The 55,371-nt window shown below is 70.5% G+C and carries 55 protein-coding genes and 1 pseudogene; 19 read left to right on the top strand and 37 right to left on the bottom strand.

Annotated features, from left to right (window positions below; genetic code table 11):
- Nucleotides 1–319: 319 nt before the first annotated feature.
- Nucleotides 320–1,369, bottom strand: coding sequence for an NAD(P)/FAD-dependent oxidoreductase (locus tag K933_RS14155; protein WP_023395431.1), 1,050 nt, complete (start codon nucleotides 1,367–1,369; stop codon nucleotides 320–322).
- Nucleotides 1,370–1,502: 133 nt separating this feature from the next.
- Complete coding sequence (locus K933_RS14150; RefSeq protein WP_023395430.1) at nucleotides 1,503–2,669, bottom strand: pentapeptide repeat-containing protein; 1,167 nt, start codon at nucleotides 2,667–2,669, stop codon at nucleotides 1,503–1,505.
- 168 nt (nucleotides 2,670–2,837) lie between these two features.
- Here K933_RS14150 and msrB point away from each other — a divergent pair, with 168 nt between their 5' ends.
- Nucleotides 2,838–3,281: a peptide-methionine (R)-S-oxide reductase MsrB gene (gene msrB, locus K933_RS14145; protein WP_023395429.1), complete on the top strand. Its 444-nt coding sequence runs from the start codon at nucleotides 2,838–2,840 to the stop codon at nucleotides 3,279–3,281.
- 128 nt (nucleotides 3,282–3,409) lie between these two features.
- Nucleotides 3,410–3,604: a hypothetical protein gene (locus K933_RS14140; RefSeq protein ID WP_152529839.1), complete on the top strand. Its 195-nt coding sequence runs from the start codon at nucleotides 3,410–3,412 to the stop codon at nucleotides 3,602–3,604.
- Nucleotides 3,605–3,646: 42 nt separating this feature from the next.
- Here K933_RS14140 and K933_RS14135 read toward each other — a convergent pair whose 3' ends face one another.
- Nucleotides 3,647–3,910 carry a DUF7385 family protein gene (locus K933_RS14135; RefSeq protein WP_023395427.1) on the bottom strand — a complete coding sequence of 88 codons (264 nt, stop codon included), beginning with the start codon at nucleotides 3,908–3,910 and terminating at the stop codon, nucleotides 3,647–3,649.
- 104 nt (nucleotides 3,911–4,014) lie between these two features.
- On the bottom strand, nucleotides 4,015–4,629 hold the full coding sequence (locus K933_RS14130) for a translation initiation factor IF-2 subunit beta (RefSeq protein WP_023395426.1): 615 nt from the start codon (nucleotides 4,627–4,629) through the stop codon (nucleotides 4,015–4,017).
- Between the two features lie 175 nt (nucleotides 4,630–4,804).
- On the opposite strand from K933_RS14130, the gene K933_RS14125 reads away from it, so the two are divergent.
- From K933_RS14125 to K933_RS14110, 4 genes are all read left to right on the top strand, one after another.
- Complete coding sequence (locus tag K933_RS14125; RefSeq protein WP_023395425.1) at nucleotides 4,805–6,004, top strand: redox-regulated ATPase YchF; 1,200 nt, start codon at nucleotides 4,805–4,807, stop codon at nucleotides 6,002–6,004.
- A gap of 121 nt (nucleotides 6,005–6,125) precedes the next feature.
- Nucleotides 6,126–7,685, top strand: a complete 1,560-nt coding sequence (locus tag K933_RS14120; protein ID WP_023395424.1) for an ABC transporter substrate-binding protein — start codon at nucleotides 6,126–6,128, stop codon at nucleotides 7,683–7,685.
- On the top strand, nucleotides 7,682–9,178 hold the full coding sequence (locus K933_RS14115) for an APC family permease (protein ID WP_023395423.1): 1,497 nt from the start codon (nucleotides 7,682–7,684) through the stop codon (nucleotides 9,176–9,178). Before K933_RS14120 ends, K933_RS14115 begins: the two co-directional genes overlap by 4 nt.
- A 63-nt stretch (nucleotides 9,179–9,241) precedes the next feature.
- Nucleotides 9,242–9,652: a pyridoxamine 5'-phosphate oxidase family protein gene (locus K933_RS14110; protein ID WP_023395422.1), complete on the top strand. Its 411-nt coding sequence runs from the start codon at nucleotides 9,242–9,244 to the stop codon at nucleotides 9,650–9,652.
- A gap of 33 nt (nucleotides 9,653–9,685) precedes the next feature.
- Here K933_RS14110 and K933_RS14105 read toward each other — a convergent pair whose 3' ends face one another.
- Nucleotides 9,686–10,441, bottom strand: a complete 756-nt coding sequence (locus K933_RS14105; protein WP_023395421.1) for a YqcI/YcgG family protein — start codon at nucleotides 10,439–10,441, stop codon at nucleotides 9,686–9,688.
- A 190-nt stretch (nucleotides 10,442–10,631) separates the two neighbouring features.
- A complete protein-coding gene (locus K933_RS14100) occupies nucleotides 10,632–11,267 on the bottom strand; it encodes a DUF1989 domain-containing protein (protein ID WP_023395420.1) in 636 nt (211 codons plus the stop codon).
- A 150-nt stretch (nucleotides 11,268–11,417) separates the two neighbouring features.
- Here K933_RS14100 and K933_RS14095 point away from each other — a divergent pair, with 150 nt between their 5' ends.
- Entirely contained in the window at nucleotides 11,418–12,122 is a 705-nt protein-coding gene (locus tag K933_RS14095; protein WP_023395419.1) for a hypothetical protein, read from the top strand.
- Nucleotides 12,123–12,240: 118 nt separating this feature from the next.
- On the opposite strand, the gene K933_RS14090 is transcribed toward K933_RS14095, so the two are convergent.
- Together K933_RS14090 and K933_RS14085 are read right to left on the bottom strand one after the other, a co-directional pair.
- Nucleotides 12,241–12,792 carry a hypothetical protein gene (locus tag K933_RS14090; protein ID WP_023395418.1) on the bottom strand — a complete coding sequence of 184 codons (552 nt, stop codon included), beginning with the start codon at nucleotides 12,790–12,792 and terminating at the stop codon, nucleotides 12,241–12,243.
- 7 nt (nucleotides 12,793–12,799) lie between these two features.
- Nucleotides 12,800–13,321, bottom strand: a complete 522-nt coding sequence (locus tag K933_RS14085; protein WP_161631428.1) for a metal-dependent hydrolase — start codon at nucleotides 13,319–13,321, stop codon at nucleotides 12,800–12,802.
- 164 nt (nucleotides 13,322–13,485) lie between these two features.
- Here K933_RS14085 and K933_RS14080 point away from each other — a divergent pair, with 164 nt between their 5' ends.
- Nucleotides 13,486–15,006, top strand: a complete 1,521-nt coding sequence (locus tag K933_RS14080) for a lipase maturation factor family protein (RefSeq protein ID WP_023395416.1) — start codon at nucleotides 13,486–13,488, stop codon at nucleotides 15,004–15,006.
- Nucleotides 15,007–15,020: 14 nt separating this feature from the next.
- On the opposite strand, the gene K933_RS14075 is transcribed toward K933_RS14080, so the two are convergent.
- The 3 genes from K933_RS14075 to K933_RS14065 all read right to left on the bottom strand — a co-directional run bounded on the left by K933_RS14075 (nucleotide 15,021) and on the right by K933_RS14065 (nucleotide 18,663).
- A complete protein-coding gene (locus K933_RS14075; protein ID WP_023395415.1) occupies nucleotides 15,021–15,407 on the bottom strand; it encodes a DCC1-like thiol-disulfide oxidoreductase family protein in 387 nt (128 codons plus the stop codon).
- A 122-nt stretch (nucleotides 15,408–15,529) separates the two neighbouring features.
- Nucleotides 15,530–16,954 carry a WD40/YVTN/BNR-like repeat-containing protein gene (locus tag K933_RS14070; protein ID WP_023395413.1) on the bottom strand — a complete coding sequence of 475 codons (1,425 nt, stop codon included), beginning with the start codon at nucleotides 16,952–16,954 and terminating at the stop codon, nucleotides 15,530–15,532.
- 107 nt (nucleotides 16,955–17,061) lie between these two features.
- Entirely contained in the window at nucleotides 17,062–18,663 is a 1,602-nt protein-coding gene (locus K933_RS14065; RefSeq protein ID WP_049947889.1) for a receiver/sensor box histidine kinase, read from the bottom strand.
- A 369-nt stretch (nucleotides 18,664–19,032) separates the two neighbouring features.
- On the opposite strand from K933_RS14065, the gene K933_RS14060 reads away from it, so the two are divergent.
- Nucleotides 19,033–19,935, top strand: coding sequence for an FxLYD domain-containing protein (locus K933_RS14060; protein ID WP_023395411.1), 903 nt, complete (start codon nucleotides 19,033–19,035; stop codon nucleotides 19,933–19,935).
- A gap of 218 nt (nucleotides 19,936–20,153) precedes the next feature.
- Here the strand turns inward: K933_RS14060 and K933_RS14055 are convergent, their stop codons facing one another.
- A complete protein-coding gene (locus tag K933_RS14055) occupies nucleotides 20,154–20,645 on the bottom strand; it encodes a YciE/YciF ferroxidase family protein (RefSeq protein ID WP_023395410.1) in 492 nt (163 codons plus the stop codon).
- A 474-nt stretch (nucleotides 20,646–21,119) separates the two neighbouring features.
- Here K933_RS14055 and K933_RS14045 point away from each other — a divergent pair, with 474 nt between their 5' ends.
- Nucleotides 21,120–21,668 (top strand): pyridoxamine 5'-phosphate oxidase family protein, encoded by a 549-nt coding sequence (locus tag K933_RS14045; protein WP_023395408.1) that lies wholly within the window; start codon nucleotides 21,120–21,122, stop codon nucleotides 21,666–21,668.
- A gap of 182 nt (nucleotides 21,669–21,850) precedes the next feature.
- Nucleotides 21,851–23,434, top strand: a complete 1,584-nt coding sequence (locus K933_RS14040; protein ID WP_080509292.1) for a spermidine synthase — start codon at nucleotides 21,851–21,853, stop codon at nucleotides 23,432–23,434.
- 94 nt (nucleotides 23,435–23,528) lie between these two features.
- Here K933_RS14040 and K933_RS14035 read toward each other — a convergent pair whose 3' ends face one another.
- The 4 genes from K933_RS14035 to K933_RS14020 form a co-directional block, all read right to left on the bottom strand.
- Nucleotides 23,529–23,816, bottom strand: a complete 288-nt coding sequence (locus K933_RS14035) for a hypothetical protein (RefSeq protein ID WP_023395406.1) — start codon at nucleotides 23,814–23,816, stop codon at nucleotides 23,529–23,531.
- A 150-nt stretch (nucleotides 23,817–23,966) separates the two neighbouring features.
- Entirely contained in the window at nucleotides 23,967–24,161 is a 195-nt protein-coding gene (locus K933_RS14030; protein WP_023395405.1) for a cold-shock protein, read from the bottom strand.
- Nucleotides 24,162–24,342: 181 nt separating this feature from the next.
- Nucleotides 24,343–25,410, bottom strand: a complete 1,068-nt coding sequence (gene gfo6 / locus K933_RS14025; RefSeq protein ID WP_023395404.1) for a D-xylose 1-dehydrogenase Gfo6 — start codon at nucleotides 25,408–25,410, stop codon at nucleotides 24,343–24,345.
- 139 nt (nucleotides 25,411–25,549) lie between these two features.
- A complete protein-coding gene (locus K933_RS14020; protein WP_023395403.1) occupies nucleotides 25,550–27,025 on the bottom strand; it encodes a sulfatase in 1,476 nt (491 codons plus the stop codon).
- Between the two features lie 203 nt (nucleotides 27,026–27,228).
- On the opposite strand from K933_RS14020, the gene K933_RS14015 reads away from it, so the two are divergent.
- Complete coding sequence (locus tag K933_RS14015) at nucleotides 27,229–27,870, top strand: SDR family oxidoreductase (RefSeq protein ID WP_049947888.1); 642 nt, start codon at nucleotides 27,229–27,231, stop codon at nucleotides 27,868–27,870.
- A 213-nt stretch (nucleotides 27,871–28,083) separates the two neighbouring features.
- The gene (locus K933_RS14010; RefSeq protein WP_394295681.1) at nucleotides 28,084–28,908 is read left to right on the top strand and encodes an MBL fold metallo-hydrolase; all 825 of its coding nucleotides are present in this window, start codon (nucleotides 28,084–28,086) and stop codon (nucleotides 28,906–28,908) included.
- Nucleotides 28,909–28,962: 54 nt separating this feature from the next.
- Here K933_RS14010 and K933_RS14005 read toward each other — a convergent pair whose 3' ends face one another.
- Nucleotides 28,963–29,511: a hypothetical protein gene (locus K933_RS14005; protein WP_049947887.1), complete on the bottom strand. Its 549-nt coding sequence runs from the start codon at nucleotides 29,509–29,511 to the stop codon at nucleotides 28,963–28,965.
- A 135-nt stretch (nucleotides 29,512–29,646) separates the two neighbouring features.
- Here K933_RS14005 and galK point away from each other — a divergent pair, with 135 nt between their 5' ends.
- A complete protein-coding gene (gene galK / locus K933_RS14000) occupies nucleotides 29,647–30,816 on the top strand; it encodes a galactokinase (protein WP_023395399.1) in 1,170 nt (389 codons plus the stop codon).
- A gap of 57 nt (nucleotides 30,817–30,873) precedes the next feature.
- Here the strand turns inward: galK and K933_RS13995 are convergent, their stop codons facing one another.
- Entirely contained in the window at nucleotides 30,874–31,830 is a 957-nt protein-coding gene (locus K933_RS13995) for a nucleoside hydrolase (protein ID WP_023395398.1), read from the bottom strand.
- A gap of 173 nt (nucleotides 31,831–32,003) precedes the next feature.
- Nucleotides 32,004–33,206, bottom strand: a complete 1,203-nt coding sequence (locus K933_RS13990; RefSeq protein ID WP_023395397.1) for a glycosyltransferase — start codon at nucleotides 33,204–33,206, stop codon at nucleotides 32,004–32,006.
- A gap of 198 nt (nucleotides 33,207–33,404) precedes the next feature.
- Between K933_RS13990 and K933_RS13985 the strand changes: the two genes are divergently transcribed.
- Nucleotides 33,405–34,115: a hypothetical protein gene (locus K933_RS13985; protein ID WP_023395396.1), complete on the top strand. Its 711-nt coding sequence runs from the start codon at nucleotides 33,405–33,407 to the stop codon at nucleotides 34,113–34,115.
- Between the two features lie 315 nt (nucleotides 34,116–34,430).
- Here the strand turns inward: K933_RS13985 and K933_RS13980 are convergent, their stop codons facing one another.
- The 6 genes from K933_RS13980 to K933_RS13955 form a co-directional block, all read right to left on the bottom strand.
- A complete protein-coding gene (locus tag K933_RS13980) occupies nucleotides 34,431–35,999 on the bottom strand; it encodes a TrkH family potassium uptake protein (RefSeq protein ID WP_023395395.1) in 1,569 nt (522 codons plus the stop codon).
- Between the two features lie 73 nt (nucleotides 36,000–36,072).
- On the bottom strand, nucleotides 36,073–37,407 hold the full coding sequence (gene trkA, locus K933_RS13975; RefSeq protein WP_049947886.1) for a Trk system potassium transporter TrkA: 1,335 nt from the start codon (nucleotides 37,405–37,407) through the stop codon (nucleotides 36,073–36,075).
- A gap of 712 nt (nucleotides 37,408–38,119) precedes the next feature.
- Nucleotides 38,120–38,884, bottom strand: a complete 765-nt coding sequence (locus K933_RS13970) for a sugar phosphate isomerase/epimerase family protein (protein WP_023395393.1) — start codon at nucleotides 38,882–38,884, stop codon at nucleotides 38,120–38,122.
- Between the two features lie 553 nt (nucleotides 38,885–39,437).
- The gene (locus K933_RS13965) at nucleotides 39,438–40,211 is read right to left on the bottom strand and encodes a Nif3-like dinuclear metal center hexameric protein (RefSeq protein ID WP_049947890.1); all 774 of its coding nucleotides are present in this window, start codon (nucleotides 40,209–40,211) and stop codon (nucleotides 39,438–39,440) included.
- 106 nt (nucleotides 40,212–40,317) lie between these two features.
- Complete coding sequence (locus K933_RS13960; protein ID WP_023395391.1) at nucleotides 40,318–41,196, bottom strand: agmatinase family protein; 879 nt, start codon at nucleotides 41,194–41,196, stop codon at nucleotides 40,318–40,320.
- A 7-nt stretch (nucleotides 41,197–41,203) separates the two neighbouring features.
- Entirely contained in the window at nucleotides 41,204–41,578 is a 375-nt protein-coding gene (locus K933_RS13955) for a translation initiation factor IF-5A (RefSeq protein ID WP_023395390.1), read from the bottom strand.
- A 196-nt stretch (nucleotides 41,579–41,774) separates the two neighbouring features.
- Between K933_RS13955 and K933_RS13950 the strand changes: the two genes are divergently transcribed.
- Nucleotides 41,775–42,086, top strand: coding sequence for a hypothetical protein (locus K933_RS13950; protein WP_023395389.1), 312 nt, complete (start codon nucleotides 41,775–41,777; stop codon nucleotides 42,084–42,086).
- A 61-nt stretch (nucleotides 42,087–42,147) separates the two neighbouring features.
- Here the strand turns inward: K933_RS13950 and K933_RS13945 are convergent, their stop codons facing one another.
- The 4 genes from K933_RS13945 to K933_RS13930 form a co-directional block, all read right to left on the bottom strand.
- A complete protein-coding gene (locus tag K933_RS13945; RefSeq protein WP_023395388.1) occupies nucleotides 42,148–43,212 on the bottom strand; it encodes an aminotransferase class I/II-fold pyridoxal phosphate-dependent enzyme in 1,065 nt (354 codons plus the stop codon).
- A gap of 232 nt (nucleotides 43,213–43,444) precedes the next feature.
- On the bottom strand, nucleotides 43,445–44,173 hold the full coding sequence (locus tag K933_RS13940; protein WP_023395387.1) for an SDR family NAD(P)-dependent oxidoreductase: 729 nt from the start codon (nucleotides 44,171–44,173) through the stop codon (nucleotides 43,445–43,447).
- A gap of 68 nt (nucleotides 44,174–44,241) precedes the next feature.
- The gene (locus tag K933_RS13935; protein ID WP_023395386.1) at nucleotides 44,242–44,838 is read right to left on the bottom strand and encodes an NUDIX hydrolase; all 597 of its coding nucleotides are present in this window, start codon (nucleotides 44,836–44,838) and stop codon (nucleotides 44,242–44,244) included.
- Nucleotides 44,839–44,931: 93 nt separating this feature from the next.
- On the bottom strand, nucleotides 44,932–46,722 hold the full coding sequence (locus K933_RS13930; protein WP_023395385.1) for a Rieske (2Fe-2S) protein: 1,791 nt from the start codon (nucleotides 46,720–46,722) through the stop codon (nucleotides 44,932–44,934).
- A gap of 116 nt (nucleotides 46,723–46,838) precedes the next feature.
- Between K933_RS13930 and K933_RS13925 the strand changes: the two genes are divergently transcribed.
- Together K933_RS13925 and K933_RS13920 are read left to right on the top strand one after the other, a co-directional pair.
- Entirely contained in the window at nucleotides 46,839–47,063 is a 225-nt protein-coding gene (locus K933_RS13925; protein WP_023395384.1) for a hypothetical protein, read from the top strand.
- Between the two features lie 322 nt (nucleotides 47,064–47,385).
- Nucleotides 47,386–48,366, top strand: coding sequence for a hypothetical protein (locus K933_RS13920; protein ID WP_152529838.1), 981 nt, complete (start codon nucleotides 47,386–47,388; stop codon nucleotides 48,364–48,366).
- Nucleotides 48,367–48,387: 21 nt separating this feature from the next.
- Here the strand turns inward: K933_RS13920 and K933_RS17530 are convergent.
- Nucleotides 48,388–49,207 (bottom strand): annotated as a pseudogene (locus tag K933_RS17530) (IS5 family transposase).
- Nucleotides 49,208–49,351: 144 nt separating this feature from the next.
- A complete protein-coding gene (gene carA, locus K933_RS13910; protein ID WP_023395381.1) occupies nucleotides 49,352–50,416 on the bottom strand; it encodes a glutamine-hydrolyzing carbamoyl-phosphate synthase small subunit in 1,065 nt (354 codons plus the stop codon).
- Nucleotides 50,417–50,512: 96 nt separating this feature from the next.
- Here carA and K933_RS13905 point away from each other — a divergent pair, with 96 nt between their 5' ends.
- Nucleotides 50,513–50,926, top strand: coding sequence for an Lrp/AsnC family transcriptional regulator (locus K933_RS13905; protein ID WP_023395380.1), 414 nt, complete (start codon nucleotides 50,513–50,515; stop codon nucleotides 50,924–50,926).
- A 120-nt stretch (nucleotides 50,927–51,046) separates the two neighbouring features.
- Here the strand turns inward: K933_RS13905 and K933_RS13900 are convergent, their stop codons facing one another.
- The 6 genes from K933_RS13900 to K933_RS18450 all read right to left on the bottom strand — a co-directional run.
- Complete coding sequence (locus tag K933_RS13900) at nucleotides 51,047–51,775, bottom strand: HAD family hydrolase (protein WP_023395379.1); 729 nt, start codon at nucleotides 51,773–51,775, stop codon at nucleotides 51,047–51,049.
- Nucleotides 51,776–51,929: 154 nt separating this feature from the next.
- Nucleotides 51,930–52,301: an LWR-salt protein gene (gene lwrS / locus K933_RS13895; RefSeq protein ID WP_023395378.1), complete on the bottom strand. Its 372-nt coding sequence runs from the start codon at nucleotides 52,299–52,301 to the stop codon at nucleotides 51,930–51,932.
- Between the two features lie 4 nt (nucleotides 52,302–52,305).
- Entirely contained in the window at nucleotides 52,306–52,584 is a 279-nt protein-coding gene (locus K933_RS13890; RefSeq protein ID WP_023395377.1) for a 4a-hydroxytetrahydrobiopterin dehydratase, read from the bottom strand.
- Between the two features lie 91 nt (nucleotides 52,585–52,675).
- Nucleotides 52,676–53,587: a DUF7260 family protein gene (locus K933_RS18455; protein WP_161631427.1), complete on the bottom strand. Its 912-nt coding sequence runs from the start codon at nucleotides 53,585–53,587 to the stop codon at nucleotides 52,676–52,678.
- A 134-nt stretch (nucleotides 53,588–53,721) separates the two neighbouring features.
- The gene (hemA, locus tag K933_RS13880) at nucleotides 53,722–55,038 is read right to left on the bottom strand and encodes a glutamyl-tRNA reductase (RefSeq protein ID WP_023395375.1); all 1,317 of its coding nucleotides are present in this window, start codon (nucleotides 55,036–55,038) and stop codon (nucleotides 53,722–53,724) included.
- Nucleotides 55,035–55,371 (bottom strand): precorrin-2 dehydrogenase/sirohydrochlorin ferrochelatase family protein (locus K933_RS18450; protein ID WP_023395374.1); only part of this gene is annotated, 337 nt, incomplete at its 5' end. The genes hemA and K933_RS18450, both read right to left, overlap by 4 nt.

Genomic DNA, 55,371 nt, shown 5'->3' with positions numbered 1-55,371 from the left:
CTATCGCCGCGGTCGCGCCCGCGCTCGTCGCCGGCACGCCCCGCGGTCGCGCCGCTCGCCGTCTGTCCGTCGGGCCGGTCGAGCGGCGGGGCGGCGGGGTCCATCGCGTCCCCGGCGTTGGTCCCCCCGGAGTGAATCGGTTTCGACAGCGGCGGATTCGGACGCGGTCCGGCGGCCCGACCCGGCGTGGGACGCCCCGGCCCGACGGGTGGTCGTCCGACGGACCGCCGCCTCGGTTTCTCGATCTCTCGATCCCTCGATCCTCCGCTTCCTCGTTCCGGCCGCTCCGCGACTCTCGCCGTCTCGCGCCGACGACTCGCTACTCGACGCGGTCCGCCATCGCCTCGCCGACGCTCACGCCGTTCCACACCGCCTCGTGGACGCGCCCGTCGCCGGCGACCCAGTCGCCCGCGAGGAACAGGCCGGCTTCGCGTGCGCGCTCGATTGCCCGCTCGCTCGGGTCGGCCGCCTCGTCGGGGAGCGCGTAGCGCCACCCCTGGTCGTCGGCCCAGTCGTACTCGCGGAGGCGGTCGTCGCCCACCAGCGTCGCCACCCGCGCCGCGGCGGCGTCGGCGGCGTCCGCCAGGTCGTCGTCGTAGTGGTCGACCGACCAGTCGGGGCTCATCTGCGCGACGAGGAGCGTCTGCCCGTCGGGGACGTGCCCGGGCTTGCACTCCTCGCGCGAGAGCCAGCCGACGGGGTGGTCGTCGTCGGTGTTGACCGCGCCGTACCACGGCACGTCGAGTTCGAACCCGTAGTTCAACACGACCGTCCGGATGGTCCGATACGGGACCGCGTCGGCCGCCTCCCGCAGCGATTCGAGCGCCCCCTCCTCCCAGCCGCCGCGCCAGTCGGTCGACTCCAGCAGGTCGGCGGTCTGGGGCGCCGGCGGCGTGAGCAACACCGCGTCGAACGGGCCGTGTTCGTCGCCCGTCTCGTCGGTGGCGGTCCAGCCGTCGCCCCGCGCGAGCGACGCGACGCGGACCGACGTGCGCACCTCGGCGTCGGTGCGCGCGAGCAGGCGCTTGGCGAACTGCGTGATGCCCGCCTCCCAGGTGTACTTCGTCTCGGCGTCGCGCTCGCTCGCGGTTATCTCGCCGTCGCCGCCGAACGTCCAGACGGGGTCGGCGAGTTCGACCAGCCCCGCCTCGCCCAACTCGTGGACCAGGCCGCTCGTGCGGCCGTCGTCGTCGCCTTTCACGTAGTTGGCGCCGTGGTCGTACCGGCAGTTGTTCCGGCGGCGGGTCGCCGCCCGCCCGCCGACGCCGCGCGACTTCTCCAGGATCGTCACGTCGACGCCGGCCGCCGAGAGCGCGTCCGCGGCGCCGGCGCCCGCCATCCCCGCCCCGACGATACCGATGTGGCTCATCGACCGTTGTACGGCCGGCTCCCGGGTAGGAGTTGTGGGTCGACACGGCGCGTCGGGCACGCGGGTCGGCGGCATGGCCCCTCTCCCGGCGCGGCCCACCTTCCGGCGCGGCCCGCCCCCCGGCGCACTCCGACTACCAGGTGACGGTCCGCGAGAGGACGAACACCAACAGCGCGATGAGCACCGAGCCGAGGACCGCCTCGGTCGTCGCGAGAAAGCGCGCCCACGCCCCGACCGGCTTGATGTCGCCGAAGCCGAGCGTCGTGAACGTGACGACGCTGAAGTACAGCCCCTTGAGGAACGGGCCGGTGAAGTACCACACCGGCGCGTCCGCCGGCACGTCCGCCGAGAAGAACCCGATCGCCGACCGGTCGCTCATGGTGTCCTGGATCCCCCCGACGATGGGGTAGAGCGCCCCGAACACCGTGATCACGACCGCCGAGACGGCGACGACCCGCCAGGGGTTACTGCCGTACTCCATCACCCACCGCGACAGCTCCGACTTGACCGCGTGCCGGTAGTTGCCCGTCTCCCACGCCAGCTTGCGCCGCGCCTCCTTCTCGCGCACGTAGAACCACCGGTTCCGGGTGGGGAGCGCGTTCTCCTCGCACAACTGCTGGAGCGCGCGGTAGGTCCACGCCGCGGCCTCGTGGTGGCGGATGGTGCGCGTGTCGCGCTCGATACTCTTCTCCTCTCGCTCGTAGTGGCAGAGGTCCCCCAGCTTCGTGCTCTCGTTGATCCACGTGTCCGAGAACGCCATCTCGTACAGCGCCGCGTTCCGGATGTCGGCGTTCCGGAGGTTGGTCCGGGTCAGCTCGGAGTTCTCCAGGTTCGCGTCCTCGAACGTCGCCCCCCGGGCGTTGGCGTCGGTCAGGTCGGCGTTCCGGAGGTTCGCGCCCGAGAAGTCGGCGTTCCGGAGTTCGGCGTCCCGCAGGTTCGCGCCGCTGAGGTCCGCGCCCGAGAAGTCGCGACCCGTGAGGTCGGTACCCGAGAAGTCGCTCCGCGGGAAGCGCTTCTGGGCGAACGAGGTGTCGTCCGGCAGACTCGCGCCGCGAAAGACCGCGCCGTAGACGCCGCCCTCCACCTCCTCGAAGTGTTCCGGCCGGAACGTCGACTCGGCGGCGTCCTCGCCGTCGAGGTGCCACCGACACCGGTCCCCGTCGTCCGCGGTCTCGCGCCAGCAACACGCCTCGCTCCGCGTGGAGATCGACTCCCCTGTCTCGAACACGTACCCGCACCGGCCGTCGGGCGGTCCCTCGTCGTCCGCCCCGGCCGTCGGGTCCTCGGCGGCCTTCGACACACGCGGGCTCGGCGGGCGGGCGACATAGGGGTTCCGGCGTCAGGCGCAAGCCCGACGCGCGGGAGCACTGCCCCGGCACCGGGGAGCGTCACGGCCGACCCCGGTCGGCCGGCGGGGCGGGCGTCGCGCGGGCGTGGGGTTAACCGTCCGGAGCGCCCACGCGGAGGTGTGAGCGAGACCGACGAGACCCCGACCGACGAGCGCCGAAGCGACGAGTCGCTCCCCGAGACGGACGACGAGTGGCGCGAGCGTCTCTCCGACGAGGAGTACGAGATACTCCGCGAGCGCGGGACCGAAGCGCGCTTCTCCGGCGAGCACGTCGACCGCGACGACGACGGCGTCTACGAGTGCGCCGGCTGCGGGACCGTCATCTTCGACTCGGGCACCAAGTACGACTCGGGCTGCGGGTGGCCCAGCTTCTACGCCGCCGACGACTCGAAGGTGACCCTCCGCGACGACGACCGCCACGGGATGTCGCGGGTGGAGGTGCTGTGTGCGAACTGCGACGGCCACCTCGGACACGTGTTCCAGGACGGCCCGGAGCCGACTGGCGAGCGGTTCTGCATCAACTCCGTCGCGCTCGACTTCGAGTCGCGCGAGCGGGCGGACTGACGGGGACCCGGCGAGACACGGAGAGAGCCGGGGGACCCGGGAGGAGTCGGGGAGAGCCGGGACCGGGAGTCGGCGAGCGACGGGGCGCGTCCGGGACTCTTCGCCCCGCACCGCGAGGGACGGGAGTGGTGAGCGAGGGCGACCCGACGCTACTGGTGACCCACACGGTCGGCCCGGACCGCGGGCCGACGCCGCGCGACGCAGTTCGTCACCCCGCACACGGCGGGGTCGACCCCCGGACTGTCGAGCGGCTGGCGGTTATCGTCGCGGACGACTACGGGCGGTTCGCCGCCGACGAGGAGTTGCGGAATCGGGTGCCGTGAGCGGGCGAACGTAGACGCCCGCGAATCGTCGGTCGACGCGTCTCAGTGTGCGACCAGGAGCGTCCGGTCGTCGGTCCGGACGACACAGAGCCGGCCCGCGGGCGGGCTGTCGACCGTGAGCGACTCCCCCTCGCTCACGAGCAGTCGCTCGAACGGCCGGTCGCAGGCGGGACATCCCAACTCCGCGCGGTTCTCCAGCGTCATCGAGTCGCCGGTCTGCCGGAGGAGCTTCAGCTTCGAGCGGTAGTCGTGTACGTCGAACCCGTCGGAGACGTCGAGCCGATCCGTGGCGGTGTCCGTGCTCACACCCGCGGCTCGCGACGGGGGTACGAGTACGTGGCGGGCCGGCCATCACGCGTGAAAATCGGCTCGCGGTCGGCTGCGCTCGGTCGTCGGTCGGCGCCGTCGGCTTACGTCAGCCGCGCGAACGCGAGGTCGCCGCTGATGTTGTGGACGTACGCGTTCACCACGTCGCCCTCCTGGGCGCCGGAGACGAAGATGGTGTACTTGCCCTTCTCGGCGACGCCGTCGCCCTTCCGGCCGGTGCCGGTGATCTTCAGTTCGTACGTCTCGCCCTCCTCGACGTCGGGCCGCGACTGCTGCCGGGAGGCGGAGCCGGAGCGTTTCTCGACCGGGCGGAACGCACCACACGCCTGACACCGGAGCATGTCGATGCCGTTCTCGGTCTTGAGCACCGTGTCGGGCAGCCCGCACTCCGAGCAGGTGACGTACTCGGCGATGTACTCGTCGATGGCCTCGTCGAAGTCCGCGACCGAGAACGAACCGTTGTAGCGGGCGACGCCGTTCTCGAACTGGCCGTTCGTCCCGAGTTCGCGCTGGATCGAGCGGTGGACGTGCTCCGGTTCGCGGGAGAGGGCGTCCGCGATGGCGCCGAGGTTGGTCAGCCGGGTGAACGCGCCGTCGGTCTGACCCTCGGGGTCGGGGACCTGGAGTCGGTCGCCCGCCTCGGCGGGGCTGTCGGGGAGCGACTCGTAAGCACGGTCGAGCGCAGAATCGTAGTTCATACCCTTAATAAGGTGATCGCGGCCTAAAGGCGTTCCGAGAGACTGGTTGACGCACGTCGCGCGACCCGGTGTGACCCACGCGGTCCGGCGTGACCGACGCGACTCGGCGTGGGGGCGCGTGACACGCCGTCGTCGGGTAGAAACGCTTTCCCGCGCCAGCGGCCCAGCGGGGGTAATGAGCTACACCATCGGTCTCGTGGGCAAGCCCTCGGTGGGCAAGTCCACCTTCTTCAACGCCGCCACGATGAACGACGTGCCCGAGGGGGCGTACCCGTTCACGACCATCGACCCGAGCGTCGGCGAGGCGTACGTCGGCGTCGACTGCGCCGCCCCCGAGTTCGACGAGACCTGCGAGCCGAACCACGGCTTCTGCGAGCACGAGACGCGTTACGTCCCCGTCCGTCTCGTCGACGTCGCGGGGCTGATCCCCGGCGCCCACGAGGGGAAGGGGCTGGGCAACCAGTTCCTCACCGACCTCAACGAGGCGGACGTGTTGGTCCACGTCGTCGACTTCTCGGGGACCACCGACGCCGAGGGCGAACCCACCGAGGGTCACGACCCCCGCGAGGACATCGACTTCTTGGAAGAGGAACTCGACCGGTGGTACCTCTCGATCCTGGAGAAGGGCGTCGAGAAGTTCGAGTCCACCTACCAGGGACCGAACCCCGGCGACGCGGTGACGGTCGAGGAAGTGCTCGCCGAGCAGATGAGCGCGTTCCGCACGAACAAAGACGAGATCAAACGGGTGGTGCTCTCGCTGGGTCTCGAACTCGATCCGGGGACGTGGGACGACGACGACCGGTTCGAACTCGCCCGCGAGATACGGAAGCGCACGAAACCCATCGTGATCGCCGCCAACAAGATGGACACCGAGGCGGCCCGCGAGAACTACCGCGAGGTGACCGCCGACCCCGACTACGAGCACCTCACGGTCGTGCCCGCGAGCGCGCACGCCGAGAAGGCGCTCAAGAACGCCGCCGAGGGCGGCGCGGTGTCGTACGCGCCCGGCGCCGACGGGTTCGAGACCACGGGCGAGCTGTCCGAGAGTCAGCGCGAGGGGTTACAGCAGGTGCGGACGTTCATCGATGAGTTCGGCGGCACGGGCGTCCAGCGGACGCTCGAAACCGCGCTGTTCGACGAACTCGGGGCGAAGGCCGTCTTCCCCGGCAGCGCGAGCGGCCAGTGGAGCGGGGGACCGTTCCGCGACTGTTTCGTCCTGCCGGGCGACGCCACCGCCGAGGAGTTCGCCTACCACCTCCACTCCGACATCGGCGACGGCTTCCTCCACGCCATCGACTGCCGGAGCGGCCGGCAGGTCGCCGCCGACAGCCGGCTGGACCACCGCGACGTGGTCGAGATCGTCACCACGGGCTGAGCGGGCGTCCCGCCTCGCGACCGGGGCGTCGCTCGCGGACGCGGCGACGACCCCCGGCGAGCGACCGTCGGCGCCCCGGAGAGCCACAGTACCTAACCGTCGCTCCCGACGAGAGACGGTGATGTCCGAGCGTGACCCACACGTCAGGCGGCGGAGACTGCTCGGCGCGGCGGGGGTCGGCCTGGCCGGAACGGCCGGTCTCGCCGGCTACGCGCGGACCACGGGCGCGGCGGGGTCGGCGCGCGCCAGACTCGCGACGCTCGACCCGCCCGTGACGCTCGACCCGGTCGAGGCGGCGTCGGTCGGGTCCGAGCGCGCGGTCGAGAAACTGTTCGACGGCCTGTACGCGTACGACGACGGCCTCGGCGTCGTCCCGCGGATCGCGGACGGACCGCCCCGGCGACCCGACGCGACGACCGCGGAGGTGGACCTCCGCGCGGACGCGCGGTTCCAGAACGGCCGGGCGGTGACCCCGGAGGACGTCGCCTACTCGTTCGAGGCGCCGGTCGCGGAGGACGCGCCGACCAAGTGGCGCGTCGACCCGGTGGAGTCGGTCGAGACCGTCTCGGCGTCGACCGTCCGCGTCCACCTGAGCCACCCCTACCCGGCGCTCGACCACCTGCTGACCCACCCGGTCGTCCCGAAGGCCGAACGGGAGGCGAACCCCGAGCGGTTCGCGCGCGACCCCGTCGGCTCCGGCCCGTTCGCGGCCGCCTCGTTCACCCCCGAGAAGAAGACGGTGCTCGACCGCTGGGGGGAGTACTGGGGGGAGACGCCCCCGGTCGACCGACTCGTGTTCGCCGCCGTCGGGTCGCCCGTCACCCAGATGATGGGGCTGGCGACGAACCGCTCGGACGCGATCCAGCCCGTCTCGCCCCTGCTCGCCGGCCGGGTCGCGGACGTGACCGGCGCGTCCGTCCGCCGGCGTCCGGGGCTCCGGACGGTGTACTTCGGGTTCAACTGCAACGAGGGGCCGACCACCGACCCCGCGGTGCGGGAGGCGATACGCTACTGTATCGACGTCGACGAGGCGGTGGAGGAACTGGTCGAACCGCTGGGCCGCCGGGCGTACGGCCTCCTCCCCCCGCAGGTCGCCGAGGCGTGGGGGATGCCGACCGAGGAGTGGCGCGAGACGGCGGTGGGGCAAAACGCCGAGCGGGCGCGGCGGCTGTTCCGCGAGGCCGACGCGACGAGCGGGCAGTTGAAGATCCTGACCCCGCCCAACCCCAAGCTGAAGGAACTCGGCGAGACGCTCGCGCGCGGCCTGCGCGACGCCGGCCGCGGGGCGCTGGTGACCGAAACCGGGTGGGAGCGCTACCTCGACCGGTACGTCAGCGGGGCCGAGCGGGACTACTCGGTGTTCGTCGGGTCGGTCGCCGGCACCGCCGACCCCGACTCGTACCTCTACCCGGCCGTCCACGAGAACGTCGAGGGGCTGACCAACGGGCTGTTCTACCGCGACGAGGGCGTGATGGAGGCTATCGCCGCCGCGCGCGCGACGACCGACCGAGCCGAACGGCGGCGCCTGTACGAGTCCGCGCTGTCGACGCTGGCGGACGAACACGTCTACCTCCCGGTCTGTACGTTCGCGAACAGCCTCGCGGTCGACCCGGACGCGTCCGCGCTCCGCCTCCACCCGCTCGCGGGACGCACGCCGCGGCTCGTGGGGGGTGAGCCGTGAGCGAGACCGGCGCGGGCCGCGCGAACGACCCGAACGCCTCGGACGGCGCGGACGGCGCGAACGGGGCGGACGAGGCGGACGGCGCCGACGACGGGGGCGGGTTCGGCGTCGCCACGGCGGTGGCGCTCGGCGTCGGCGGCATCGTCGGCGGCGGCATCTACGCCGCCATCGGCATCGTCGTGATGGCGTCGGGGCTGCTGACGTGGTTCTCGTACGCGCTGGCGACGCTGGTGGTGTTCTGTTGCGCCTACTCGTACGTCCAGATGAACGCCATCACGGACTCGCAGGGCGGGTCGGTCGCGTTCATCGAGGAGGTGACCGGCCGGACCACCGTCGCGGCGGTCATCGGGTGGACGCTCGCGGTGGGGTACGTCGGGACGATGGCGATGTACGCCTACGCGTTCGGCGCGTACGGGCAGATGCTCGTCGGCGTCGAGTACGTCTGGGGGCTGCCGTTCCGGCCGTTCCTCTCGGTCGGCATCGTCGCGGTGTTCGTCGCGCTCAATATCGCGGGCGCGGGTGCGTCGGGCGCGGCCGAACGCTATCTGGTGTTCGTCCAGGCGGGCATCATCGCGGCGTTCGGCGTGGTCGGCCTCTGGTTCGGGCTCCGGACGGGCCAACTCCAGTCCGGCCTCTCCGAGTTCGGGATCAGCCCGGTCGTCGGCGCGTCGGTCGGGTTCGTCTCCTTCGAGGGGTGGCAGCTCCTCTTTTACGACCAGGGGCAGTTCGCCGACCCCCAGGAGACGCTCGAGAGGGGCGTGTTCGTCTCGATACCGGTCGCCGCCGCCATCTACGTCCTCGTCGGGTTCGTGGTCACCAGCCTGCTCCCGGTGGCGGTGGTCACCGCCCAACCCGAGGCCGCGCTGCTGTACGGCTCGCTCGAGATAAGCGCGTGGCTCGCGCTCGCGGTCGGCGTCTCGGGGCTCGTCGCCACCGCGAGCGCCATCAACTCGACGCTGCTCTCGGAGGCGATGTTCGCCAAGCGACTCGTCTCCGAGGGCATCCTCCCCGAGCGGATGGCCGCGGACGTGGACGCCGACCCCGGCGGGGCCGGCGACGACGGCGCGAACGGGGCGGAGTCGGACGACGCGGGGGACGACGGAGACGAGGGGGACTCCGCCGACGCGGGCGAGGAGACGCCGACGCGCGCGATACTCGTCATCGGCGGGTTGACGGCCGCGTTCGCCGTCCTGGGGAGCCTGGAGGCGGTGGTCGAGTTCGCGTCGCTCGCCTTCATCGCGGTGTTCGGCACGGTCAGCGGGCTGGCGGTCCTCGAACGCTCGGAGGGCGACTACTCGGTCGTCCCGCCGCTCGTGGGCGTGGTGGGGTCGGCGGCGTTCTTCGTGATGCTACTGTGGTTCCTCTACAGCCGCCTGCCCCACGTGTTCTACCTCGTGTTCGCCATCGCCGCCGTGGTGTTCGCCGTCGAGGGCCTCTACTTCGAGCGCGAGTCGATCGCGGAGGGGATCCAACGGGTCGAGCGGAACGCCTGACCGCCTGCGAGCGGTCGGCGGCCCGTCCCACACGACTTAGGCGGCGTCGGCCGAGGGGGGCGTATGGACCACCGAGACGACGGGGCCGCCGTCCCCGCCGAGGCCGAACGCCTGCTCACGGACGAACCGCTGCTCGCACACCTCGCGACGTGCGCCGACGGCCGGCCCCACGTCGCGCCGCTGTGGTACCGCTACGAGCCCGAGGGGGAGACGGTCGAACTCGTGACCTCCGGGCGGAAACTGGCGAACATCCGCGAGAACCCCCGGGTGTCGCTGTCGGTGACGAAGAGCGACGGCGGCGACCCCGCGTGGTCGGTCACGCTGCTGGGGACGGCCACGGTGGTCGACGACGAGGCGGCGTTCGAGGCGGCGAACCGCCGGATCAACCGGAAGTACGGCGCCGACGACGACGCGTGGGCGGAGAACACGCTGGTCCGCATCGACGTCGGGTCGGCGAGTTACACGACGTACTGAGCCGACGGCGGGCGGCGGCTCCCGCCGGCCACCTCACACCGTCCAGTCGTCGGGTGCGACCGGGAACTCGTCGATACGGTCGTCGTTGGTGTCGGGGAGCACGTACTGCTCCCACTCGTGGACGCCCGACGCGCCGTAGTCGCCGATGTCGGGGTGGGGCGGTATCTCGTCGTAGTCGGCGAGTCTATCGCGGATCCGGTCGCGCGCCTCCTCGCCCGCCTTCGTGTCGGGGGAGAGACCGTCGAACACCCACCGGGGCTGGATCGTGAGTTCGAGTCCGTGCGGGGTGTACCGACTGCGCCGGCGTTCGTAACACGGCGCGCGCGCCACGACGAACATCGGCTCGCCCGCGAAGCAGAACTCCCACTCGGGGTCGGCGGGGTCGGACGGCACGTCGTCGGGCCACGGCTCGGGGTCGCGCTCGCGGAGACCCGCGAGCAGGTCCCAGAACCGGTCGCGGTACGCCGCCGCCGACAGCTCCCGGTCGGGCGGTTCGAAGAACACCACGAGCGACGTGATGGACGCGATGTCGGGCGCCTCCTCGAGGTAGGCCGCGAGCCCCTCGGCGACCGTCCGCTCGCCCGCGTCGGTCGTGGGGTCGGGGGCGAACAGGTAGCGGAGGTCGCCCGTCTCGTGGGCGTCGACCGCGAAGAAGCAGGGGAACGGCGGCGCCTCGTCGGTCATCGTCTCGTCGAACGCGCGGTACCGGCGCGCCTCCCAGCCGTCGAGCCGGCCCGCCTCGACGGCGGACTCGATCGCCTCTCGCGTCCGGGGGTGACTCACGCTCACTACCGGTCCGAGGGGCCTGAGCCGGATAAATCGGGTGCCTGCCTCCGTCACGACGCGGCGGGTGCGCCCCCGCTCGTCCGCTCGCGTCCGGCGAAGCGCCGTCGAGGGTACGCGAGCGGGCGGGCCGCCGCGGCCGCGGGAGCCGCGACGCTGCGAGCGGGAGGGCCGCCGCACCCGTGTGGCCGCGACGCTACGGCCGGTCGTCGTGAACCGACGCGAGGTGGACCGCGGTGCCGTCGGGGACGTGGAGGTCGATGGGCGTGAGCGTCGTGCCGCTGGCGACCCCCTCCGCCGAACACGCCGACACCGCGACGGTCGCCGGGCGTTCGGCGCGGAACTCGACCGTGTCACCCGCCGCCGCGGGGCTCTCCCGGACGTCGAAGTACGTCTGGTCGGTCACGGTCGACTCCTGAAACAGGTTCAGCGTGTCGGGGACGCGAACGTCGAGTCCGGCCGCCGACAGCGCCAGCGAGAGGTTCTCCCGACAGCCCCCGGGTTCGTTCTGAACGCCGTCGCCGGTCGGCCGGTCGGTCAGCATCCACTCGGTACACGGCCCGAACATCACGTCGTGGACGCCGCAGTCGTCGCGGACGATGCTGAGCAGTTCCTCGCCCGCGGTGGTGTACAGCGCGTCGCCCGTCGAGAGCCGCAGTGTCCCGTTGAGGTCGCGGGTGTACGACTGGGCGAACGCCTCGTCGGGGTCGTCGCGGACGAACGCGACCAGGTCGGCGACCTGTCTCGGCTCCGGCGTCTCCACCGCGAACGTCTCGCCCGCGTCGACGCCGAACGCCCCGCCGCTCTTGGCCGGGATGCGCGTCGTCTCCATGGCTCGTCGGACGGCCCGCGGGCCGATAAACGGCGAGGCCGGCGCGGCGGACCGCGGACGACTCGCGGACCGCCCCGGGTCGCCGCCGGAGCCCGTGCCCCGCCGACCCGCCAGTATGGCTTTGCGTCTGGCGAGAGAACCGGGTAACGCATGAGCGAAGAGACCGGCACCGGAGGAGGATCGGTTGCGAAAGAGACAGTCAAGCGCGGTGCCAAGTCGGGCGCGTTCGCCGCCGCGAGCGGCGGCATCACGCTGGTGCGGGCGATGAACGCGCTCCGGAAGCGACAGTGGAAACGGGCGGGGGTTCGCCTGCTCGCGGCCGGCTTCTGGTTCGGCGTCGCGGCGGTCCAGCGCCGGATGAGTTCCGGGGGGTCGGACGACCTCGGCCCGAGCGCCGACGTCGACCAGCGGGAGGTGGTCGACACCTCGCCCGACCTCGGCGACGTGGCGACCGACGCCGACGAGGGCACCGGCACCGAGAGTCACGGCGACCCTTCGGACGTCGTCGACCCGATGTCGACCGACATCGACGAGTCGGACACCGCGACCGAACTCGACAGCGACGTCGACCCCAGCGACGTCGAGGAGCGCGACGTGGCGTCGACGGGCGTCGACGCCGAGGACGCCGCCGAGGCGACGGACGACGAGGCGGACGACGAACGGGAAGAGCCGGCACACACCGCTAACGCGCACGTGGTCGGCGAGGAGGACGGCACCGAGGCGGACGCCGACGACGAACACGCCGACGACGAACACGACGGAGCCGCCGGCCCCCGCGAACTCGACGACGACGCCGAACCCGCCATCAGCGAGTCCGCGGCGGACGACGAAGGCGAGGAACAGGCCGCCGAGTAACGGGACGTCCCGACCGCCGGTACCGCAGCCGCGGACCGACGCGCCGCGCGTCGGCCCGTCCGAACTGGCCTGAATCGACCATCGAAGCGCGCGGGTCGTGCGAGGCGTGGCTACCGAGTCACGGCTCCCACCAGACGGCGTGTTTGCCGTCGGTGCGGCGCTCCTCGTAGAGGACGCGGAACTGGTCGACGGAGGCGCTCTCGGGCACGAGAAACCCCATGTCGCCCTCGCTGACCACGCCGGGGTCCGCCTTGCCGCCGATGTACTTCGCGGTGGGGCTCTTGTTCCGTCCGGGGTGGAACACCCGCTCGCCGACGACCCCCTTGAAGTCGAGCGTGAGCGGGAGGCGCGCCTCCCGGTCGGCGATGTTCTCCGCGCGGACGTGCGCCATCGCCCACTGGTTGCCCTCGCCCGCGTCGGCGGTCTTGGCCTCGCCGTTCTCGCTCCACTCGTACGTCTTCATCATGCGCGGGTCCGACACCGTCAGCGACACCCGGGGGAACTCCACCGTCTCGCCGAACGAGCGGTGTTGCGGCTCGACCCCCTGGGGGGAGGAGACGGTCTTGGTCGGCTGACCGAGGAGTTTGTTGTCGCCCGAGTCGCCCGAACAGCCCGCCAGCCCCGCGGCCGCGAGCGTACCGGTCGTCGAGAGGAAGGTGCGTCGGTTCATAGCAGTATCAGATGTCACCGTAGTAGCTTCTGACGACGAGCGCCGCCTGGACGGTGATGCCGACCGCGAGCGTCCCGAGGTTCCAGAGGTTCGACTTGACGAACGCCACGTCGAGCAGCATCGGGGTCCGCAACAGCGGGTACATCGGCTCCAGCGGCGGGGCGATGTCCGGCGTCGTGAGCAGGTCGGCGAACACGTGCGCCAACATGCCCGTGAACAGTCCGAGCGCGACGAACCCGTACACCTGCCGGCCGGACGCCTGGTAGGCGTGGTCGTCGCGGACCGCGAGGTAGATTCCGGCGACTATCGCGCCCAACACGAGCGCCGTGGGAACGATGAACACGAGGCTGTGGGTCAGCCCGTGGTGTTCGATGAAGAAGTACCGCATCAGAACGATGTCGCCGTCCGGGAGCATCCCGGTCGACGCCGCGAGCGCCGTGAACGCCAGGTTCGCCTTGAGGTCGTCGAGGGCGAACCAGACGGGCGCTGCGAACAGCAGCGCCATTCCGATGTGTCCTGGTGACTGCACACCGGGACAACGCCGAGACGACATTAGTATCTTGTAGCCGAACAACGCACTGGTAACGTACCCGAATCTAATCGGGGTCACCATCCCGAATCGGACCGGGGTCGACCCCGCCCGAACCCGCGCCGGCCGGTACGCATTTGCGCGTCCGTCGACTCCGCCCGGGCGTGGACCTCGCCGGCGAGGGCTACTGGCTCGTCCGCCTGCTGTTCCAGCGGGGGTTGGCGGTCGTCTACCTCGCCGCGTTCGTGGTCGCGGCGCGGCAGTTCCGCCCGCTCGCGGGCGAAAACGGCCTGCTCCCCCTCGGCGAGTTCGCCGAGCGTGCGGCGTTCGGCGAGCGGCCCAGCCTGTTTCACCTCGTCCCCTCCGACCGCGCGGTGGGCGCGGCGGCGTGGACGGGCGTCGCCCTCTCGGTCGCCGCGGTGGTCGGCGTCCCCTACTGGCTCCCCGAGGCGTACGCCACGCCCGCGTCGATGCTGCTGTGGCTCGCGCTGTGGGGGCTGTACCTCTCGTTCGTCAACGCCGGACGGGTGTTCTACGGCTACGGCTGGGAGTCGATGCTCCTGGAGACGGGGTTCCTCGCGGTGTTCCTCGGCGCGGGCGCGTCGTCCCCGCCCGTGGTGGTAGTCTGGCTGGTCAAGTGGGTGCTGTTCCGCAACATGTTCGGCGCGGGACTGATCAAGGTCCGCGGCGACGACTGCTGGCGGAACCTGACGTGTATGGACTACCACTACGAGACCCAGCCGATGCCCAACCCGGGGAGCTGGTACGCCCACCACCTCCCCGACCGGTTCCACCGGGTCGAGGTGCTCGGCAACCACGTCGTCGAACTCGCGGTGCCGTTCCTCTACTTCGCCCCCCAGCCGTACGCCGCGGTCGGCGGCGCGGCCACGGTCCTGTTTCAGGGTTGGCTGATGCTGACGGGCAACTTCGCGTGGCTCAACGCGCTGACGGTCGTCCAGGCGGTGGCGACGTTCTCCGACGGCGTGCTCGCGCGGCTGGCCGAACTCGCCGGACTCGCCGGTCCCGCCCCCGCCGCCCTGCCCGTTTCGACACCCGCCACCGTACCGACCGCGACGCCGGTGTACCTCCAGTGGCTCTCGGTGTTGCTCGCGGCGGTCGTGCTCGCGTTGAGCGTCGGCCCCGTGAGGAACGTGCTCTCGGAGGCGCAGGCGATGAACGCGTCGTACGACCCGTTGAGCCTCGTCAACGCCTACGGCGCGTTCGGGTCGGTGACGCGCGACCGCTACCAGCTCGTGATCGAGGGGTCGCGCGCCGACGACCCCGCGGCGGACGACTGGACGGCGTACGGGTTCGCGGGCCAGCCCGTCCGAACGGACGAACGGCCGCCCCAGTGGACGCCGTACCACCTCCGGCTCGACTGGCAGCTGTGGTTCGCCGCGATGCGCCCCCGGCCGGGTTCCCGCCAGCGCTGGCTCGTGACCCTCCTCGAACGCCTGCTGGAGGGCGACGAGGCGACCCGCTCGCTGCTCGGCGACGACCCGTTCGGCGACGACCCCCCCGAGCGGGTCCGGGTGACGCGCTACCGCTACCGGTTCACGACGCCCGCCGAGCGGCGCGAGACGGGCGACTGGTGGGTCCGCGAGCGCGTCGGGACGTACGTCGCGCCCGCGTCGCTCGCCGACCTCCGGTCGCGCCGCCGGGGTCGGCGGGCGGCCGCGTTCTGACCTGCGGGTCGGCGCTACCGCCGCGCGGGCGGCGTCTGCGAGAGCAGTTCCCCCCACAGCGACCGCCGGTCGGCGACCCACCGGTACCCCCGCTCGCGGGCGGTCCGATAGGCGCCGAGACGGTCCAGTCGGTCCGCGACCGGGCGGGCGTGCGACCCCGCCTCGGTCCGCAGTAGCGCCCGCTCGACCGACGCGCCACAGGAGTACACCGCGTCGTCGGTCACGAGGTGTGAACAGTCCCGGTAGTCGTCGGGGAGGCGGGCGCGGAGCGCCGGCCCGAGATCGGTGTACCCCACGACCCGGAGGTCGGTCCGGCGGTCGAACGTCTCGGCCCACCACGTACAGAAGCCGCAGTCGTCGTCGTAGACGAACGTCGGCGGGGAGCGGGTGGCGTCGGACACGCGCGACCGTACGGGCGCGAGCCACTAACTTCTCCGGGGCGCGCCCCCACCGACGAGCGTGGAACGGTTCGTCGCGCTCGTCGTCGCCGGGGGAGTCGCACTGGTCGCGGGACTGTGGCTCGTCAGCCTGCTCGCCGCGGGGTCGCCCGCGTGGCTACTCGGCGTCGGCCTCGCGCTCGTCGGCGTCGCCGCGCTCGCGGCGGGTATCCGCCGGGAGCTCGCGTACTGAACGTCGCGTTACCGCTCGGCGCCGACGGGTCCACGCTCGACGACGGTGCCGTCGTCGCCGACGGCGACGGCGCGGGAGGCGCCGAGCGCCGCCCCGCGGAGCGTGACCGTCGCGAGCGCGTCCGCCCGCTCCCAGTCGGCGGCGCCGGCCGGGCGTTCGTACACCGCGCCGCCGTCGCCGGCCGCCAGCCCCCGGCCGCCAGCCCCCGGCCGCCGCTGGCCGCGACAGCCCACAGCGCGCCGTCGGCGACGCCGACGGGCGTCCAGTTCGACCCGTCGTACCGGTGGACGGTACCGTCGTCGGCGGCGACGAGACAGCCGTCGGCGGTGGCGGCCACGTCGGCGAGCGTGCCGTCGGCCGAGTCGACGCCGACCCGGTCGAACGACGCGCCGCCGTCGTCGGTGGCGAAGACGCCGTCGTTCGAGTCGCAGACGTACCCCGTCGACGCGTCCCGCAGCGTCGCGCCGGTCACGCTCGACCCGCTCCCCGGCGTCACGGGGTCGCCCCACGTCACGCCGCCGTCGCGGAACCGACCGCGGCGGATGCGGCCGGAGCCGTCGACGACGAGGACGAGTTCGCCGCCCCCGTCGTCGGCCGCGGCGACGCCCGCGAGGTTGGTCGTGTCGCCGTCGGGCGCGGAGTGGTCGGCGTGTCGCCCCGTCTTGGGGTCGACGCGGCCGACCGCGCCGCTCTCGCCCGCGACCCAGACCGCGCCGCCGGTCGCGGCGACGCCCGTCAGCGTCGTCCCGGCCGCTCCCGGCCCGTCCGAGAGCAGGGTCTCCCAGCCGTCGCGGGCGGCCGCGAGCAGCGTCCCGCCGCCGCCGACGGCGTACGCGCCCGCGTCGGTCACGGCGGCGTCGAACAGGGGGTCGTCGGTCGGTGCGTCCGCGGCGGTCCACTCCGGACTCGGTTCCGTCTCGCCGCTCCCGCCGGCCCCGTTCGCCCCCGTCGAACCGGTCGTCCCCGCGGACGCGGCGGGGTCCGCGGAGCTGGTCGACCCGGGGTCGTCCGTCCGCTCGGACCGCTCCACCGGCCGGCCGCCGTCGACGCCCGACCGGTGTCGGCCGGTATCGGCGTCGTCCGCGGCGCTCGTGGCCGTGCCGGCGCTCGACCCGTCGGCCGCCGGGAGCGAGTCGGTCAGGTAGAGGACGACCGGCGGGAGGAGGTACGCCGCGACGGCGACGACGGCGAACAGCCGGTCGACGAACGTCAGCGTCCCGAACAGCGTGAGCGCGGCGGTCGCGACGGTGTGGTACCACGTCTTCGCGTACCGCCGGAAGAACGCGACGAACCCGCCGTCGCCGTGCGCCTCTGTCATCACCGGCGGGTAGACACTTCGGACGGGCATACGTTTCGGCGGGCGCGCGACCGGCGGGCACCGCGATGTACGCGCCGCGGGACCGACGCCGGACGCCGAGCGACGGGTCAGGCGACCGCCGGCTGCGCGTCGAGTCGCTCGACGCCCGAGAACTCGAACCGGGCGCCGCCCGTCCGACTCTCGGCGAGCGAGATGGACCAGCCGTGCGCCTCGGCGACGCTCCTGACGATGTCGAGCCCGAACCCCGTGCCGGCGTCGTTCGTCGAGTAGCCCGTCTCGAACACCGTCTCGCGCTCCGCCTCGGGGACGCCGGGACCGTCGTCGGTGACGGCGAACCCCGTGTCCGTCCCCGTCACCGAGACGGTGACCCCCGCGCCGCCGTGTTCGACGCTGTTCCGAAAGAGGTTCTCCAGCAACTGTCGCACCCGGCTCGGGTCGCCCGAGACCGCCCCGAGGTCGTCGCCGAGGCGGAGCGTCGCCGACGGCCCCCCGGCGGTCGACCACGCCTCCTCGGCGACGGAGTCGAGCGGGACGCGCCGGAACTGGTCGACCGCCTCCCCCTCGCGTGCGAGCGTCAGCAGGTCGTCGACGAGTTCCTCCATGCGCGAGAGCGCCTTTCCGACCCGGTCGAGGTACCCCTCGGGGTCGCCGCCGTCCGCCTCGCGCGCGAGTTCGAGGTAGCCGTCGGCGACGTTCAGCGGGTTGCGCAGGTCGTGGCTGACGACGCCCACGAACTGGTCGAGCCGCTGGTTCTGCCGCTCCAGTTCCCGCTCGCGTTCGGCCAGCCGAGCGGTCGTCTCGAGCGACGCGACGGCGTGACCGATCGTCTCGCCGAGTTCGGCGAGCACCTCCCGCTCGCGGGCGTCGAACACGTTCTGTCGGTCGGCGTAGACGCTGAAGAACCCGTACACCGTGTCGTCGTGATAGATCGGAACGACCGACAGCGCCTCCACGCCGCGGCTCTCGAGGAGGTGTCGCCACGGCGCCATCGACGGGTCCTCCTCGGGGTTCAACACGCACTGTAGCTCGCGGGTCTCGATCGCTCGCCCCCCGGCACCGTTGCCGGTCGGCGTGTCGTCGACGGTGACGACCAGCGAGTCGACGTAGTCGTCGTCGAACCCCGCCCACGCCGTCGGGCGGACCTGGTCGGCCTGCTCGTCGTACCGGCCGATCCACACCGCCTCGTACGAGTCGGACGCGACCAGCCGGTCGCAGACCGCGCGTTCGAGTTCGTCCCGCTCGGTCCGGTTGACGAGTTCCTGGGTGGCGATACGGAGCGTGTCGTTGACCCGGTTCACGCGCTCGATCGACCGCTTCTGTTCGGCGTTCTGCACGTCGTAGACGCCGACGAGCACCCCCACGAGCGCGCCGAACGTCGCGACGTGGACGAGCGGCGTGGCCCGCTGTAACACCGGGAACCCCATCGACGAGAGCGTCGCGAACATCCACCAGCCGAACACCGACAGCGCGACGGTCCCGGCCGCCGTCCACCCCAGCAGCCGCCAGCCCGACCGGCTCTCGACCAGCCGGCCGTACGCGAGCGCGACCCCCACCCCGGTCATCACGACGGAGAGGAAACTGGGGACGGGTTCGAGAAACGAGACGGCGGCGGCGGGGATACGGAGGAAGCCGTACACGTGGTACGCCGTCAAGAGCGCGCCGACGCCGGCGATCACCGCTCCGCTCGTGCGGGTCGTTCCCCCCCTCATCTCGTCGGACTACCCCGTCGCACCTCATGTAGTTTCCGCTCGGGGTATCACGAGAGAAAACCAGCTCGCCGCCCGGGGACGGCTCCCGTTCGCCCCAACGGACGGGCAGTTCGCAAGCGACCGGACTGCCGGGGGTTTCGACTCGCAGTCGGCGTCCGCCCGTCCCGGCGGGTTCGAGCGGACCCGACGCGTCGTCTCGGGCGCGATCGCCGACCGTTCGTGTCGTTCTCTCGGTTAGAGGCCGAAGACCGGTCGGTTCCTCGTTCCGACGGCTGGTCGGGCGAGTTTTCGGCGTCGGCGTCCCGCGTCAGATCGACCGGCGAGTACAGGCCCGGAGGTTAATCGCGTGACGCCAGTAGCGTGGGTGCTATGTTCCGACGAAAGTTTCTCAAAGCCGCGAGCGGTCCGGCCGTCGTCGGCCTGACCGCCGGCTGCATGGGCGGCGAAGAGAGCCAAGCGACCGAGCAGGCGACGCCGGACGAAACCGACGCGGCCGGTGGCGACACCGCCACCGCCGAAGACACCGCCACCGACACCGAGGCGACGGAGACCACCTCGGAGGGCGACGAGGAGACAACCACGAGCGAGGGTGACGTCCCCGACATCGAGGGGCAGGTCGCCGAGGACTCCCCGGAGAACCTCGAAGTCAGCAACCGCGAACTCTACCGGACCGACGGCGGGGCGGTCGGTCTCCGCGGCACCGTCGAGAACACCGGCGAGGAGACGTACCGCTACGTCGAAGCCGAGGTGACCCTCCAGGACGACGAGGGCGACGCCCTCTACGAGTTCATCGACGAACAGGAGGAGGAGTCGACGGTCACGCTCGACGCCGGCAGCAGCTGGCAGTTCGACGTCGTCTTCGAGGAGGCGGACGACATGAGCGCCGTCACGGCCTACACCGTCGCGCTCGAGGGAGTGCTCGCCAGCGAGCTCACCCCCGGCGAGGTGGACGGCATCTACGGCGACGCCGACGAGGTCGACCCCAACCTCGAGATCACGAGCCACGAGCTCACGCGCGAGGAGTCGACCACCTACGTCACCGCGACCGTCGAGAACGCCGGCGGGGAGAACATCCAGTCGGTCGAGGTGACCGTCACGCTGTACGACGCCGACGACGGCGAACTCGACGTGTTCGACAACACCGTCGAGGAGTCGGAGGACGTCGAAGCGCTCGCCCCCGGCGAGTCGTGGGACGTCCAGGTCGAGTTCGAGGACATCGACATGCGGGAGATCGCACGCTACGTCGTCCGCGCCGACAGCACGCTCGTCTGAGGCCGACGCCACCGAGTTCCCTCTTCGCGGTTCTTTCGACGCGCTACCGACCCCCGAGCGCCAGCCGCAGCGCCCGCCGAGAGCGCGGGCCGAACGGACCGCCGGCGGGACCGACGCACGTGTCGCCGTCGGCTGGGGGTTCGACGCCGGCGGCTGACGGGTCCGTGCAAAAAACGGCGAGAACTCGGAGACCATCGGACGGGCCGCGCCCGGACGACTTACTCGGCGGCGACCTGCTGCTGGTCGAACTGCTCGGACAGCTCCGTGACCTCTTCGAGCGCCGCCTCCTCCTCGCGGAGGTTCTCCTCAAGCAGGTCGGCCGCCTCCCCGTAGCCGAGTTCGTCGGCCAGCGAGGTGACGTTGCCGTAGGCGGCGATCTCGTAGTGTTCGGTCTTCTGCCCGACGGACATGTTGTACCGGTCGAGGATCTCGCCGTCGTTCTCGCCGGCGAACTGCTCGTGTTCGTCGATCAGCTCGCCGACCACCCGGTCCTCCTTCGCTTCGGGCTCCTCGCCGATAGCCTCGAACACCCGTTCGAGCCGGTCGACGTGCCCCTGCGTCTCCTCGCGGTGCTCGGAGAACGCCCGACTGGCCTCCTCGTCTTCGGTGCCCTCGGCGAGCGTCTCCAGCGCGTCGACGAGCTGCTGTTCGGTGTCGTAGAGCTCCTGGACGCCCTGCACGAAGTACTCCTCCATGGATTCGGTCGTCATAACTGTGTTCCTCCACCTCCGGGTTGGGCGGTGAACCCCATGAGCGGCGAGGCTGAGTGTGCAGGCACTCGTCGTCGGGCCGACGCGCGGGCCCCCGGTCGGGACGCCGCGGAGCCGGCGGTTCCGGCGTCGGCTCCCGTCGGCGCGGGCGGGACCGCCGGGAGCGTGCCGGGCGGACCGAATCTCCCGCGGGGCGGCGCCGTCGTTCCGCGCGGCTCGCAAGGGCGGCCCGGGGTCGAACGGGCCGGCCCCGCGGGAGCGGTCGGGCGGCCCTCCGCTCGCGCCCGGCGCGGTCCGTACGGCCGGCGCGTGGATCGTCGGGAAGGCGGGCGAACTCGCCACGACCGAGACCGGAACCGGCGTGCTCGCGACGGACGTGATCGGGCGGATCCCCGGGGCGGTCCGGGAACGTCGGTCGGAGCCACTCGCGGGCGCGGGGCGCACACTTTTCGTCCGGCCGCCCGAATCGGACGCGTGAGCACGACCGCGTTCCGCGGGGCGTGGACCGAAGCCGAGGTCGACGCCTTCCTCCGCGAGGTGACGATCCCGGTGCGGCTCGCGACCCGCCGACCCGACGGGTCGCCGTGGCTGGTCACGCTGTGGTACCGCTACCGCGACGGCGCGTTCGAGTGCGCCACCGGGGCGAACGCCGACGTGGTGCGCTTCCTCCGGGGCGACCCGGAGGTGGCGTTCGACGTCTCGACCAACCGCCCGCCCTACCGGGGAGTGAGGGGGAACGGCACCGCGTCGCTGTCGCCCGACCGGGGGAAGGCGACGCTGCGGGACCTGATAGAGCGCTACCTCGACGGCACCGACTCCCCGCTCGCCGAGCGGTTGCTCGACGACGACCGCGAGGAGGTCCGCATCCGGGTCGAACCCGCGGTGATTCACAGCTGGGACTACACCGAGCGGATGAGCGCTCCGCGGAGCGACGAACGCGGCGACGGCGAGGGAGGAAGCGGCGCGGGCGACGACGGGAGCGGCCCGGGCGACGGGGGCGACGCGAACGACGAAGCCGGGTGAGCCCGGGAGGGTGCGGACGGCGCGAGCGACGACGAGTCGCGGCCGGGAGCGGGGCGACCGGCGGCCGCAGATCAGTTTAGTACGCGGCACCCGTCGGGGGCGTCGTGAGCACGGCCCCCTGGCGCGAGTGGCGTCGCCCGACGAAACCCGAGGCCGCGGTGTTCGTCTCCGGCGTGGTCAGCATGGGGCTGGAGATCCTCGCCGGCCGGATGATCGCCCCGCAGTTCGGCAGCAGCATCTACACGTGGGGGAGCATCATCGGCGTGTTCCTCGCGGCGCTCAGCTACGGCTACCACCGCGGCGGTAAGCAGGCGGCCGCGCGGGCGACGAACGAGCGGATGGCGCGTGCGTTCCTGTTGACCGCGGCGTACGTCGCGGGGTTGGTGGTGGCGGGCGACCTCCTGCTCCGGTCGACCGCGGGGTTCCCGCTGCCCAGCCGGTTCGCGTCGCTGCCCGCGGTCGCGCTGCTGTTCGGCCCGCCGACGTACCTCCTCGGGTTCGTCAGCCCGTACGCCGCGGAACTCTCGACCAAGCGGGACCTCGGCGAGGCGTCGGGGCACGTCTACGCGCTCGGCACCGTCGGCAGCATCGTCGGCGCGTTCGCGACGACGTACGCGCTCATCCCGGCGTTCGGCATCGACCAGATCGCGTTCGTCTTCGGCGCGCTGTCGGTCGCGACGGCGGTCGGTCTCTACCTCCCCGACGTGGGCCGCGACCGGGCGGCGGCGAGCGGCGCCGTCGCGGCGGTGCTGGTCGTCGCACTCGCGGGCGGCGCGGCCGGCATCACCGTCGAGGGGCGCGTCGTCCACGAGAGCCAGACCCCCTACCAGGAGCTCCGGGTGGTCGATTCGGTCGACACGCGGACGCTCTACCTCGACGGCCAGCGCCACAGCGCGATGGACCTCGAAGAGCCGTACCGCCACGTGTTCGACTACACCCGCTACTTCCACCTCCCGCTGTTGATGACCGGCGACGTGGACCGGGTCCTGTTCGTCGGCGGCGGCGGGTTCACCGGTCCCAAGCGGTTCGTCCGCGACTACCCGAACGTCACCGTCGACGTCGCCGAGATAGACCCCGAGGTCGTCTCGACGGCGAAGGAGTACTTCTCGCTCGAGGAGTCCGACCGGCTGAACGTCTACACCGAGGGCGGCCGGCAGTTCCTCCGGGAGACGAACCGCACGTACGACCTGGTCGTCCTCGACGCCTACCGGAAGGACAAGGTGCCGTTCCAGCTCACCACCGTGGAGTTCATGCGGCTCGCGAGCGACCGCCTCGACGACGACGGCGTGCTGTTCGCCAACCTGATCTCCGCGCCCACCGGTCCGGCCTCGGAGTTCTACCGCGCGGAGTACAGGACGATGAGGCGGGTGTTCCCGCAGGTGTACGGCTTCCCGACGGCCGGCGGCGGGATCGTCCAGAACGTCGAGGTGGTCGCGACGAAGAACGCGACGCGACTCACCGAGGCGGAGCTACTCGCGCGGAACGACCGACGCGACGTCGGCGTAAACCTGAGTCGGGAGATACGGAGCTACCGGTCGCCGCCGCCGACCGACGGCGTGCCGGTGTTGCGCGACGACCACGCGCCGGTCGACAGCCTGCTCGACCCGATGGTCGGCCAGCGGTACGTGATCCAGGAGACCGAACCGAACGCGACGGCCGACGCGACGACGCCCGCGTCGGTCGCGGCCACAGGCCCGCCGACACAGGTGGCCCGCGAGTCCGACGGCTCCGCCCCGCCGTCTGCGCGGGCGGTCCGGTCGGGGTGAGCGCCGGGCGCCCGCCCTCCTTGTCGCGCCCACGCACCCGTTCGCGCTCTCGCTTCCGTCCGCTCCGGCGGGGGTCGCCGTTCGCGCCCCCGGTTCACTCCGAGCGGAGGTCCATCCGCTCGGCCGTCTCGACGGCGTGGTCGGCGACCTGTTCGACCGTCGCGTCCGACTGTTCGGCGATCACCCGAGTCAACATGCCGAGCTGTTCGGCGGCCGCCTCCCGGAGTTCGGCGTCGTCGACGTCGTTCGCGAAGAAGTACTCGTTCCCCCCGGCGCCGCCGACGAGGCCGACGTACACCGACGTGGCGTCGCCGTCTTCGACCGCCTCGGCCGCGCGGGACCGCACGCGCTCGAACTCGTCCGCGTCGTCGCTGTCGCTCACGCCCGGGGGTACGACCGGCGCGGGGAAAAACCTCCCCGCCTCGTCGCTTCGTCGTTCGTCGCCCGGCGCGGGACGGCGCGACCGCTCGGGGGCGTAGCGTCGAAAGAAACCGGCAGTCGTGCGCCGCCGGAGCGGCGCGGAGTGCCGTAATTAAACGCGCGTGACGTTCGTCGCGCGGGGACCCTTGGGGGCCTGTTCGATGTCGAATTCGAGCTCCGTCCCTTCCGTGAGGTCCTCGCCGCCGACGTCTTCCATGTGGAAGAACACGTCGTCGTCCGAATCCTCGGTGGAGATGAAACCGTAACCGCCAGTGTCGTTGAAGAAGTCGACCGTACCGGTTGCCATTGCACCCGAACGGACGCCGCTCGTCAGCATAAGCCTTTCGTATCCCTCCAGTGACCCGTCCGGTCGCGCGACGACCGCCGACCGAAGCTCCCGCGAGCGTTCGGCCGTCCGTTCCGTCGGCTCCGCGCCGCGAGCGACCGTTCGGGAACCCCGACGTGGGGAGCCCCGTCGAACCCGCCAGCTACAGTTCGACCCGCTCGCCGGACTCGGCGGACTCGTAGAGCGCCTCGACGACCCGCATGTCGGTCACGCCCATCGCGCCGTCGGGCTCGACCGCCGCGCCACGCTGGAGGTGGTTGGCGAAGTAGTCGAACTCCTCGCGCATCTGGTCGGGGCTGGGCGGGCGGAACTCCGACTCGGTCCCGCCGCGGGACAGCCGGAGCACCTTCTGGGTGCCCGGGAAGAATATCCCCTCGACCGTGAGTTCGCCCTCGGTGCCGACGAACCGGAGGCTCGACCTCACGTCCGCCGAGTGGCTCACCGTGTACGACCCCAGAAGCGACTCGGAGAACTCCAGGGTGAACGCGCCGTGTTCGTCGACGCCGTCGAACGCCTCGTGGGCGCTGGTCGTGGTCGCGTGGACCGCCCGGGGGTCCTCGCCGAGGACGAACCGGGTGGCGTTGAGCGGGTAGATGCCGATGTCGTTGAGCGTCGTCCCGCCCGACAGCTCGGGGTCGAGCCGCCAGGAGTCGGGACCGACCGAGTCGAGCACCGTGTCCGACATGTGCCCGACGACGCTCACCACGTCGCCGATGGCGCCGCCGTCGATCAGGTCGCGCGCGCGTCGGGCCGCCGGCCCGGTGGTGACGCGGTAGGCGACCATCAGCGGTACGTCCGCCGTCTCGCAGGTGTCGACGAGCGCCTCCGCCTCCTCGACGCTGGCTTCGAGCGGCTTCTCACACAGCACCGCCTTCCCCAGGTCGGCGGCGGCCCGGACGTGGTCGTGGTGGAGCGCGTTGGGCGTACAGACGTACACCGCGTCGTACTCGTCGACGGCGTCGCCGTCGGCGTACTCCTCGTACGTGAGCGTCGCCGTCACCGACGCCACGTCGGCGGCGACGTCGTCGGCCTTCTCGGGCGACCCCGTGACCAGCACCGTCGTCTCGGCGTAGTCGGACGCCTCGACCGCCGGGATGGCCTGTTCGCGCGTCCACCAGCCGAGTCCCACCATGGCGAACCTGACCGGGTCGGCGTCGGTCTCCTCCTCCCAGTCGCGTTCGACGAGTCCGTCGAGATCGATCTCGTTCACGCTCCGATCCCCGTCGCGCGCGTCGAAAGTATTTACTCTAAAAGCGGTATTGACCAGAATCGCCCCGAGGGCGGGCGTTCGTGGTTCTTCGGCGACAGTTCGCCGGCGGAAGTCGGGCTCCCGGTACGCGCCCGCGGGGTCAGATGTACCCGAGCGCGTCGAGTCGGCGCTCGGTCCCCGCCGGCGGTTCGTGGCGGTCCGTCCCGTCGTCGGCCGGTTCGGCCGGTCGGTCGAACCGCCCGCGTTCGGCCCGGAGCGTCCGCCGGAGTCGGTCGCGGACCCGCGGGCGGTCGTCGGCCAGGTTCGCGGTCTCGTCGGGGTCGGCCGCGACGTCGTACAGTTGCTCGCGGCCGTCGGTCGCCTGGACGTACTTCCACCGGGGCGTCCGGATACACCGGAGCGACCGGTCGTACCGGTCGACGTCGACGTCGGAGTCGGGGAACCGCTCGCGGAGCGTCTCGGGCGACGGCCGGGGGTGGAGGTACTCCGAGACGGCGTGTTCGCGGTGGGCGTCGGCGCGGCCGCACACCGACTCGAGGAGGCTCCGGTCGGACACCGTCGGATGGGTCGGCGCGTCCGCGCCCGCGAGTTCGAGCAGCGTCGGGAACACGTCGCGGGTCTCGACGGGCGCCGACACCGACCCGACCGTCGGTCCCGTCCCCGCGGGCGGCTTGACCACCAGCGGCACGCGCAACAGCGTGTCGTGCAGCGAGAACTGGTGGTCCATCAGGCCGTGGTCGCCGACGTTCTCGCCGTGGTCGCCGACGACGACTATCGCCGTCTCGTCGAACGTCCCGTCGGCGCGCAGGCGGTCGAACAGGTCGCCCAGCCGGGCGTCGAGGTAGCGGAGTTCCGCCTCGTAGAGCGCTTCGAGCGTCTCGAACCCTCGCTCTCCGATATCGGTCTCGCCCATCAGGAACGCCCAGGGGTCCTGTGCGACTCGCTCCGCGACCCCGGAGTCGAACCCCGGCGGGAGGAACTCCGCGGGCGGCGTGTACGGCAGGTGGGGTTCGATGTAGTTGGCGAACAGGAAGAACGGCTCGTCGCCGTCGTGGGCGTCGAGCCACCGGCCGATCCGCCAGTTGGAGAGGCGCGCGCCGTCGTCGCCCCGGTCGCGGAGGAACCGGTCGTACAGCAGGTTGCCCGCCGTCGACGCGGCGGTGCCGTCGGCCACCGCGTCGCGGAGGGCGCCGAGCGGGTCCGTCCGGACCGCCTCGCGGGCGGCCGCGGGGTCGTCGCCCGACGGGAACGGCTCGCTCCGGGTGTAGAAGTCGTCGAACCCGTCGGCGAAGCCGAACTCGGGGGTCACCCACGTGTTGTTCGACACCGCGGCGGTCCGGTAGCCCGCGTCGCGCACCCGCCGCGCGAGGGGTGCGCGGTCCGGGTCGAAGTACTGGGTCCCGCCGTGGGTGCCGTGGTCGGTGGTGTACTGGCCGCTGAACATCGCGGCGTGGGCGGGGAGCGTCCACGGCGCCGTCGTGACCGCACCGTCGAACACGGTTCCTTCGGACGCGAGTCGGGCGAGCGCGGGGAGCGACTCGAACGTGCCGTCCGCGAGCGTGTTGGCGTGTCGAGTCGTGTCCATGACGACGAGCAGGACGTTCGGGCGGGACACACCGTCCCTTCGGCGGTGGCCGGTATGGCGTCGGTGCTTGCGAGCACGTGGTCGGTATATTATGTGGCATCCGGTCGGTAAACTACACGTCACGTCGGCGACGCGGCACGGACGGCACGGGGGGTCGCCGTGGGACGCGTCGGCGACCGCGGCCGACCGTCCGCGGGCGTCACGCTCTTCGGCGTCACGCCCGTAGCCCGGCCGTGCATGTACTCCTAGCGGGCGCTCACGGACAGGTCGGACAGCACGCCGCGCGACTGCTCGGCGAGAGCGACCACGACGCGCGGGGGATGGTCCGCGACGAGGGGCAGGCGTCCGAGGTGGAGGCGCTCGGGATCGACCCGGTCGTCGCGGACCTGACCCGCGAAGACGAGGTGCGGGAGGCGGTCGAGGGGTGTGACGCCGCGGTGTTCGCCGCGGGGTCGGGCGGCGACGACGTGTGGGGCGTCGACCGCGACGGGGCCGTGAACCTGGTCGACGCCTGCGAGGACGCGGGCGCCGACCGGTTCGTCATGCTGAGCGCAATCGGCGCGGACACCCCCGAAGCGGGACCCGACGCGCTCGAGGAGTACCTGGAGGCCAAATCGGAGGCCGACGACTACCTCCGGGAGAGCGACCTCACGTACACGGTCGTCCGCCCCGGGGAGTTGACGAACGAACCGGGCACCGGCCGGGTCCGGACCGGCGCTGACCTCGACGCGACGAGCGGCGACATCCCGCGTCCGGACGTGGCGGCGGTGCTCGTGGAGACGCTCGGCGCCGAGGCGACCCACGGGGAGACGTTCGAACTCCTCTCGGGCGAGGTGCCGATAGCCGAGGCGGTTGCCGACCCGTTCGGGGAGTAGGCGGCCGGGGTCAGTCGCCGCCCGGAGAGCGCAGGGAGGGGACTTTGGGGCGTTCGGTGCGCGTGCGGTACCGTGTTCGATTTCCTGACGGGCGGCGGCGACACGGACGCCGGGACCGACGCGAGCGTCGACGCGGAGACCGAAACCGACCCCGACGCCGGAACGGAACCCGAAACGGGAACCGACGGGGACGCGACCCCCGAGCGCGGGTCGGTGTTCTTCGTCGGGACCGCCACCGTGGTCGTCCGGTACGCGGGCTTTACGATCCTGACCGACCCCAACTTCCTCCACGCGGGCGACCACGCCCACCTCGGCTACGGGCTGAGCGCCGAGCGACGGACCGACCCGGCGCTCGACCTCGACGAACTGCCCGACGTGGACTTCGTCCTGCTGTCGCACTACCACGGCGACCACTTCGACCACCGCGTACAGGAGGAACTCGACGACGACCTCCCCATCGTGACCACCCACCACGCCGCCGAGGAACTCGACGCGAAGGGGTTCACCGAGACGTACCCGCTCGACACGTGGGAGACGTTCACCGTCCGGAAGGGCGACGCCACCCTCGACGTGACCGCGACGCCGGGCAGACACGGCCCGCCCGTGGTCGCGGAGGCGCTCCCGGAGGTGATGGGGAGCGTCCTGGAGTTCTACCCCGACGGCGACGGCGGCCGCGCGGTCGGCGGCGGCGGCCGCGAGGCGAGCCTCCGGATCTACGTCTCGGGCGACACCCTGCTGTACGACGAGGTGGAGGAGGTGCCCGAGCGCTACCCCGACATCGACCTCGCGCTCCTCCACCTCGGCGGGACCGAAGTCGTGGGCGTCCTCCTGACGATGGACGCCGACCAGGGGGTCGACGCGGTCCGCCTGTTCGACGCCGACGTCTCGATCCCGATCCACTACGACGACTACGACGTGTTCCGGTCGCCGCTCTCGGCGTTCCGAGACGCCGTCTCGGCGGCGGGGCTCGACGACCGCGTCGCGTACCTCGACCGCGGCGAGGCGTACGCGCTCGGTTCGCCCGCCGAGCGGCGGTAGGCCGCCGTACGGGACGACCCCGGCGGCGCGACCCGCCGTCTCGTCGGGACGGCGCTACTCGGTTGACTCCCTGCGTTCGCCGACCCGGTCGCCGACGCGGGCGCGAACCCGTTCGATCGCGTGTTTGAGTCGGCGGCGCGCTCGCGAGTCGCGCTCGTACTCGATACCGCGCGCGTCGAGCCAGCGTCGCGCCTCCGCGCTCCCCTGCTCTCGCCGGATATCCTCCTCTCGGGCGTGCTCGACCGGGTGGCGGAGCCAGTTGAACTCGTCGTGGGCGTACACGTCGGTGCGGTCGGCGTCGGGCGCGAACAGGACGACGTGGAGCTGTCGGTCGCCGAACGGGCCGGACCGGTACACCCAACTCCCGTCGGCGCTGCTCCCCGCAGGCGTGTAGTGGTACGCACTCACCGGGTCCCACGCGAACCCCCCTTTCGAGAGGGCGGCTTCGAGCTCCGCGATCGGTCGACCGACGGTTCCGACGTACTCGGACGGGTACACCTGCGTAGTCGGGTTGCCGACGGTCTTCGCGAGTCGGTCGAGCCGGGGACCGAGCCGCTGACGGAGCCGCCGGAGCACGGTAGAACGGACGGACGCCGCTGTCATCGGCGGGTACGAGCGGATCGAGCGACAATAACGTTGTGGTGCCTCCGCGGCCGACGGCGCCGGGGAGCCCGAGCGACCCTGCGTCCCCCGGGGAGGGATTCAAGGGGCTCGTCGGCGAACGCTCCGAGAGTCACGATGACGACACACGACGACGGTCGGGCCGTCGCGGAGACGTTCGAGGCGCGCTACGGGGCGGAGCCGGCCGTCCGGTCGCGCGCGCCGGGGCGGGTGAACCTCGTCGGCGGGCACGTCGACTACAGCGGCGGGGTGGTGCTGCCGGTCGCCATCGACCGCACGACGGTGGTCGCCGCCCGGCCGCGCGACGACGGCGTCGTCCGCGCCTACTCGGCGCGGATGGACGAGAGCGTCGAGGCGTCGGTCGGCGACGCGGTCGACGGCTGGGCCGCCTACGTGGTCGGGACGGCGACCACCCTCTCCGACGAGGTGGACCGACCCGTCGGGGCGGACCTCGCCGTCGGCGGCGACATGATCCTCGGCGCGGGCGTCTCCTCGTCGGCGGCGCTCGAAGTCGCCGTCGCGGGCGCGCTCGACTCCGTCCACGAGTTGGGGCTGAGCCGCGAGACGCTCGCGGACGTCTGTTGGCGCGCGGAGAACCAGGAGGTGGGGATGTCCTGTGGGATCATGGACCAGTTCGCCAGCGCGCTGGGCCGCGCGGGTCACGCGCTCCGGATCGACTGTCGGTCGCGCGACGTCGAGACCATCCCGTTCGATACCGGGACGGCCAGCCTGCTGTTGGTCGACACGAACGTCAAACACGAGCTGATCGACTCGGGGTACAACGAGCGGGTCCGCGAGTGTCACGAGGCGACCGCGATCCTCGACGCGGAGACGGGCAAGCGGGTGCGCTCGCTCCGCGACGTGACCCCCGAGGACGTGGAGGCGAACCGCGAACACCTCGACCCGCCGCTCGACCGCCGGGCGAGACACGTCACAACGGAGATCCGACGGGTGAAGGAGGCCGCGGAGGCGCTCGCGGCCGACGACGTCGAGCGGGTCGGCGCGCTGGTCCGCGAGTCCCACCGCAGCCTCACGGACGACTACGAGGTGAGCTGTGCGGAACTCGACACGGTCGTCGACATCCTCGACGACTGCGAGGGGGTGTACGGCGCCCGGATGGTCGGCGGCGGCTGGGGCGGGAGCGTGGTGGCGTTGGTCGCGCCGGGCACCGCGACGCGGGTGGGCGAACGCGTCGCCGACGAGTACCGCGCGGCGACCGACATCGACCCCGGCGTGTACGCGTTCGACATCGGCGACGGCCTCACCGTCGAGACGCTGTCGGGCTGACGGCCGCTCGCGGCCGCGGCGGCGTCGGCCCCCGATCTCCGGCAGATCTCGCCCGCCTCACACCGACCGCTCGGGGTCGGCGTGGACCAGCATGTCGCCGACCATCCGCTCGAACGCCGCCTCGTCGACCGACTCGACCACCCGGGTCCGGGGCTCGCCGTCCGTGATCCCGAGTTCGTCTATCAGGCTGTAGCCGCGGGTCATCCCCTCGCGCTCGTCGACGTCGACGAAGTACGTCTCCGCCTCCTCCACCAGGTCCGGGTTGACGAGACACGCGAGCGTGAGCGTGTCCGGGAACGTGGCGGCGTCGGTGCCGAACCGCTCCTCGGAGAACGCGCGGGCGTGGCTCGTTATCTCGGCGCAGAAGTCGGCGTAGGGCGTGTCGGCCTCGGTGAACTCGTCGAGTCGGGCGCCGCCGATCGTCCCCTGGCGGAGCGTCAGCCCCCAGTCGACGAGGGTCACGTCGAGTTCGTTCAGCACCACCTTCGCGGCGTCGGGGTCGACCCAGAAGTTGAACTCCGCGGCGGGGGTGTCGTTGCCGAGCGTCGCGAGCGCGCCGCCCATCACCCACACCTCGTCGAGTAAGTCGTTCAGGTCGGGCTCCCGGCGGAGCGCGAGCGCGACGTTCGTCAGCGGGCCGATACACGCGAGCGTCACCTCGCCCGGCGACTCGCGGGCGGCGGCGACGATGGCGTCGACGGCGTGGCCGTCGGCGGAGTCGATACCCGTCTCGGGGAAGAGTTCGCCCCCGAGGCCGCCCTCGCCGTGGACGTGGTCGACGTGGTCGAACTCCTTGACCAGCGGACTGCGCGACCCCTCGTAGACGGGCACCTCGTCGGCGACGCCCGCCATGTCGAGGGTGTACTTCGCGTTCTCCACCTCGTAGTCGAACTCGACGTTGCCCGCGACGACGGTCAGCGCCTCCAGGTCGACAGAGTCCGCGAGCGCGGCCATCAGGAGGGCCTGCGTGTCGTCGCCCGCGGTGTCCGTGTCGATGACGAGCTTTCGTGTCACGACGGGGGGTGTGGCTACTGGGATTTAACTTCCACCGCTCGCCCGAGCATCGTTCGGACGAGTGACGGGACCCGCCTCCGACGGCGCGGGGTCCGCGTGACCGCGTGAGGGCCGGGCGACCGCGCGCCGGTTCCCCGCCCGGGCGCCGACAGCGGACACCGCCGGCCGCCGGCCTACTCGGCGCCGGGTCGTTCGGACCGCTCGGGACCGGCCGTGTGGACCACCTTCTCGGTGACGTCGAACCCCGTCGCGGGGTCGACGAACCCGTACAGCGCGCCCACCGAGTGGACGATGACGACCAGCGGCGTGAGCGCGACGAGCAGGCACGCGGCGCCGACGCCCACCGACTCCCGGTATGCGTAGAGACCGACGAGCGACCAGAGGTAGACGAACCCGAGGAGGACGAACGACAGCGGGATGTACACCTCGGGGAGGAGCACCTGCCGGACGCCGACGGGGAGCACGCCGAGCAGCGAGAGCGTCGACAGCGCCCACAGGGCGGGTGCGAACACCGACACCACCCAGCCCACGTCGCGGACGGTGTACAGCAGTTGGTAGTCGAACGGGAGCAGGTCGGCGCTCATCCGCGTCCCGGTCAGCCACCGGCGGCGCTGCCCGACCATCGCGCGCACCGACGGCGGGGCCTGGTTCTCGAAGGCCGTATCGGAGAGACAGTAGGTCGCGCCGTGGTTCAACAGCGCGCGCCAGACGAACACGGAGTCCTCGACGACGGTGTGGACGTCCCACCCGACCCGGTCTTCGACCGAGGTGCGGACCGCGACGCCGCCGCCCCACGCGTACAGCGGCACGCGGAGGAACGGGAACGCGGACTGCTCGACGCCGAAGCCGATCCGGTGGACCTCCGCGAGAAACGGCAGGAGTCCGCCGGTCCGGGTGGGTCGCTCGCGGAACTGGACCACGTCCGCGTCGGGGATGCCGTCGAGTTCGCCCACGACCGAGTCCTCGTCGAGGTAGAGGACGTACTCGCAGTCGGTCGGGTGGGCCCGCCGTGCCCACTCGATGGCGCGGCCCTTCGCCCGCGCCTCGCACTCGAACTCCTCGGGCACCACCAGCACCTCGCAGTCGCCCGCTATCTCGGTCGGCGACTCGGCTATCACGAGGACGCTGTCGAACCCCTCGGGGAGCGCGTCGACGGTCCGCTGGACCACGTCCGCGGCGTCGACCGTGAGGATCCGGACCTGTACGTCCTCCAACCCCCACGCGACCGGCGGCGACGGCGTCGTCGGCCGCTTGACGAGCGTGAGCGCCACCTCGTACAGCCAGTAGCCCACCGGGAGCGTGTACACCACCACCAACTGCCAGAGAACGAGCGAGACGAACACCGCCACGTCGAACTGAAAGCCAAATAGATTCATTTCATTACTAGATAGATGCGTCGAGAGCAGATAAACACACGGCGCCGGTCGGGGGCGGTCCGCCGGTACGCCGACCCTGCGGTCGGTCCGTCGGTCCGGACGGCACTCCCGCGCGGGGGCGACCGGACCGACTATCCGTCCCGATAGCCGGGGGTGAACGGTTTTTGCGTGCGCGGGGAGTAGCGCCGGGAGTACGAGATGGGACGCCGCGACGACGTCGACCGGCTGTACGACCTGGTCGCCGACCTGACAGGGCGGGTGGGGGGAACCCGGACGCTCGACGACTGCACCGGCTACATGGACTGGCCCGACCGCGGGGTCTACTTCTTCTTCGCGCCCGACGAGCGCCGCGAGGCGGGCGACCACCCCCGGCTCACCCGCGTCGGCACGCACGCCGTCTCGGCGGGCAGCGGCACCGCGCTGTGGGACCGGCTCCGTACCCACCGGGGGGCGACCCGCGGGAGCTACGAGGGCGGCGGCAACCACCGGGGGTCGGTGTTCAGGAGGCGCGTCGGCGAGGCGCTGATCGAACGCGAGGGGTTGGGCGAGGCGTACCCCCACTGGGGCGAGGGGTCGACCGCCGGACGCGAGCGCCGGCTGGACGAACTCCCGTTGGAGCGGCGAGTGAGCGACTATCTTCGGGACCTACCGTTCCTCTGGCTGAACGTCGACGACGAACCCGGACCCGAAAGCGACCGGGCGTACCTCGAACGGAACGCCATCGCGCTCGTCAGCAACTACCGGCGGGACGCGGTCGACCCCCGGCCGGGCGGCTGGCTCGGCCGGAACAGTCGGAGCCGGAAGATCCGCGAGTCGGGGCTGTGGAACGTGAACCACGCCGACGAGGCGTACGACCCCGCGTTCCTCGACCTGTTGGGGGAGCGGATCGAGGAGACGGACCCGGTCTGAGTCGTCGGTTCAAAGAGGGAGCGGCCTCGGCACTCACGACTCACTATCTATCCATAGTGGGTGGATTTAGCTGCCCTATAGACGGCTCTCAATCCGTAATCCGTTCACTCTCTCGTGCTACTATCCTCGCACGTGCTCTAAATTTCGAGTCAAAGGCGTCGCTGTCTCTTACCGAAGATAACGAGGCGGTCCTCTCTGGATTCTGTTAGGACGTGCTGTGCAAGATACAAGGCGCTCGTCGGGCACTGTCGGAAGACTATCACGCAGTTCTGGACGGCGGGAGACGGATCGTTCGTGAGACCGAGCGCGACGGGGTCACCACTTCCAGAACGAGCGGGTGAACAACACGAGCACCGGCACCACTTCGAGTCGTCCGAGCAACATTAACACGATCATCAGGAGTTTCGACGTCACGGGGAACTCCAGATAGCTTCCGAACGGCCCAAGCATCCCGAAGCCAGGGCCGAGATTCCCGATGGTCGCGATACTCGCACTGAGTGCCTCGAGCGTCGTCAACTCGAGTCCCACACGCCCCGCATCGAGCGTAATGACCACCGCGGACACGGCAAAGATGAACAGATAGAGGAAGGTGAACGCGAAGATTCCCCGTACGACCTCCTCGTCGATGACTTGCCCGCCGAGACGGACTGGCTCCACGATATCGGGGTACACCGTCATCGAGAGCTGTCGGCGTGCTGCTTTGAGGATGACCAGCCATCTGATCAGCTTGACACCGCCACCCGTCGACCCCGCCGAACCGCCGATGAACATCACTGCCAGGAGTAGTATCTGGCCCCCCTCGTTCCACTGCGCGAAGTCACTCGTCGCGTAGCCGGTCGAATTGAGCAGCGATACGGTCTGGAACAGGGCCTGCCGCAGTGAGTTCTCGAGGACCCCCCTGGTAGCCCCACCCAGTTCGAGCGGGGGGGCAGCACCGCTGAACAACAGCGCCCAGAGCACGAGCGCGGCGCCGACGATCGCACCCACGTACCCCTGGAATTCTCGGTTCTGGAACACCTCGACGTACTTCCCCTGGAGAACGAAATAGAAGAGCGCGAAGTTCGTTCCTGCGATGATCATAAACGGAATCACGAGCCACTGCACGGCCGGCGAGAAGGCTGCGATACTCTCGGCCTCCGGCGAGAACCCACCCGTCGGAAGCGTCGTGAATCCGTGCGCGATCGCGTTGTACAGACCCAAATTTGGGGCGACGCCGAAGCGATGGAGCGCGTACAGTAAACAGATCAACAGCGCGGTGAATCCGGCATACACGAGCCAGAGGATGCGTGCCGTCTCGGCGATCTGTGGGGTGAGCTTCTTCAGTTCCGGGCCCGGCGCCTCTGCGTCGATCAACTGGGCGCCATTGACCGCCAGTTCGGGCAGTATCGCGACCATGAGAACGATGATGCCCATCCCACCGAGCCACTGTGTCAGTTGCCGATACATCAGCAGGGCGTGTGAATGGCGCTCGAACGAGATCTCGCCGAGCACGGTCGCCCCTGTCGTGGTGAATCCTGACGTCGACTCAAACAGGGCGTTTACGACCGAGACAGACAGCGCAGTCGGCGATTCGAGGGAGAGACCGACCGTCGATGCCGTCCCGAAGCCTTCCAGCAGATACGGCACGGCCCCACCGACGGATACGCCGACCCAGGCGAGCGCCACGAATAACAGCGTCTCCTCAGCTCCGAGGTCGTCGACGTCGGCACTCCGTTCCAGAGCAACACCGAGTCCGGCAGTAATGACGACCGACGCGAGAAAGACCAGCACGTCGTTCCCATAGACGACTGCAACGAAGAGCGGAATGAGCATCGTGACGGCGAGATACTTGAGGACCGTCCCGACGAGCGCACAGCTCTGTCGCCAGTCAACGTTCAGGCGCATCAGGTCGCCTCCACATCCCGAGCGAGAGCGGGTCGAGTGGGAGGCGGTCGGCCACACCGACGGTCAGTTCCGCTCATAGGCGCTCTATTACCTCTTCGATGCCATCACTGTCAGCGAGAACGACGGCGTGGTCTCCCGGTTTGACGACCGTATCGCCACGGGGCATCAGAAAGCTGCCGTTCCGAGTAATCGCACCGATCACGACACCGGGTGGGAAATCGGCGATCGCCTCTGCGATCGGACGCCCAGCGAGGGCACTCTCCGTGTCGATCCGGATTTCGATGAGCTCGGCCCGATTGTTCTCCATCAGGGCAACGTTCAGTGTATCCTGGTCCCGGGCGAATTCGACGATCTCTTCGGCAGTCGTTCGCCGCGGATTCACCGCGACGTCGACACCGGCCTCCTCGAACAGGTCCACGTATTCACCGTGATCGACGATTGCGACCGACCGGTCGACGCCCATCCGTTTGGCCCGGAGTGCGGCCAGGAGGTTCGCCTCGCTATCGTGATCGAGTGCCGCGACGACGACGTCGATGTCTGCGGCTCGTTCGGTCTCCAGAAAGTCCCGAGTTGTCGGGTCCGTGTTGCGGACAGTCGTCGCCGAGAGGCGTTCGGACAGTTCGCGTGCGCGGTCGGGATCCGCTTCCAGCAGGTGCGGGCGAAGCCCGCGTTCCTCGAGCAGTCGTGCAGTGTGATATCCGATATCGCTCCCCCCGATGATCAGGACGTTCCGCGTTGCTGATTTCTCCCGACTGAGTTCGGTGCCGAGGGTATGGACCGATTCGGGCCTTCCGATGACGATGATTCCGTCGCCCGCTTCGATCCGGGTCGAGCCAGTCGGGAGCATGGTCTTCCCCGACCGGACGAGAGCACCGAACGTCAGCCCCTCGAACCTGTCGGCCTCCTCGACTGTGTGACCGACGAGAGAACTCCCCGGATCGACATGGAAATCGGCGATATGGACCGTCCCACCGGCGAAGACGTCGAAGCTGATCGCTGCTTCCAGGCCAGTCCCGCCGACTGCTGCCCCGATGGTCAACAGGTTCGTTCCGACCATGAGGTCGACGCCGAACACGTCGTCTGCACGATCCCACGTTTCGATATATTTGAGACTTCTGACGCGTGCGACGGTCGTGACGTCACTCAGTGCCTTTGCCGTCTCACACGTCAGGATATTGATTTCGTCGCTGTCGGTACTCGCGATGAGCAGGTCAGTGTCCGCGACACCGGCTTCCTGTAGTGTTCCAATAGTCGAACAATCACCGAGAACCGTGAGGACATCTAGTTCATAGCCAAGGCGATCGATCCGGTCTGCATCGGTATCGATCACGACGACATCGTGAGTTGCGTCGAGTTGGGCTGCAACTCTCCGGCCGACCTGCCCAGCGCCAGCGATTATCACACGCATATCTGTACTACCGCGTGATGGTCACGTAGTCGAACGCTCGATAAGTACGCTTCGGCATCCGTGCTGTCGAATCCGGCGTTGAGCAAAGGAACCCGACGATTGGCTGGTAACATCCCCCTGCTGTTCAGCCGTGTCTGTCCAACAGCCACCTCCTGAACTCACCCTCCGGCGGGCTTGTCGTCGAACGTGCGGTCGCAATCCATACAGAGACACCGTTAGTACGCTAGCTGTCGTGTTTAATCCGGATTCAGACCGGCAGCGCGGGCACTGGAGGCCGCCGCGGCGCTCGCCTCCGAACTCAGCAGTTCAAATGGGGACATCGCGTTCGAGTGACGCTGCCGCGTCACCCTTGCCCGCTACGCTTCCAGAGCCCCCGCTCTACCCGAGAACGATCTACTTCCGAAGAGCGAACGAGCGTGAGCGTTACCGAGTCTCACTGTGAAAACTGCATCTCGACTAGTAGAGTCGATACCTCAGAGAGGACGGGGCCGATCTGATACCTCGGAGTCTACTCCCTTCGCCTATTGATTACGACGGTCCTCCCTCGGAGAGTAGCAGACGCGATTCTCTGACGTCGTTCACCCCCTTCGAAACTGTATGGATAGAAAGCTGGCCTCGGCACTCATAGGGCTCGTCGTCGCGCGGGTGCCACCCCGGCTCGGCCCGGTCGCCTCGTCATCGGCCGTCGGGGAGTACCGCCCGTCATCCCTAATCAGTTCCCTTCGGTCGCGTCCGCGAGCGCCGCCCGCACGTTCGCCTCCGCCTCCCGGAGCGCCGCGGTCGCACGCTCGGCCGGGAGTTCGTACTCGACCACGAGCGGCGCGTCCGGGTCCGCGTACGCGTCGAGCAGGCCGACCAGTCTCGACAGGTCGAGCCGTCCCGCGCCAGGGAGGTCCTCGGCGGCCGCCTCGGAGGTGTCCTTCAGGTGGACGGCCGCGATTCGGTCGCCGAGGTCGCGCACGACCGTCTCGGGGTCGACGTCCTCGACGAGGAAGTGACCGGTGTCGACGCAGACCCCGAGCCGCGGGTGGTCGTACCGGTCGAACACGTCGCGGACGTCCGCGACCGACGAGAAGACGGCCGAGCGGTCGTCGTGGTGGAGCGACGAGTAGTTGTGGACCGCGATGTCGAGGTCGAACTCGGCGGCGGCCGACACCAGCGCCTCGGTCACGTCGTCGCGGGCGGGCGGGTAGTTGACGGTCAGGTAGCCGGCACCCAGGCGGTCGGCGAACGCGGCGTACCGGCGCGCGTCGTCGGGGGCGGCGAGGTCGGCGACGCCGTAGCCGCACACCGCGACGCCGGCGGTGTCGAGCGCGCGTTCGGCCGCCGCGACCCGCTCGTCGCCGTCGTCGGGCGAGAGGTGGCCCGTCCACAGTTCGAGATGTTCGATCCCGGTCCCGGCGAGTTCGGCGAGTAGGTCGGCGAGCGACGTCGCTTCGAAGACGACGCTCTGGACGCCGACGGCGGAGTCGGACACGGCCGGGGGTACGCGCCAGGGACCAAAGAGCTTGCAGTCGTCGGATCGTCCCGACGGACGCGAGCGCCGGCGAACACGAGAGCCGGAGGAGGCGAGCGCCGCACCCCCGACTCGCGCCCGGCGGGGGCCACCTACTCGCGAGTCGGTAAAAAGTTGCGCGAGCCCGCACATTCAAGAGAGGTACTGACCTATGGTATCTCGACTCATGAGCCTCACCGGGTCAGACCGATACTTCTGCCACTCCTGTGGCAGGGGATTCGATTCGGCAACGGAGCTTCGACAGCACGTACGGGACGAGGGTCTCACCGGGTAACCCGGCTACCAGTCGACTACCCAGCCGAACCGACACGCACCGCACGACGACCGCGGCGGCACGCCCGCCGTCCGGCCACGGCACGCCCACCGTCCGGCCACGGCGCGCCCGTCGGGGACTCTCCGCGCGCCGCCCGTTCGGGGGCGACTTCTCCCGACCGCCCCCCGCGAGACGGGGGTCCGTCCTCGCCGACCGTCTCGACGCTCGCCGCGCCGAGCGTCCTCGCCCGACCGGGCCGACTCAGATACCGGTCGGGTGGTCGACGTACGTCGTCTCGACGCCCCACTCGGAGACGAGCGACCCCAGGCTCTCGACCCCGAACGTCTCCGTGGCGTAGTGGCCGCCGAGCACCACGGAGACGCCGGCCTCGCGCGCCTCGTGGTAGAGTTTCCCTTTCGGCTCGCCGGTGACGAACGCGTCGACGCCCGCGGCGGCCGCCTCGTCGAGCCAGTCGCTCCCGCTGCCGGTGAGCACGGCGATATCCTCGATGCGGTCGGGACCGAAGTCGAGCAGGCGGACGCCCTCGCCGCCGTGGTCGAGGGACGCCTGCAGCGTCTCGGCGAGTTCCTCGCCCGTGTACGGGTCGGGTGCGACCCCGCGCTGGCCCACCCACTCGGGACCGAGTTCGCCGAACGGCTCGCGGGATTCGAGACCCAGCAGGTCCGCGACGCCCGCCGCGTTGCCCAGTCGCTGGTGGCCGTCGAGCGGGAGGTGCGAGACGTACAGCGCGACGTCGTTCCGGACGAGCGGCGCGATACGGTCGTACGCCCGGCCGGTCAGGCGGTCGAGTCCGCCCCAGACGACGCCGTGGTGGGTGAGCAGCACGTCCGCGTCGCGGTCGACCGCCGCCTCCGCGGTGGCGCCGACCGCGTCCACCGCGAGCGCCACCCGCTGGACCTCCGTATCCCCGTCGCTCGGCCCGACCTGGAGGCCGTTCGCGCTCGCGTCGAGGTCGGCGTACGCGTCGGTGTCGAGTTCCGCGTCGAGTCGGTCGACGAACTCCGAGAGCTGTATCGCCATCGGCGGCGATGGGGGCGCGCGGGGTTTGTAGGTTCGTACCGGCGGGCCGGCGGACCGGCGAGAAGCAGGTCCGAACGAGAGGAGAGTGTGCGACGGCGCGTCACTCGGCGCCCGCGTCCGCGGCCGAGTGCGAGCGGACGAACTCGCGGAGGAGTTTGGCCGCGAGCGCGGCGGTCTGGCCGTCGTCGCGGTCGTTCACCTCGACGGCGTCGAAGCCGACACAGGCGGGTGCGACCGCGCGGACGACGTCGCGGGCCTCCCGCGGCGAGAGACCGAACGGCTCCATCGTCCCCGTGCCGGGGGCGAACCCCGGGTCGACGCCGTCGATGTCGACCGAGAGGTAGACGTCGCGGTCGCCGAACCCGGCCGTCCAGTCGGCCGCCGCCTCCGGCGGGACGACCGTCACGTCGGCGCGGTCGGCGCGCTCCCACTCGGCGCGCGACCCGGTGCGCGCGCCGACGACGACGACGTCGTCGACGGTCGGGTAGTCGCCGTCGTCGAGTCCGTCGAGCGCGCGCCGGGTGACACACGCGTGGCTCAGCGGGTTGCCGTCGTACGCGTCGCGGAGGTCGAGGTGGGCGTCGACGACCACGAGTACGTCGGGGTCGGTCGCGCGGACGCCCGCCCACGACACCGTGTGTTCGCCGCCGACGACGAGCGGGACCGTCCCGTCGATGACGGCCGCCCGGAGTTCCGCGGTCAGGTGGTCGAGGTAGTCGGCGGCGGCGTCCCACGCGCGGACGTCGCCGGCGTCGCGGACCCCCGCCGCGGAGAACTGCGAGTCGGTGCGGCGGTCGTAGTCGTCGTACGCGCCGGCGAACCGCCGGACCAGGTCGGGACCGAACCGCGCGCCCGGCTGGAAACTCGTCGAGGCGTCGAGCGGCGCGCCGACGAGCGTGTACGCGTCCCCCCCGGCCGCGTCGTCGGGGTCGTCGGTCGCGTCGCGGCCGGCGCGTGCGCCCGGGAACGGGAACGTCACGGCCGCCTCAGACGACCTTCCGCTGACCCTCGTACTCGAGGTACTCGATGTCCTCGTCGGGTTCGAACTCCTCGCTCTCGGGGATCCGCATCGTGAACGTCTCGTAGGTGTCCAGATCCATCACCTGCGCGTCGTTGCCCGAGACGGAGACGACCTGTCCCTGCTTGCGCCGGATGATCGGCACCCACACCTTCGCGTCGACGGGCTGGGAGAACGACCGCTTCTTCTCGTCGAACACGCCCTTCCCCTCGACGCGCGCCTTCGCGCTGCCGTGTTTACCGGGCTTCGCCGTGCTGTACCCGTTGATCTGGCAGGGCGAGTCGTCCATCATCACGTAGCTCCCCTCCTGGAGTTCGCGGACCTGCTTCTGCTCTCGCGGCATACCCGCCGCTTCCCGTCGGCGCGGTATAAACGGTTTGATAGCGCCCAGCCGAGCGCGCGAACGCGGCGGTCCGCGCGCGCGTGAGCCGCCGTACCCGTCGAACCGGGTCGGTGACGGACCGGCCGCCGACCGCCGGCCCACAGCGCGCGAACACGGCTCACGACGTGATTAATATCCGAGGCGACCTCCTCGGGGCATGGACGACCACGAGACGGGAACCGTCGGCGAGGTGGACGAAACCGACGCGGAGACGGTCGCGAAGGTGTACTACGAGGACGGCGACCCCGTCTCGCTCGACGCCGCGTTCGTCATCGAAGACTGGGAGTGGGTCATCGGCTTCGACCAGACCGGCACCGAGGGGTACGACTACGTCTCGATCCCGGTCGAGCGCGTGGTCGGCGTCATGTCGCGACGGTACACCCAGTTTTCGCACAACGGCCGGCGCGTCACCGCCTACGGCGTGATGGACGACGAGGTGCGCGAGTTCCGCGACCTCCTCCCGCTGTAAGGCGGGTCGCGGCGAGGGGGACCAAGCCGCGACGGAACGAGACAAAACGGGTCGAACCGGACTACAGCAGGTCGCCGACGCGCGCGAGTCCCTCCTCGAGGTCGGCCGTCTCGTGGCCGAACCCCAACCGGAAGTAGTCGTCGTGGCCGAACGCCGCGCCGGGCGCGAGCACGACCGACGCCTCCTCAACGACGGTCCGACAGAACTCGCGCGACCCGTCGAACCCCTCGGGGACGGTGACGAACGCGTTGACGCCCACCGGGTCGTGCCAGTCGAGACCGTGGCTGTCGACCCACTCGGCCACCCGGTCGCGGTGGTCGCGCGCGAGTTCGCGGTTCTCCTCCAGTATCGCGTCCTCGTGGTCGCCGAGCGCCTGTCTCGCGACGTGTTGGCCGAACAGCGACGGCGAGATGGTGGTGTAGTCCTTCCAGTTCCACGCCGCCTCGACCACGTCCTCGTCGCCGACCAGCCAGCCGAACCGGGTGCCCGCCAGCCCGTACGCCTTCGTCAGACTCGCCGTCGAGAGACCGTACTCGCCGAACGACGCGACCGGCGGTAGCGGGTCGTCGGCGAGCAGGCGGTACACCTCGTCACACAGCAGGTACGCGCCGTGGTCGGCGGCGACGTCGTAGAGGTCGCGCACGACCGACTCGGGGTGGTACCGCCCGGTCGGGTTGTTCGGGTTGTTGAGCACGACCACGGCGGTATCGTCGGTGACCGCCGCCCGCACGGCGTCGGGGTCGAGTTCCCACCCCGGCGGCTCCAGTCCGACGCGGGTTACCGACCCGAACGCCTCCGGCACCGCGTGGAGCGACTGGTAGGTGGGCGTGACCACGACAGCCTCGCTCCCCGCCTCCGAGTTCATCAGCGCGAGGAACGCGAGGAAGTTCGCCTCCTGTGTGCCACAGGTGAACAGCACCTCGTCGGCCGGGCGGTCGTACCGCTCGCCCACCGCGGCGCGCAGTTCGGGGTCGCCGTTCGTCGGGATGACGTAGCCGAGTTTGCCCGGGTCGAGGTCGAACCGGTCGGCGGAGATCGAGCGGATGCCCGACTCCGCGAGCATGATGTCGGCCTCGTGTTCGTGTTCGGCGAACCAGCGTTCGAGTTCGAACGGCGCGATGTCCATACCCGAACACGAACGACCGCGGGCTAAACCGTGCGGGTCGCGGCGACGCGGACGGGAGAGGAGGAAGCGGTAGAGCGGTTCCTCACGGGAGGGCAAGTCGTACGGGAACGTCGGCACTGGCGTGTCGTCCGAGCCGTCTCGCGTATCGTGACCGACCGCGGGGGTCGTCCCCGAGACGACCGCCGAAGCCCCCTCGCGTTCGACCCCTGCGATGCCCAACCAAGTGCGGGTGCTACCAGTCGATGGGCTCCCTGTCGCGCCAGACCCGCCCGCCCGGACCCGAACGGAACCGTGCGAGCCACAGCGGGGTCTCCGCACCCTCCTCCGGCGAGCGGTCCGCCTCCTCGCCGCCCATGTCGGTCCGAGTCCAGCCCGGGCAGACGGAGTTGGCGAGCAGTCCCTCGTCGCCGTACTCGCCGTGGAGGTACTTCGTGAGACCGTTGAGTCCGGTCTTCGTGACTCGGTAGGAGGGCGACCCGCCCGACTGCGGCTCCGAGAGCGCGCCCATCCCCGACGAGACGTTGACGATACGCGGCGTTTCCGTCCGGAGCAGTGGCGGGAGCGCGTACTTACACAACAGCATCGGCCCGCGGAGGTTCACGGAGATGGTCCGGTCGAGGTGGGCGGTCCGCTCCTCGTCGATCGGACCCTCGGAGTAGGCGACGCCCGCGTTGTTCACGAGGACGTCGAGCCGCCCCGCCTCGTCGCCGATCTCGTTGATCGCACTCTGGACGTCGCCCTCCTGTGAGACGTCGAGGGTGAGTTTCCGCCACGCGTCGGGCACGTCGTGGGTCACGCTGCGGACGCCCGCGAACACCGTCGCGCCGCGGGCGTCGAGGCCGCGCGCGATCTCGCGGCCGATCCCGCGGTTCGCGCCGGTGACGAGTGCGACCTGGCCGTTGAGGTCGTCGTACAGTTCGGGGTCGGGGGTGTCGTCGGTCCCGGGGTCTGAGTCGGGCACGCCCGCGCTTGGCGGGCGACCGACAACGGCGTTGCGTTTCGGTCCGGCGAGCGACCGGCAGCGTCGGGTCAGTCGAAGTCGCGACGCATCGCGATCTCGAACCACGGACAGAGCCTGAGCTGGCGGTACCACTCGGGGTGGTCGTGGAGGTGGTCGTACTCAGCCCACAGCAGCCCGCCGATCTCCGCCTCGTCGGGGTCGAGCGACGCGTCGTCAAGCGTCACCTTCAGCACCGAACACACCTCGTGTTCGAGCCCCGCGTTCTCGAAGTAGCGCCGGTACTCGAACTTGTCCGTCACCCGGAGGTCGTCGTACTGGTCGGGCGCGATCCCCAACTCCTCCTCCAGCCGCTGTCTGGTGGCCTGCTTTTGGGTCTGTCCCTCGACCGGGTGGGAGGCGACCGTCCCGTCCCAGTAGGTCGCCCACAGCCGCTTGGTCGGCGCGCGCTGGCCCAAGAGGAGCCGCCCCTCCGGCCCGAACACGAGACAGGTGAACGCCCGGTGGCGGACCCCCTCGCCCGTGTGCGCGTCGAGGCGGTTGACCGTCCCCTCGGGGTTGTCGTCGGCGTCGACCGCGATCACGTCCTGGAGCGCGTTCTCGTGTGCGGGCTCGCCGCCCGTCTCCCCCGCGGCGTCGGCGCCCGCGCCGGCGTCGTCCGTGCTCATGTTCCGTGGGTGTTCAGGTGGAACCAAGACGGCTTCGGTCCGCTCCGACCGTCGTCGGCCCGGCGAGAGTGGCGAACCCGGCCCGCGGGCGGCTCAGTCGTCGCCGGTCGCCACCTCGGCGTCGCTCCCGGCGTCGGCGCCGTGGACCCGCTCGCCGTCGAGCAGGCGCGCGGCGATGGAGAACGTCCCCTCGCGTTCGCGCCGGGTGGGGTAGTGCGCCGACAGGTAGCGCGCGGCGGCGACCAGCAGGTCCCGGCGCTCGGCGGCGTCCTCGCGGAGGTCGAACTGCCGACACGCCGCCTCGTACGCCTGGAACGTGTGGAACCCGGTGTCCTCGCGCACCAGCGCGCTCCCCAACTCCGCCTTCAGTCGCTCGGGGTCGCCCCCGCCGTCGAGGTAGTGGGCCGCGTGTGCGCCCGCGCGGTTGACCCGTCCCTGGGTCTCGAAGCAGGTGAGGAGTCCCTCCAACTCCTCGTCGGGGTCGGCGTCCGGGTCGGGCGACGGCTCGGGCGCGGGCGGCGTGTTGAGAAAGCGGTCGAGGTAGACGTTGACCGCGGCGTCGAACACGCCGCGGTAGAGCTCGGTCGTCTCGGTCCGCTGGGCCGCGCGGTGGACCGCGTTCGCGAACGTGAACGTGTGGTGGACCGTGTTCCAGTCGGAGAACTCGTTGTTGGTGGCGAACAGCGCGACCCGCCGACCGGCGGCGTACGCCACCGCGCGCGCGAGTTGCTCGACGGTCGCGCCGTCCTCGATGGCGCCTTCGAGCGCGTCGAACACCTCCTCGGGGTCCGCCGCGTGGAGGCGGTCGGTGAACCCGTCGGGCCGCTTCCACTCCTTCCCCTCGCCTTCGGCGACTAGGTCGTCGAGGCGGTCGAACGTCTCGTCGCACATCGCCGCGAGGTCGACCGGCTGGCGCCACGACGAGCGCTCCTCCGCGCGGTCGGCCGACGCCAGCCCGCGGACGAGCGACGCGAGCACGTCGGCGGCGGCCTCGTGGTCCCACCCGATCAGGTCGAGCGCCTCGGTCGCCTTGTTCACGTAGTCGAACGTGTGGCCCGTATCGAGATACCGGTGGTCGGTCGCCGCCGCCACCAGCATCCCCGTGAGCTGTTCGGGCGTCGCGCCCGCCGCGACGGCGGTGCGGAGCGTCCGCTCGGCGCCGTCGGCGTCGCGCACCTCGACGTTCTCGCGGAACCACGATTCGAGCCGCTCGAACGGCACGTCGCGTGCGGCGAACTCCTCCTGGTCGAACTTCGGCGGCTGGTCGGCGCAGTCGCTCGTCACCTCGGTCAGCCCCTGATACAGCGCGCGCTTTCTGTCCTCGTCGTCCAGGTCGTCCAGCCGGTTCGCCAGCGCGACGAGGATGGTCAGCCCGGAGCTCCACCCGCCCTCGCGGTAGCGCGTCCCGAAGAGGACGCCCGTCTCCACCGTCTCCGCGGGGTCGACGCCCACGTCTTGGAGCGCGACGGCGCTCTTGGCGAGGACGAGCCGGAGGTTCTGCTCCAACCCGTCGTCGAGTCGCTCCCGCCAGTGGACCGCCGGCGGGTCCGACCGCCGCGGCGTGGGGTTCACGTGGACGACCCCCTCGCGCACCTCCGTCGGGTAGGTGTCGACGTCGTCGGCCCACGGGTCGAACGTGTCCCCACAGGAGAGTTCGAACCGCGCGTGGTGCCAGTGACAGGTGAGCACGCCCTCGTCGACGCTCCCCTCCGTCAGCGGGAACCCCATGTGGGGACAGCGGTTGTTGACCGCGCGTATTTCCCCCTCGTGGTGGAACAGTGCGACGGGGACGCCCTCGACGGCGACGAGCGCCCGTCCCTCCGCCTCCAACTCCGCGAGCGGGACCGCCTCGTGGAACGCGTCCGATTCGGGTTCGGATGCCATGCGCGAGTGATCATCACGCACGATGAAGAACGTTCTCGGAACGCCGTTTCTGTAACGCAGATAACATCGTCTCGCGGACACTTACGCGCGCGGGGAGCGAACTCGGAGATACGGGAGTGGACGAAGCCAGCGCCCGGAAGGCCGTCGCGGGCGGGTCGAAACTGTGGGCGCTCCCGCTCGCGGCGCTCGCAGTCGTCGCCGTCGTCGCGCCGTTCCTCCTCGACGCCGACGCGTTCGGGATGATGTTCGGACTCGTGGTCGGCGGTGCGTTCGGCGTCGCCGCCCTCGCCGTCGCCTCCGACGCGACGCCCGACGGCCACCCGATCCGACGCGCCGGCTGACGGTAGTATCGAACGACCGGGATACGCCACACGTCGATAGCTAATCGGTCCGGTACCACTACGCCTCCCACCGCGAGCGAGACGGCTCTGCCGTCCCGCTCGCGGCATTTTGGCATGAACGGCTCTGTTGAAATTATCTTCTTCAGATATATTCTCATCTGAAACATCCGATCGATGAGAGATGTATATTGACCGCTCAGAGTGATCGGTCGATACTTTGAACGAGACATACAATAGTGAGTTCACGGAACTGTTTGTGCCAATATCGTGACTTGAGCTCTGGCCGTCCAACCCCAAGTTATATTATTGTCTTATTTATTAAGTGGAGTGTGAGTTTTTCGAGGATCGTACTAGCCGTAGACGTGCCGTCGTCACGACGGTACTCTCGCCGGCTAAGCTTATCTTCCTCGGTGAGACTGACGCTGGGGTGTATGTCGAATTCAGAGCCGCCGCGATGACGACCCACTCAGACGCCACCGACGGCTCCCCGGATCCCGATCCGCCGGGCGTTCGTGCGGGGCTTGTCGAGACCCATCGTGCGGTCAAACAGGTACTCTCGGACCGCGTTCTGCTGATCGAACTGCTCGTGATCTTCACTGTTCCGGTGGCAGTGACGGGGGGAGCCGTGGTCGGGCTCTCGCGGACCGAAATCTCGATCCCGTTGCTCCGGGAGGCTGTCGATCCGGAGGCGCTCGTGCTGTGGCAGCCGATGTTCACCCTCGCCGTTGCCGCGGGCGTCGAACTGGTCGCCCGTCAGAGTACGGGAGGGAACCGAACGTTCCGGGGAGCGCTCCGGCAAACGGGCTCGCGGTTGCGCCCCCTCGTGCTGTGGGGGGTGACGGCAGTCGTCGGACTTTCGGCTATCACACTCGTCGTCTTCATACTTGCCGAAGCGTTCCACGGCGGTCCGCTGGACGAGGAGCCGACCGGAATCGTGGCCCTTGTCGGCTCGACGTTCGGCTGGACCGTCGTGACCTTCTACGTCGTCCCTGTGATCGTCTTCGAGAACCGGGGGTTTGTTTCGAGCGTCCGGCGCGCCTTCGGACTGGCCTTCACCACGAAGGGTGCGGTCTTGGCGCTCCAAGCGCTCTGTTTCGGAGTTCTCGTCGTGCTCGGTCTCGCAACCTTTATCGGCGGCGCGATTATTTTCGTTGGCGTTCCCTCGTTGATTTTCGCCTTTTCGCTGGGTCTTGTAATGGTGGGGGTCGGAGTCGTCCTTGTCGCGCTGCCAGTCCTGCTAATCGGGATCACCTTCGCTGTCCACTGCGTGGCGCGATACCGTCTGTACGAACGGGCCGCCTGACCCAAGCCCTGTATTGACCGCTCAGAGTGATCGGTCGATGTTGTGACTGAGACAGGCGGTGGTGAGTTCACGGAACTGTTTCCACCATTGTCGTGAGCGGACGAACGCACCGTATTTTCGTTTGAGCGTTGAGTTGACAGTCTCGGATTGACTCCGTTGGCCGTAGAGATCAGTGTCTAAGCGTGCGTTCCATGCCTCATGAAGTGATGTAAACTCACGATGCTTGATCACTGGGCGAACCTCACGTTGACGGGCAAGCCGTCTGATCTTCTGGTCGTCATACCCCTTGTCACCGAGCAGAGTATCGATACTCTCGGGATTGCGCTTGATCAGCGACGGGGCGATCTGGCTATCGTGCTTTCGTGTCGTCGTCACGTGGACATCGAGGATTGCGTTCACCTCCGTATCGACCAGTAGCGTCACTTTAAGCTGCTGAATCGTGAGTTCAGCTCGTTTCGTGTAGTGTTTCGAGGCGTGACTGCGGTCGAATCCTGACGAATCAACTTCAACAACGCCGCTCGTCGGAAGTAGCGTTGCTGAGAGAGTCAATATAGTACGCCATACGTCCATATCAAGCCGGTTGAACGCCTTACAGAGGTTGATGGTGTAGGAAGTTCGGTTAGTCCAAGAAAACGGCGGATGCGTTACATTTCGATCAGTTCGTCAAGTAGCCCACGATAGGTCGTGTTCTTCCGAACTTTGAGACAGATCAAAACAACGTGCTGGGAAGTGTATAGCGATGCTTCGAGAACTTCGAGGGGTATCGAGAGACGGCTCGACGTGCCAGATGGATCGCCTTCTCGGTAAACCGGAGAATCTGCGACTTCGGGAGGGCCTTCATCTCGTGGAATTACAAGACGAACATGTAACTCTCTGAGGATTTCAACAAAGCCGCATGAACGGGTTTTGGCGGGGATCGACGAGCGAGCGCGGCGAAGCCGCGCGAGCGAGGAGGCCCCCGCGAAAAGAGGTTCGGGTTCGTCTGCTAGTCGGCGGTCACGGGCGAGTGGGTTCGCTCCGCGAGGTCGCGCACCTCGTCGAAGAAGCCCAGCGAGTCGTGCGGTCCCGGGTTCGCCTCGGGGTGGTACTGCCGGGTGATCACGCTCTCGTCGTCGCTCGCCAGCCCCTCGGCGGTGTCGTCGTTGACGTTCACCTGCGTCACGTCGAGGCTCCCGGGGTCGGCGACGGAGTAGCCGTGGTTCTGCGTCGTCATCACGACCTTGCCCGAGTCGAGGTCGCGGACGGGTTGGTTGACGCCGCGGTGGCCGAACGCCATCTTCTCGGTCTCGCCGCCGAACGCCCGCGCGACGATCTGCTGGCCGAGACAGATGCCCGCCAGCGGGAGTTCGCCCGCGAACGCCTCGACGAGCTCCTGTGCGGCCTCGAAGTTGGCGGGGTCGCCGGGGCCGTTCGAGACGAACAGCACGTCGGCGTCGACGGCCTCGACGTCGTCGACGGTGGCGTCGTACGGGAGGACGTGGACGTCCGCGCCGCGGTCGGCCAGCGACGAGGTGATCGACCCCTTCGCGCCGCAGTCGACCAGCGCGACGTCGAACTCGCCGCCGCCCTCGACCGTGTACGACTCGTCGGTCGACACCTGCTTGCCGATGTCGACGTGGTCGGACATCCCCTTGCAGGCGGCGAGTTCCTCCTCGGCGGCCTCGGGCGTGGCGTCGGGACCGGCGGCGATGCCGCACGCCATCGCCCCCTCCTCGCGGACCGAGGTGACGAGTTCGCGCGTGTCGAGGTGGTCGACCGCCGGGACGCCCTCGGCTTCGAGCCACGCGGCCACGTCGTCGGTCATCTCGCGGGCCACCGCGGCCGTGGGGTGGACCCGGTCCGACTCGAATCGCTCCTCTCGGACGCCGTAGTTCCCGATCAACGGGTAGGAGAACGTGAGGACCTGCTCCTCGTAGGAGGGGTCCGTCAGCGACTCCTCGTACCCCGTGTACGCGGTCGTGAACACCAGTTCACCACGTGTGCGGCCGGGCGCACGGGCGCGGGCCTCGAAGACCCGGCCGTCCGCCAGCGCGACGTAGGCGTCCGCCATTACGAGATACGCACGCGCCCGCCACCATAAGTGCGTCGTTCGAAGGTGAGTTACGAAATTCGTAATCGGTAAGGCACCGGGGCGTCACCACGGCGCATGGACGACCTCGACAGGCGCATCCTGAACCTGCTCCGACGGGACGCGCGCACCCCGTACACGGAGATCGCAGAACGGGTCGGGACGAGCGAGGGGACCGTACGCAATCGCGTCGACCGCATGACCGACGAGGGCGTGATCGAGCGGTTCACCATCAACACGCGCACGGGCAACGTGAAGGCGATGATCGAGATCTCCGTCGACATGAACGTCAACACCAGCGCGGTCTCGGAGGAGTTGGCGGAGTGGGAGGAGGTCGACTTCGTCTGGCAGGTCTCCGGCGAGGAGGACGTCGTGATGATCGTCGACGCCGTCGACACCCGCGCGGTGAACGAACTCATCACGCGCTCGCGCGAACTCCCGGAGGTCGAGGGGACGAAGACGCGGCTGATACTCGACGAGCGACTCGGCTGACGGAGTCGCGGGTCGCGTCGTCGCCGCTCGGTCGTCGGCGGTAGCTCCCCCTCGCGGACCGTGTCGACGAGGCGGGCCGACCGACCGGGAGCGTCGGTCCCGGTCGGTCGCGCGCCGGCGCTACGGCCGGTCGTCGGCCGCGTCGACGCCCGTCTCGCCGCCGTCGGTCGCGGCGGGTCCGCGCCCCGCCGGGACGTCGCCCGCCCGCGGGAGTTGGTCGAAGTCGGTCACGCGGTGGTCCGCGCGGACGCACCGCCCCCGCCGCTCGTAGCCGTGCCGCTCGACGTGGACCGCGTCGAGTCCCGCGTTCCACGCCGCTCCCACGTCGCTCGCGCCGTCGCCGAGGAGGACCCCGCGCCCGGCGGCCGGGTCGACCCCCATCGCCTCCATGGCGAGTTCGACCGGCCCGGGGTCGGGCTTCCACCCCGTCTCGTTCGAACAGCAGAGGACCGTGTCGAACCAGTCGCCCACGCCGAGGTGGTCGAGGACGGGACGCGCGAGGAACTCCGCACAGTGGGTGACGACGCCGACCGGCACGTCACGCCCGCGGAGCGAGCGGAGCAGCCGTGCCGCGTCGTCGTGGAGGTACGTCGCCTCCGCGCGCGACCGCGGATCCTCGACGGCGTGGAAGGCCGGCCAGAACTCCTCGGGGTCGACTCCCCACTCGCGGAGCAACGGGTCGCGCGCGCCCGTCAACCCGTGCCAGAGGAGTTCGGCCTGCCGGTCGGTGAACCGCCGGCCGAGCCTGTCGCCCACCCGGTCGAACACCTCGCGGGTGTACGCCCACTCCGCATCGACGACCGTGCCGTCGAGGTCGAACAGCCAGAAGTCGTACGCGTCGGGGACCATCACTTGGGGAACCTCCTACGGGACAGGGTGGGAAGTACCTTCCTCCCGTGTGCCCCGAGAACATATACCACGCGGCGGTACGTAGTAAGTATTCGGGTCGTACTGCGGTGCGCGACCGCGTAGCGGCCACCTACCCGTCGGGACGGGTCTCGGGTCACTCGCGGACGTGGATGGAGGAGCCGAAGTACTTGTGGAGCGCCTCGCGCGCCGAGTCGGCGCGGAACGCCGTCAGGTCGGCTTCCACCGCCGCTTCGAGCGCCTCGCGGTACTCGGGGTCGGTCTCGAACTCGCTGAACGTCGCCGACAGCACCTCCACCCCCTCCGGGAGGCGGTCGCGTATCAGGTCGCGCGCGTGGGTCGCGTCGTTCGCCTCCCCCCGCCAGAGCGCGTCGCGGAACAGCAGCCAGCCGTCGGTCCCGGGCCGCGGCGCCGGGAGCCTGACGGTGGTCTCGAACTCGTCGGGGTCCAACTCGACCCGCCGCGGCGAGAGGGTGAACCGGACCCGGAAGACGTACGCGGCGTCCACGGCGTCAGTCGGCGAGTTCGTCGAGCCGTTCGGCGAGGTCGATGTCGTCGTCGGTGACGCCGCCCGCCTCGTGGCTGGTCAGCGCGACCGTCACCTCCTCGTACTCGACGGTCAGCGTCGGGTGGTGGAACGCCTCCTGAGCGAGTCCGCCCGCGCCGGCGGCGAACCCGACTCCCTCCAGGTAGGAGTCGAACTCGTACGTCCGGACTACCTCGTCACCCTCGTAGCTCCACCCGTCGGGGAGTCGGTCGGCTATCTCGTCGTCGTCGAGTACGTCGGCCATACCGGGACGGACGCACCCGACCGGCAAAAGCGCTTCCCGCGCGTCCGCCGGCCGCCGAGTGGGAACGGCGACGCCGACCCGCGGCCGTCGCTCACCGCTTGCTCGCGGCGCTCGCGATCCGGTCGCGCGCGGCCGACAGCTCCACCAGCGCCTCCGTCGCCGCTCCGACGACGGGGTACGGCGACGAGAGGCAGCCGTAGAGGTACTCGTACCAGTGGGGCCGCTCCGACTCGCGGTCGTGGACGGTCGCCTGCCGGTCGCGGAGGAGCGCCTCGATACGCCTCTCGTGCCACTCGAGCCGCTCGTAGTCGGCCACCAGGTCGGTGTAGCTGGAGTAGTCGAGGTCGGTCTCGGTCACCTCGGCGGCGGCGTCGGCCGCCGGCGCGAGCACGTCGCTCGCGGCGTCGATGCCCGCCTCCTCGCGGTCGAGGTCCGCCAGCAGTTCTGCCCGCTCCTCGCGGGCGCGCTCGGCGCTCGCGACCAGCGTCGACCGTAGCTGTGGCGTGAGCGCGCCGCCCCCGACCATCGCGCCCGCGACGCCGTCGCCGAACTCGGCGGCGAGACTCTGGGGCAGCGACTCGTCGTACTCCTCCTCGTAGTGGGGCGTCGCCATCACCGTCTCCGCGTACGCCTCCCGGGCGTCCCCGAGGCTCGCGCCCTCGACGGCCGACCCGGCGGTCGCCAGCACCCCGCCGCCCGCCGAGGGCGGGTCGGGCGGGTGTGGCGTGTCCGGGTCGAGGCGGACCACGCGACGCCTGAACCGGTCGAACGCGTCGCGTTCGGCGCTGGTCCGGCTGCGTTCGGTCGAGACCGCCTCCTGCGCGTCCCGCAGCCGCACGAGGACCGCTCCCCCCAACAGCAGGAACGCCGCCGTGAGACAGAGCACCGCGACGCCGACGGCGACCCCCGGATACCCGCAGTCCGCGGCGCGACAGATCGACTCCACCCCCCGTTCGACGGGAGCCGTCGGCAGACTGGCGACCCCCATACTCGGATCTCTCATACACGCCTGTGCGACGCCCTACCACATCACCCTTTCCCTCCGGAGGGGAGTACTCGTTAAAAAAACCGCCGACCGGGTCGGCCGCGGGGACCGGGCCGCCGGCCGCGACCGGACTCGGTACGGGACGCGCCGCCTCAGTCGTCCGAGCGCTCGGAGACGCCGGCCGCCCCCTGTCCGCCGCTCGGGGCGTCGTCGGTCACCGACGGGCGGTCGAACTCGGGGTCGAACAGCTGCATCGCAGTGTGGATGGTGCTCCAGTCGTCCTCGGCGGCCGCCTCCCGGAGGCTCCGGGTCGGCGCCGCGAGCAGTTGGCCGACCAGCGCGTCCGCGAGTCCCTCGACCGTCTCCCGCTGTTCGGCCGTCAGCCCTCCCTGGGCGTCGAGTTTCGTCAGCGCCTCCTCGACCTCCCGGGCCTTGGTGCGCTCGGCCGACTCGTACATCGCCGAGATGGCCTCGTCGGCGCGCTTGCGCTTGAACGCCTCGAGCAGGCGGTCGAACTCCGCGTCGATCATCGACTCGACCGTCTCCGCCTCCGCGCGCCGGCGGGTGCGCGTCTCGGCGGTCACCGCCTCCAGCGCGTCGATGTCGTGGACCGTGACCGCGCCGTCGTCGGCCGCCGGGTCAACGTCGCGCGGCTGTCCCAGGTCGATACAGACCGTCTCGCCCGCGCCCGCGAGGTCGCCCGCGTCGAGGACGTAGCCGTCCGCGGCCGTCGCCGCGATCACCACGTCGGCCTCGTCGGTCGCCGCCGGCGCGGCGTCGAGACCGACCGCGACCGCGTCGGTGTCGAGGTCCGCGGCGACGTGTTCGGCGTGCGGGAGCGTCCGGTTGGCGAGGACGACCCGGTCGACCGGGCTGTCGTCGAGTTCCCGCGCCGCGAGCGCCCCCATCTCGCCCGCGCCGACCACGAGCGCGGTCGCACCCGCGAGCGTGGTCTCGCGGGCCGCCAGGTCGACCGCCGCCGACCCCAGCGAGAGCGACCCCTCGTTGATCGCGGTCTCGCTGCGCGCCCGCTCGCCGACGTGGACCGCCTTCATCACCGCCTCCTCCAACACCGGCCCGATGCCGCCCGCCGCGCGCGACTCCGAGAGCGCGCGCTTGACCTGTCCGAGGATCTGGTCCTCGCCGAGCACCAGCGACTCCAGCCCCGCGGCGACCCGCATCAGGTGCCGGAGCGACTCCTCGTGGTCGAGACGGACCACGGCGCCGTCGCGTACGTCGGGCGCGAACTCCGCGAGCGCCCGGCGGCCGGTGGCGGCGTCCTCGGTGACGACGTACGCCTCGACCCGGTTGCACGTCGACAGCGCGAACGCCTCGGTGACGCCGTCGCGTGCGCGCAACTCCGCGACCGTCTCGCGGACGGCGGCGCCGCCGCCGGCGGACTCGATCTCGGCGACGCTCGCGAGCGTGTGGCTCACGGTGACCCCCGAGATGACGCCCGCGTCGGTCATTCGATCGCCTCCATGACCCGTTCTGCCTCTCGGCGGCCCTTGGCGACGCCCTCTTGTAAACCCTTCCAAACCGCCGGGCTCTCGACGACGGTCCTGATCGCCGTACGGCGCTCCGATTCGGACAGCTCTCGTGCCCGTAAGTCCGTGCGTATCTCGCCCAGCAGGTCGGCCATCGCGCCCGCCCCCGAGAGGTCCGCCTCGATGGTCCGCCGGAGGTGTCTCGACAGCGCCGGCGCGGTGCCGCCGGTGGCGACCGCCGCCACCACGGGGTCGTCGCGGACCGTCGCCGGCACGACCACGCTCCCGGCGTCGCGCGCGCCCGCCTCGTCGGCG

Source organism: Candidatus Halobonum tyrrellensis G22, assembly GCF_000495475.1.
GTDB lineage: Archaea > Halobacteriota > Halobacteria > Halobacteriales > Haloferacaceae > Halobonum > Halobonum tyrrellense.
The sequence above is the reverse complement of the archived record's forward strand: the minus strand, read 5'-3'. Positions and strand labels throughout refer to the sequence as shown.

Excerpts from the sequence above, each read along its gene's own strand:
- K933_RS13890 (WP_023395377.1), bottom strand. The coding sequence starts at position 52,584 with ATGGCCGACGTACTCGACGACGACGAGATAGCCGACCGACTCCCCGAC.
- K933_RS14040 (WP_080509292.1), top strand. The coding sequence starts at position 21,851 with ATGGGGCTGGAGATCCTCGCCGGCCGGATGATCGCCCCGCAGTTCGGC.
- K933_RS14120 (WP_023395424.1), top strand. The coding sequence starts at position 6,126 with ATGTCCGAGCGTGACCCACACGTCAGGCGGCGGAGACTGCTCGGCGCG.
- K933_RS14065 (WP_049947889.1), bottom strand. The coding sequence starts at position 18,663 with ATGAGGGGGGGAACGACCCGCACGAGCGGAGCGGTGATCGCCGGCGTC.
- K933_RS14130 (WP_023395426.1), bottom strand. The coding sequence starts at position 4,629 with ATGAACTACGATTCTGCGCTCGACCGTGCTTACGAGTCGCTCCCCGAC.
- trkA (WP_049947886.1), bottom strand. The coding sequence starts at position 37,407 with ATGCGTGTGATAATCGCTGGCGCTGGGCAGGTCGGCCGGAGAGTTGCA.
- K933_RS14060 (WP_023395411.1), top strand. The coding sequence starts at position 19,033 with ATGTTCCGACGAAAGTTTCTCAAAGCCGCGAGCGGTCCGGCCGTCGTC.
- K933_RS18455 (WP_161631427.1), bottom strand. The coding sequence starts at position 53,587 with ATGAGAGATCCGAGTATGGGGGTCGCCAGTCTGCCGACGGCTCCCGTC.
- carA (WP_023395381.1), bottom strand. The coding sequence starts at position 50,416 with ATGGCGGACGCCTACGTCGCGCTGGCGGACGGCCGGGTCTTCGAGGCC.
- K933_RS13980 (WP_023395395.1), bottom strand. The coding sequence starts at position 35,999 with ATGCGCCTGAACGTTGACTGGCGACAGAGCTGTGCGCTCGTCGGGACG.
- K933_RS13905 (WP_023395380.1), top strand. The coding sequence starts at position 50,513 with ATGGACGACCTCGACAGGCGCATCCTGAACCTGCTCCGACGGGACGCG.
- K933_RS14110 (WP_023395422.1), top strand. The coding sequence starts at position 9,242 with ATGGACCACCGAGACGACGGGGCCGCCGTCCCCGCCGAGGCCGAACGC.
- K933_RS14100 (WP_023395420.1), bottom strand. The coding sequence starts at position 11,267 with ATGGAGACGACGCGCATCCCGGCCAAGAGCGGCGGGGCGTTCGGCGTC.
- K933_RS13990 (WP_023395397.1), bottom strand. The coding sequence starts at position 33,206 with ATGAATCTATTTGGCTTTCAGTTCGACGTGGCGGTGTTCGTCTCGCTC.
- K933_RS14095 (WP_023395419.1), top strand. The coding sequence starts at position 11,418 with ATGAGCGAAGAGACCGGCACCGGAGGAGGATCGGTTGCGAAAGAGACA.
- hemA (WP_023395375.1), bottom strand. The coding sequence starts at position 55,038 with ATGACCGACGCGGGCGTCATCTCGGGGGTCACCGTGAGCCACACGCTC.
- K933_RS13930 (WP_023395385.1), bottom strand. The coding sequence starts at position 46,722 with ATGGCATCCGAACCCGAATCGGACGCGTTCCACGAGGCGGTCCCGCTC.
- K933_RS14155 (WP_023395431.1), bottom strand. The coding sequence starts at position 1,369 with ATGAGCCACATCGGTATCGTCGGGGCGGGGATGGCGGGCGCCGGCGCC.
- K933_RS13900 (WP_023395379.1), bottom strand. The coding sequence starts at position 51,775 with ATGGTCCCCGACGCGTACGACTTCTGGCTGTTCGACCTCGACGGCACG.
- galK (WP_023395399.1), top strand. The coding sequence starts at position 29,647 with ATGACGACACACGACGACGGTCGGGCCGTCGCGGAGACGTTCGAGGCG.
- K933_RS14030 (WP_023395405.1), bottom strand. The coding sequence starts at position 24,161 with ATGGCAACCGGTACGGTCGACTTCTTCAACGACACTGGCGGTTACGGT.
- K933_RS13945 (WP_023395388.1), bottom strand. The coding sequence starts at position 43,212 with ATGGACATCGCGCCGTTCGAACTCGAACGCTGGTTCGCCGAACACGAA.
- K933_RS13955 (WP_023395390.1), bottom strand. The coding sequence starts at position 41,578 with ATGCCGCGAGAGCAGAAGCAGGTCCGCGAACTCCAGGAGGGGAGCTAC.
- K933_RS13935 (WP_023395386.1), bottom strand. The coding sequence starts at position 44,838 with ATGAGCACGGACGACGCCGGCGCGGGCGCCGACGCCGCGGGGGAGACG.
- K933_RS13985 (WP_023395396.1), top strand. The coding sequence starts at position 33,405 with ATGGGACGCCGCGACGACGTCGACCGGCTGTACGACCTGGTCGCCGAC.
- K933_RS14070 (WP_023395413.1), bottom strand. The coding sequence starts at position 16,954 with ATGACAGAGGCGCACGGCGACGGCGGGTTCGTCGCGTTCTTCCGGCGG.
- K933_RS14005 (WP_049947887.1), bottom strand. The coding sequence starts at position 29,511 with ATGACAGCGGCGTCCGTCCGTTCTACCGTGCTCCGGCGGCTCCGTCAG.
- K933_RS14055 (WP_023395410.1), bottom strand. The coding sequence starts at position 20,645 with ATGACGACCGAATCCATGGAGGAGTACTTCGTGCAGGGCGTCCAGGAG.
- K933_RS13950 (WP_023395389.1), top strand. The coding sequence starts at position 41,775 with ATGGACGACCACGAGACGGGAACCGTCGGCGAGGTGGACGAAACCGAC.
- K933_RS14125 (WP_023395425.1), top strand. The coding sequence starts at position 4,805 with ATGAGCTACACCATCGGTCTCGTGGGCAAGCCCTCGGTGGGCAAGTCC.
- K933_RS14090 (WP_023395418.1), bottom strand. The coding sequence starts at position 12,792 with ATGAACCGACGCACCTTCCTCTCGACGACCGGTACGCTCGCGGCCGCG.